The organism is Achromobacter sp. RT286_PF, assembly GCF_059760425.1.
Genome location: NZ_JCBAMR010000002.1, coordinates 112,420 through 170,090 on the forward strand (window position 1 = coordinate 112,420; position 57,671 = coordinate 170,090).

Here is a 57,671-nt window from a genome sequence, read left to right on the forward strand (position 1 = left end):
ACGACGTCGTCCGGCGTCTTGCCCGGCGCCATCAAGCCCCACCAGATGGTCTGGTTAATGGTTTTGAAACCGCTTTCGGCAAAGGTCGGCACGTCGGGCAAGGCGGGCGAACGCGCGTCCGCCACCACCGCCAGCGCGCGCACCTTGCCGCCCCGGATCTGCGGCAGCAACGAAGCCACCGAACCGGTGTAGAGGTCGATGCGGCCGCTGGCCAGATCCGGAAACGCCTGCGACCAGCCGCGATACGGCACGTGCATCAGCTCCATGCCCGCGGCCTTGCGCCACAGGTGGCCGATCAAGTCGCCGCTGCCGCCGATGCCGGATATGCCCAGCGAGATTTGGCCGGGCCGCGCCTTGGCGGCTTTCACCACATCGTCCAGCGTTTTGTAGGGCGACTCGGGCACCACCACGAACACGCTGGGCGACGAGGCCACCAGGCCGACCGGCTTGAAGTCCTTGAACGTGTCGTAGCTAAGCTTGTTGTACAGCCACGGGTTGAGCACGATGTTGTCCGTCTGCGCCATGACCAACGTATGGCCGTCGGGCTTGGCACGCGCCGTGGCGTCCAGCGCCAGGTTGCCGCCGGCGCCCGGCTTGTTTTCCACAACGATGTTCCAGCCGGTGTCCTGGGCGATGGCCGACCCGATCATGCGGGTCAGTGTGTCGGTGCCGCCACCCGGCGGAAAGGGCGAAATCAGCGTGATCGGGGCCGTGCCCATGTCGGCGGCGCCGGCGGCGGCCGACGAGATAAGCAGCGTGGCCGCCAGCAAAGTCTTCAGAGACGTCATTGTCTTCCTCTCCAGGTTTTGTTCATGCCAGCGGCCCTCTGCGGGGCCGCTTTGTCAGAAATCAGGATTGCCGGGCCAGCGGCGTCAGCCAGGCCAGACGCGCGTCGACCGAATCGGGCACGTTGAAAGAGCCTGCCTCGCGCGCCGCTTCAATCCCCTTGGCGGTGCGCGCGAACAGGCGCTCCACGCCGTCCAGCACCAGCGGTTGCAAGCCGGCTTCGACCAGTTGTTCGCGAGCCTCGCGCACTTCGGCCAGGCGGCGCGGCGCGTGCAGCACGTGCGAACGCACGAACGAATCGACGAATGTGGTGAGCGGCGTGCGGTCCATGTCCGACAGCACGTCGTACAACGAGGCGCGCAGGCCCATGCTTTCGGCGGCGACCAGGCATTCCACGGCCAGGCTTTCCATGCCCTTGGTCAGGATGCTGCGCAGCAGTTTCAAGCGCACGGCATCGCCGGCCTGGCCATCGATGGCTTGTGCGGGCGCGCCGCAATCGGCGGTAAAGGCCGCCACTTTTTCAGCGCCCGTGCCGGCGCACAGCAGCGGCGTGCGCGCGCCCAACAACGCGATGGCGCCCATGATGGCCACGTCGGTGAACGGCACGCCGTGCCGCGCCGCCACCTGGGCCGCGGCGCGCATGTCGCCCGCGCTGGCGGTGGTGAAGTCGGCATACGCCGCGTCCTGGCGCAAGTGCGGCAAAGCCGCCGTGGCGACGGCCAGCGCGGCGTGGCCGAACACGGCCGAGGCGACGATGTCGGCCTCTTGCAGCCACGCGCCGGGGGTGGCATGCAACGGGGCGCCATGCGCCTGGGCGCGCTGCTGCATTTCTGCGTCTTGCCTTAGCTCACAGATCCCCACGATCTGGTGTCCGCCCGCCCGCCACGCCTCGGCGTAGCAATGGCCCACTTCCCCACAACCCAACAATGCGATTTTCATTTGCACCCGAACCGTAAAAAATACACAAAAAATACATACCGGGTTATAGCGCAAGGAAAAACGGCAGATATACCCCGTATAAACCCCAGGTTTAGTGAATTCTGGATACATTAAAAGTACAAAATACCAGCAGGAACGAACGCCATCAATTGCTGGTAGTCTTGCCGCAGCCGCGCAGGGAATTTCCCGCGCCCGCCTACCCTTATTCAAGCGAGCCCCCATGACCCAACCCCTGTACGACGCCTCCGTTCCCGTCATCAAGCAGATGCTGTCCGCCCTGTCGGACGTGCTGAAGAAAGCCGAAGCGCACGCCACGGCCAAGAACATCGACGCGTCCGCCTACCTGGGCGCCCGCCTGTACCCCGACATGTTCCCGCTGTCGCGCCAGGTGCAGATTGCCTGCGACTTCGCCAAGGGCATCGCCTCGCGCCTGGCCGGCGCCGAGGTGCCGTCCTGGCCCGAAGGCGAAGCCACCTTTGCCGAGTTGCAAGCGTTGATCAACAAGACGCTGGCGCACGTCGGCGCGTTCACGCCGGATCAGTTCGAGAAAGCCGCCTCGCTGGAAATCGTGCTGCGTCCGGGCACGCCCAAGGAAAAGAAGCTGTCGGGCAGCGCCTACCTGCTGCACTACGGCCTGCCGCAGTTCTTCTTCCACGTCACCACGGCCTACGCCCTGCTGCGCCACAACGGCATCGAAGTCGGCAAGCGCGACTACATGGGCGCGTACTGATACCGACGCACCGGTAAGCCGGCCCTCGCCCATCAGGCGAGGGCCGCTTTCATTGACGCTTTCCCTCGGCTTGCTCTAATTTCGCCAGACGCCCACGCATGGGCGGCGCGGGCCGACTGGAGAAAGCTTGATGATCGCGACGACCGTTCTGATCGTGGGCGCCGGCCCCGCCGGCCTGCTCACCGCCTCGGAGCTTTTTCGGCGCGGCGTCGATTGCCTGCTGATCGACGCGCACGAACGGCCGCAGGACTGGGACCGCGCCACCGTGGTCCACCCTCGCACCATCGAAATCCTGGACGCTTTGGGCATCGCCGCGCCGTTGCTGGATGCCGGCGTCAAGCAGCGCCGCGCGCGCATCCACGCCGCCGGCAACGTGCTGGGCGACATCGATCTGGCGCTGTGCGGCAGCCGCTACCCCTTCAATATCGGTATTTCGGAAGAAGTCACCGAAGCCATCCTGACCGACCATCTGCAAGCCCTGGGCGGCAGCGTCACTCGCGCCACCAAGCTGGTCGGGCTGCAAGAGCGCCCCGACGGCGTGCTGGCAACCCTTGAGCAAGGCGGCGTCCGGTCCAAGGTGTTTACCCAATGGGTCGTCGGCTGTGATGGCCACCACAGCACCGTGCGCACGCTGATGGGTATCGGCCAGGACGGGCACGACATCCACCAGCCCTGGGCGGTATTCGACGCCGCCATCACCGGATGGCCCGATTCGTTCGAGGCCAACTACGCCTACCTGGATCCGACGCCCGTGATCCTGACCGCACTGCCCGAGCGTCGGTGGCGCGTCTATCTGCGGCCCAGTTCGCCGCAGTCGGACTTGGTGAACGACGCTCTGGAGACCTTGCGCCGTTACCTGCCCGACGCGCGCTTCGAAGGCGTGTCGCACCCGACCCGCTTTGATTGCCACACGAAGGTCGCGCAGCGCTTTCGCCTGGGCCGCACGCTGCTGGCCGGCGACGCGGCGCACACATGCAGCCCCGCGCAGGGCCATGGCATGAACAGCGGCATGCAGGACGCCTACAACCTGGGCTGGAAGCTGGCGCTGGTTTGCCAGGGGCATTGCTCGGACGCCTTGCTGGACAGCTACCACGCCGAACGCCGGCCGGTGGCGGACCAGGTCATGGCGTCGGGCGACGCCGCCGAAAACGCCCAAATGGTCATGGATCCCGAGGCCCGCCGCGAGCGCGACGCCGCTATCCGCGCCGCGTTCTCCGACCCCGCCACGCGCCATCACGAAGCCGTGGCCGAGGCAGAGTTGGACATCGATTACGCCGGCTCGCCCATCGTCATGGGCGATGCGCAACCCAGCGTGTCGCCCGGGCAACGCCTGCCCGACCACCTGCCCGTCGAATTCGCGTCAGGCGGCGCGGGCAAGCTGCACGACTACACCAAGCGGCTGGGCCACACCGCGCTGTTGATCGGGGGCAGCGCCACACCGCAAGACGAGCTGGCGCAGGTCCACCGCGACACGGCGGCGCTGTCGGACGGCCCCATCATTGAAGTGGTTGTTGCACTGACGGCCAACGCCGAAGTCTCCAATGTGGACGCCTATCTGTCGCCCGACACCGCCCGCCAGCTGGGTGTGAACAAGATCGTGCTGCTGGTGGTGCGGGCGGACGGCCACGTCGGCCTGCGCGCGGACGAGCGCCACGCGCAAGCCTTGTCGGCGTATGTGGACCAGCTGCGTTCTCAGGGTTTTTCCTAGGAAGATCCCTGTCGATGTTGGCGCGGCCGGTTCGTCGTATCAGTACGACCCACTCTTCTCAAGGCGATCCACCATGACTACCGGCACCGTGAATTTCCATCGCGTCCTGCGCGCCCCCCCCGACCGCATCTACCGCGCCTTCCTGGAGGCCGACGCCGTCGCCAAATGGCTGCCCCCGTACGGCTTTACCTGCCAGGTCCACCAACTGGACGCAAAGGTAGGCGGCACCTACAAGATGTCGTTCCGCAATTTTGGATCGAACCAGATCCATGCGTTCGGCGGCGAATACCTGGAACTGGTCCCCGGCGAAAGGCTGCGCTATTCCGACCGCTTCGACGACCCCGGCATGCCCGGCGAAATGATGACGACCATCCAGCTGCGCAAGGTGTCGTGCGGCACGGAAATCACCATCGAGCAAAGTGGCATCCCGGCCGCCATCCCCACCGAAATGTGCTACCTGGGCTGGCAGGAATCCCTGCTGCAACTGGCCCGGCTGGTCGAGCCGGAAGTGGCGGAGTAGGCCGGCTGGGACGTCACGCGCCGGGCTTGCCCTGGAAGTAGACAGGCGCTTGCACGGAATCGCTGCCCTGCTCCCATTCGGCCCGCATCCTGGCCAGGAAATCGGCGTCGACGCGGTGCTTTTCATCTTGCAGCACCTCGTACATCGCCGTGGCAATCCGGTCGATAACCGTTTCCGGCCTGGCAACGCCACACACCGTGCGGCCAAACTGAAGCAGCGCTTTCCTGCTGGGATACTCGCGGCTTTTGTTCAGCTTGAGCGCCAGCGTCCGGTCAGACAGCTTGCGGCCGGATTGCGGGTCATCGATCTCGTACACGCTGGTCGTCACCACGTCGAACAGCGGCGCCAGGGCGGCTGGCGCCGCGCCCGGATGCCGGTACAGCAGACCGAAATTTTTCAGATGCGCGTCGCCATTGCGCAGCAGCACCGATAGCGCCACGTATTCGAAGTACCGGGCCAGGCTTTCAACGCGATTAGCGCCGCACAGCAGGCCGATCATCTGCGCGATGGTCTCGTAAGCGCTCAGGTACTTTTCCTTGGCGGTCTTGCGCAACAACACGGCCATGTCTTCAAAACCCAGCTGGTCGCCCCCGTCCAGGTCAAAGCGGCGCATCACGAATAGCGAGCCATCATCCGACAGCCAGAACTCGGGCACGCGAATTCCCGCTTGCTTCGCGACGGTCATGCAGAGGAATTCGTTCTGCGCCAGAAAGGGATAGTCCTCGCCTGCGGCCTTGACGATAAGGTTCGGCGTGAAGGTCGTGGACTTGTCGATGATCGGCTTGGCATCCAGCTCGTCCGCGTCCGGCATCAACACCTTGGGTTGAAAGCCTGAAATGCCCGAGGTCAGGTAGGCGCTGACCAGGTGGTCAAAAAGCTCGACACTGGCGCCACTTGACAGCAGCGTCTTCAACCCGACCTCGGCCTGAAGGCGCTGCGCCTGACTACCGGGTTCTCGATAGCGCAACCGCCCGATCTGGTTGTTGCCCGTCAGGGCCAGCAGGCGCATATCGTCCAGCGCAACTTCCTTGCCAAAACGCTCCCAGAGCTTTTCGTACAGATAGCCTTCGGGCCGATTCATCGCAAAGACGGGCGGCAATGCGGTATCCGCGTAGCTTTCAGCGCGGTGCGGCATGATCAGCGACACCTCGCGCTCCTGCTCGGGGTGGGTGTAGTTGAAGACGAATCGCGACTCTTTTTCCAGCAGGCCCGATTCGCCTTGCGGTGTGCTGATTTCCAGGTGTTTGATCTTGCCGGCTTTACTCATCGTCCAGGCGCCCCACGTCGTCGTAATTGATGCCGGCGGTATCGATGCGCAGGCCCATATTCAGAACCGCAAGGGCGCGCAGGATGAAGTGCAGGCCGACGTTTTCGCCTTTTTCAATCTGAATGATGAGGTGGCGTGACAGCCCGGCGCGTTGCGCCAAGGTGGCCTGGCTTATTTTTCGCTGCTTGCGTTCACGCTGGAAACTCTCGCCAAACTCTGCGGGAAGGACGGCGGTGGGGAAGTACGGCATACGCAACATTCCTTGGCTTTAACGCCTGGGGTAGTTGCGATACCGTACACCGATCCGGCCCACAAATGTAAGCCAAAGCCGACTTTTTCTGAAAATTTGGCAAAAATGTCGGCTATGGCTTACATATCTACGATAGGACGCGCCAGGATCCGCCCCTACCCCCGACGCCCCGCCTCGACCTGGATCTTCAGTTCCACTTCGGGCTTAAAGCCCATGTCCAGGCCGAAGTCCAGGCCGAAATCCTTGCGGTTGAATTCGGTGGAGGCGTCCGCGCCGCAGACCTCGCGCTTTTCCATGGGGTGCTGGATGCACTTGAAGTCGTCGATGTCCAGCTTGACGCGGCGGGTCACGCCGCGCAGCGTCAGGTCGCCGGTGGCTTCTTCGGGGCGGTCGCCGTCGAACTTGGTGAATTTGCCCTTGAAGGTGGCGGTGGGGTAGCGGGCGGCGTCGAAGATGTCGGGCGCCAGCGCGTGCTTGTTCATCTCGTCGTGGCCGAAGTCCACCGAGTTGATGTCGACGGTGACCTCGACGGTGCCGGTGCGGGCCTGGCGGTCCAGCACCACCACGCCTTGGGACTTGTTGAATTTGCCGCGCCACGTGGACAGGCCGCCGAAGTGGTCGGCCTCAAAGCTGGGATAGGTGTGCGAGGGGTCGATGTCGTAGGTGACCGGCTCGGCGACGACCTGGGCGGACAACGCCAGCACGGCGGCGCCCAGCATCAGGGTCGGGATGCGCTTCATCGAAGTCAGCTTCATCAAGGCTCCTTATGGTGAATGGGCCGTGCGCGGACGGGCCGGGCACGGCGGACAAACCAGACAGACCTATTCCGCGTAGCCGGGGTTGCGTCGATCCAGCCGACGCAACAGGCCCGGCCAGGCCAACGAGGCCTTGTAGGCACGGTCGGCGGGCGATTCAACGGCGGCGCGCGCCAGGACCTCGGGCGGGATGAAGATCAATTCGCCGCCGCCGGCCTGCGCCCGCACCTGCGCCATGCAGGCGGCTTCCAGGCGGTGCATGGCCTGGAACGCCTCGGCCATGGTCTGGCCCACCGTCAACAAGCCGTGGTTGCGCAGGATCAGGTAATTGTTGCTGCCCAGGTCGCGCACCAGGCGCGGTTGTTCTTCGGGGTTCAGCGCCAGCCCTTCGTAGTCGTGATAGCTCAGCGATCGCAGCGCGATGAAGGCAAATTGCGACAAGGGCAGCAGGCCGTCTTTTTGCGCCGACACGGCCACGCCGTTGATGGAGTGCGTGTGCAGCACGCACATCGCGTCCTTGCGGGCCGCATGGATACAGCTGTGGATGGTGAAGCCGGCCGGGTTGATGTCGTATTCCGATTCCATCACCTTGTTGCCGTGCAGGTCGATCTTGACCAGGCTGGACGCCGTGATCTCGTCGAACATCATGCCGTAGGGATTGATCAGGAAGTGCTCGGTGCCAGGCACCTTGGCGGTGATGTGCGTGAAGATCAGGTCGTCCCAGCCAAATAGCGCCACCAGCCGATACAGGGCCGCGAGGTCTGTGCGGACCTGCCATTCCGTTGCGCTGACTTGTTCGCGCACGCCGGCGCCCTGTTTGCTTACCGTGTCCATCCCGTCTCCAGTTTTATTAATGCGTCTTGGGGTCCATTCCGAAGGCGCTTGCGGCCATGACGCCGCCAGCCCGTGGAACACTGTATTGGTTTTAAACCGAACCGGCATGGCCGTGGGCGCTGCCGTCCGTCAGATGAAAAACAATTTTCGTCGCACCGCGCCGGGCGTGGCCCCGGCCCCGGTTCCGCTTGCATAATAAGGGCCGCCCCCTCTAAGGGGCCGCCCCCACGGAGACCCCACCATGCCGCAAGGCCCGCACCGCCGCCTACAGGCTTTTTTCCAGTCGCATCTGGAATCGCTGTCGGGCGTGGGTCTGCTGCTGGGCACGCTGTTCTTCGCCGCGTCGCTGACGCCCACGCTGGTGCCGCGCACCTACCTGACGCAGGGCGTGCTGGGCGGCACCTGCCTGGCCGCCGGCTATGGGCTGGGCGTGTTGTGGCATTGGCTGTGGGCTTACCTGGAACTGCCCGAGCCCCGTGGGCGCGCGGCGCGCATCGTCAACGGCACGATCACGCTGGTGTGCGCGGCGGTGCTGCTGGCCTTTCTTTGGCGCGCGGCCGACTGGCAGAACACGATCCGCGCGCTGATGGAAATGCCGCCGGTGCCCAGCGCGCATCCCTTCAAGGTCAGCCTTACCGCGTTGGCCACCTTCGCCGTGCTGTTGGCGCTGGGCCGCTTGTTCAAGCTGGTGACGCGGTGGGTGGCCGCGCGGGTGCGCCGCGTCGTGCCACGCCGTGTCGCCAACGTGACGGGCGCCGCAATCGCCATCCTGATCTTCTGGTCGCTGGCCAACAACGTGTTCTTTCGGGCGGCGCTGCATGTGCTGGACGCCTCGTTCCGCGAATACGATGCGCTGCTTGAACCAGAGCGCCCGCGCCCCACCGCCCCCGGCAAAACGGGCAGCCCCGATTCCCTGATCGCCTGGCAACAACTCGGCCGCGCCGGCCGCGAATTCATTGCATCCGGCGCCAGCGCCCAGGACATCCGGGCGCAGACCGGGCATGACGCGCTGGAACCGATCCGCGTCTACGTCGGCCTGCCCGGCGCCGACACGCCGGCCGCCCGCGCCCGGCTGGCGCTGGCCGAGATGAAACGCGTGGGCGCGTTTGAACGGTCGGCGCTGGTGGTGGTGACGCCCACCGGCACGGGGTGGATCGACCCGGCCGCGATGGACGCGCTGGAATACCTGCTGCATGGCGACGTGGCCAGCGTGGCATTGCAGTATTCCTACCTGTCCAGCCCACTATCCTTGCTGGCCCAGCCCGAGTACGGATCAGAGGCGGCGCGCGCGCTGTTCGCCGAGGTCTACGGCTACTGGACCACGCTGCCGAAAGACAAGCGGCCCAAGCTTTATCTGCACGGTTTAAGCCTGGGCGCGCTGAATTCCGCGCGGTCGGCCGAACTGTTCGAGATGATCGGCGACCCGATCCAGGGCGCCCTCTGGAGCGGTCCACCGTTTGAGAGCCGGGTGTGGCGCGCCATTACCGACGCGCGCAACCCCGGTTCGCCCGCCTGGTTGCCGCAATTGCGCGACGGCGCTTTCGTGCGCTTCATGAACCAGCACGGTTCGCCCGTGCCCGCCGATGCGCCATGGGGCCCGATGCGCATTGTGTTCTTGCAGTACGCCAGCGACGCCATCACGTTCTTCGACTTTCGCGACCTGTACCGCCGCCCCGCGTGGATGGAGCCCCCCTACGGCCCCGACGTATCGCCGCAGCTGCGCTGGGTGCCGGTGGTGACGATGTTGCAGCTGGCGCTGGATATGTCGGTCAGCACCGAGACGCCCATCGGTTACGGCCACGTCTACGCGCCGCAGCACTACGTGGATGCGTGGCTGGGGGTGACGGGCGTGCCGGGCTGGACGCCGGACGCGCTGGCGCGGCTGAAGCAGCACCTGATGGAACGCGCGCGCGCCGCCACGGGGGATGGCGAGGCCACGCAGGCCGCGTACGAGCATCGCGGGGGCTGAACGATATGACCGATCTGCTGACCGCCTTTTATTTCAGCGGCGACGCCATCCGCAGCCGCAGCGTCAGCCCGACGGTGCTGCGCGCCACCCTGGACATTCCCGCCCCCGCCCGCCACGTCGTCGCCGACTGGCAACGCGAAATCACCACACACCTGATGCTGGAGCCCGGCGATGTCGAACCCCTGCCGCTGGCCCGCGCGCAACGCCGCTGGCCCGACTACAAGCACTGCGTGCAGGCCATGCATGCCTGGACGCGCGACGCAGGCCTGGACAACGTGCTGGCCAACAGCGACATGGCGCTGATGGCCTGCCGGGGCGCCCGCTACCACCATGACGGCGGGCAATATGCCGGCGCGGCCTTTTGCAACCTTTTCGTAAGCGAAGACAAGGGGCTGGACGTGCATTTCCCGCATTCCGGCCAGCGCATCCCCCTGACACGCGGCACCGCCATCGTCTTCGACACCTGCCAGCCACATGCCGTTGTGCCGCGCGGCGGCCATCGCTTTGACGCCCGGGACGTTCCCGCCGATGCCGACCTGTCGCAGTGGTTCCTTACCTGGGAATTGCCCATCGAAGCGCCCTGCGTAGCAAGCGCGCTGGGCATCGCGTTCGACGTCGCCCCGCAGGCGGCAGCGGGCCTGGACGACGAGCAGGTGTGGGTGCACGGCGCGCCTGCCCGACTGGATCCTGAATGGGGACAGTGGCAGCGTAATTAGGTGACGGTTCTCCACCCGGCCCGGCGGTAAATTGCAGTCTGACACCCTATCCAACACTCTGTACGGCCGGAGGCATGGACGCCTGCACGCGCGCCGGTATACTTTTCCGAGCTGTTTTTGCAGCCCGAGTTTTTGCAGTCTTTCTTCCAACCTAAGCTTCTTGCCGCGCGGCCCCTTGGCCGCGCCCTTCTATGCCCGCCTTGATGGACATGCTGCGCCCGCTACGCCGGGCGCTTTGCTGCACGGCCGCCGCTTTGGCCGCCACCCTCACTTGCCTTCCCGCATTGGCCGCTCCGCCCACGCTGGCAGAGTGTCACGGCATCAAGGACCTGGCGTTCGTCGCGCATCTGGACGACGACCTGCTGTTCATGAACCCGGACATTGCCTCCAACGTTGAAGCGGGCGGCTGCGTGCGCGTGGTCTACCTGACCGCCAGCGACGCGGGCGAAGGCGATACCTACATGCTGGGCCGCGAGCGCGGCGTGCGCGCCGCCTACGCCTACATGGCGCACAAACCGGACGTCTGGAAAGCCGATACCGGCATCGCGGCAAGCCGCCAGATCGCGCGCTTTACCTTGCAGGACAATCCGCGCGTGCAGCTGTGGCACATGCGCCTGAAGGACCCGTGGCTGGGCAAGGGCTGGGGCAGCCTGACCCCGCTTAGCCGCACGGAATCCGAACCGGGCCAAAGCGTCGACACGCTGGGCCCCTACCCCGAGACCTACACGCGCGAACAGCTGATCGACACGCTGGCAGAACTCATCCGCCAATACGGCCCGACCACCGTGCGCCACCTGGACGACACCATCACCGTGCCGTACACGCAGCTGTGCTGGCGCTGCGCCGGCCATGGCCACCCCGACCACATCGCCAGCGCGCGACTGGCGCGCGAAGCCATGTTGCGCGTGCCCGGCAACTACGCCGAAACCGGCTACATCGACTACCCCAGCCAGGAACGCGCCACCAACCTGACCGAATCCGAAATCGCCAGCAAGTCGGTGATCTTCCAGCACTACGCCTGGAACGACTACCACTACTGCGCCGGCCCCAGCGGCTGCAAGGAACCGGCCGGCCCAGCCGCCGCCTGGGTGCAGCGCGCCTATTACGTATCGCGCCAGGACATCGCGCCACAGCTGTATCCGGACGGGCGCGGCGGCCTGGTGGTCTTTGCGGCGGGCGAAACCAACGCCGCCGTCAACCGCTGGGATTCGGGGCAGCGCCGCTGGCAAAGCCTGGGCGGCCGCACCACCGGCCCGTTGGTATCGTTTACGCATGCCGACGGCACGGCCGGCCTGATGGCGCGCGATCCGCTGGGCGGCGTGTGGGCCAACAAGCAACGCCACGACGGCACGTGGCAAGGCTGGCAAGCGCTGGGCGGCCTGCGCGTGACGCAGATTCCCGCCGTGGCGCCGCGTGGCGAAGCCGCTGCCGTAGCCCTGGGCTATGACGGCCTGCTGCACTGGATTGCACCGTCGGGTATCGACGGCAGCTGGAGCCCCTGGCAAGACCTGCCCGCGCTGGACGGCGCCACCGGCGCGCCAGCCGCCGCGCGCGGGGCCGATGGCCGCTACGTGATCTTCGCCAATACTTCCGAAGGCAAACTTTTCTACACCCGCCAGCTGCCCGCCGACAAAGGCAAGCGCCCCGAATGGCAGGCATGGCGCCACGTGCCCGCGCCCGTGGCGGCCGGTGGCCTGGCCGCAATCCGCAACCACGAAGACCGCGTCGAGCTGTATTTCCGCCAGCGCGGCAACAACCACCTGACCAAGCTGATCGAAGCCGGCGACACCACCGACATGGATATGGACTGGAGCGCGCCCGCCGACCTGGGCGTACCCTTCATCGGCCGCCCGGCCCTGCACGCCGATGCCAAGGGCAACGTCATCCTGGCGCTGCTGGAACGTTCCGGCGGGCCGCTGTGGCTGGTGGAACACGGCAAGCCCACGCGCCTGGACGCCGACGCCGCCTCGCCGCCCGCGCTCAATGTCATCGACGGCGCCGTGTACATCGTGGCCCGCAGCGCCGGCGGCCCACAACGCTATCAGGTGCTGTCGCGCCGCGACGGCGTGTGGGCGGACCGGCTGACGCTGGACGGGGTGCCGGGCAATGGCGGTGGCCCCTTTGCCACCATGGCCACCGCGCGTCCGGCCGACCTGCCCAACCTGGGCACGCCCGCCGCGACCAACACGGTGGTGGTGCGCCCGTCGCCCAGCGATCCCGCCGCGCTGACGGTGGAACGCATGCCGACGCAGGCCTCGCGCACCGCCACGCCCACGTCCCCCGCGACCACCACGGCGGCCAGCGGCGCGCCCGCCGCGCCGCCCGCCAAGACCGTCACGCAGTAGGCCCATTGTGGCCTCCTGCGTTGTGGCCTCATGCGTTGTGGCGTCCTGCGTTGTGGCCACCCGCGTCATGGCCTCCCGCGTCATGGCCTCCCGCGTCATGGCCACCCGCGTCATGACCTCCCGCGTCATGACCTCCCGCGTCATGGCCTCCTGCGTCATGGCCTCCTGCCTCAGGACGTCCTTCCAGCAGATAGCCGGCCAGGTCCTCCACTTCCCGGGCCACTTCCTGCCAGATCCACCGGATGACGCCGATCGCCTGCTTCTCGGCGGCGTCGCAATCGGGCCACCGCAACGCCTCTTCGATGGCTGCATCCAGCGCCGACAAGGCCGACGCGGGGACGTGGCACGGTTGCGTGTAGGTTTTCTCGCGCAGCGCTTCCGTCAGGCAGCCGATCTGTTCTTTGAGCGCGGCGGCCACGTCGTGCAGCGCCGGCCCCAGGGCGTGGCAAGTTCGTTCGGACAACACGAAACTTCCCGCCCGCTCCATGATCGGGGCGGTGCGCCACAAACCTTCAATGCGTTCATTCAATTGATAGACGGACAGGTGTGAACTGAGCTTGTCCAGCGGAAACGCGCCGGCCTGGGTCACCATGTCGCGCGCGCGCCAACGCGCCCGTTCCATGATGGGCCGGTCATGCAGGCGTGGGCGTTGCCGCGCTTCATTGAACGCCGCCGCCCAATCGACCAGCATGTCGCCATAGGCGTCAATGGACGCGGCCAGATTCCAGCGCGCGCTGTACCGTGCCGACAAGGGCAACACGGCCAGCGCGGCCAGAATGCCCGAGGCCGAGCCCACCGCAATGGCCAGTGTCTTGTCCAGCGCGCCGCCCAGGATGTCGCCGTCGGGCGTGACGGTCAGGATCGTGACGGTGACCAGGCTGTAGCTCAGCATGGGCCAGCGCATCGACAGATACGCCGCGCAAGCCACCCCCACCACGATGGCCCACACCGGGCTGGCGCTGCCCGCGTCCGCTGCCAGCACCATCGACACCCCCAGCACCACGCCGATCAGGGCGCCCAGCACGCGGGCCGACGCTTCGCCGACCGTGCCCTCCACGCTGGCGCGCACGACGAACAGGGCGGAAAATGCGCCCCATGAAATCTCGGGCATCTGGCGCCATCGCATCCAGACAAACGCAAGCAGCACGGCGGCCACCGTTTGCACAGGCAGGCGGAACACGTCCTCCGCCATCCGGGCCCGGCAAAAAGCCGTGGTGTTGCGCAGCCGCAAGGCCAGGGTGGGCCGCAGAGGTTGGGATTGGGATGGGGTTTTGGCTTGGGGTCGGGATTGAGTTGGCACGGATAAATCGCAAAACGGGTGCATCGGAGCCCGATGCACCAGCAAGCGTCATGCCGCCCGGTCAGTCAAACACGTTGACCAGAATGTCCGCGACCACGGCGGTGGCAATCGCCACCAGCACCAGGTCCGAGCCCGCCACGCGCCATTCATAGCCGGGATATACGGGCAGCCTGGCCAGCATGGGGCCGGGCACCATCTTCTTGGCGATCCCCGGCGGCAGCGGCTTGCCGCGAGCCAGGTTCTTACGAATGCCCGGCGGCAGCGGCGCATAGCCGGTGACGTGATATTCGGTGGCGTAGCCGCGCGCGGTGGTCACCGAAATGCCGGCCTGCCGCAGCGAGCCATCGCCGCCGTTGCCCTTGCCATTGCCATTGCCGTTGCCATTGCCGGAATTCGACTTGCCATTCTTGTCGCCGGAATCGCCTTGGCCCTGGCCTTTGTTCTTGCCCTGCCCTTGTCCCTGCCCCTGGCCTTGATCCGATTTGTCGGGCTTGCCCTTGCCTTCCGGAGGGGCCGCGAACGCATGCGCCCCCAGGGCAAGGCTACAGGCAATGGTCAACAAGCGAACGGCGGTGCGCATGGAAGGCTCCAGGCTGGTCGGTAACACCGCCGTTTTACTCCCGCCGCTGGAAAAACGGGAATCTTTCATGTATCCGCACCGGTACGGCTGTAACCGTTTTGCGGATTTCCACGCGGCGTTGACCATGCCGCCCGCACTGCCCAAACAGCGAATAATTCCGCTGACACTTTTTCCGTTGACGTCGCCCCACAGGAGGTGAAATATCGTTTTCTCAATAACGCACGCGCAACTGCTGACGTCGTTGAGATGCTTTAGCTTCATGTAGGCCAACCCGGACCGCGAGGTCATGCACGCCCCACGGTCGATTCAACGATCTATAGACGGAGTGTGGAACATGGCGACACAGCAAAGTTACTCAACCGGTCTTGCCGCGCTATTGATAGCGACAGCGGCCATGGGCGCGCCCGCCGTGGCGCAAGAAGCCCGCAAACCCAACATCATTCTTATCGTGTCCGACGACACGGGCTACGGCGACCTGGGGCCCTACGGCGGCGGTGTGGGGCGCGGCATGCCCACGCCCAACATCGACCGGCTCTCCAACGAAGGCATGACGTTCTTTTCGTTCTACGCGCAGCCCAGCTGCACCCCCGGGCGCGCGGCCATGCAGACCGGCCGCATCCCCAACCGCAGCGGCATGACCACCGTTGCGTTCCAGGGCCAGGGCGGCGGCTTGCCCAAGGAAGAATGGACGCTGGCGTCCGTGCTGAAGACGGGCGGATACAAAACGTTCTTCAGCGGCAAATGGCACTTGGGCGAAGCGGATTATTCCCTGCCGAACGCCCAAGGCTATGACGAAATGAAGTACGCCGGCCTGTATCACCTGAACGCCTACACATACGCCGATCCCACCTGGTTCCCCGACATGGACCCCGAACTGCGCGCCATGTTCCAGAAGGTCACGCGCGGTGCGCTCTCGGGCAACGCCGGCGAAACGGCGCGCGAGGAATTCAAGATCAACGGGCAGTACGTCGACACCCCCGAGGTCAACGGCAAGGAAGGCGTGGTCGGCATTCCGTTCTTTGACCGCTACGTTGAAAAAGCCTCGGTGGACTACCTGGAGCGCAATGCAAAAAGCGAAACGCCCTTCTTCATGAACATCAACTTCATGAAGGTGCACCAACCCAACATGCCCGACCCGGACTACGTCGGCAAATCCCTATCGAAAAGCAAGTACGCCGACTCCGTCGTCGAGCTGGACGCGCGCATCGGACGCATCATGGACAAGGTCCGAGAGCTGGGCCTGGACAAGAACACGCTGGTCTTCTACACCACCGACAACGGCGCCTGGCAAGACGTTTACCCCGACGCGGGCTACACCCCGTTCCGGGGCACCAAGGGCACCGTGCGCGAAGGCGGCAACCGCGTACCCGCCATTGCGTGGATGCCGGGCAAGATTGCACCCGCCACCAAAGACCACAGCATCCTGGGCGGGCTGGATTTGATGGCCACCTTTGCCTCGGTCGCCGGCGTCAAGCTGCCCGTCAACGACCGTGCCGACAAGCCGATCATCTTCGACAGCTATGACATGTCGCCGGTACTGTTCGGCACGGGCAAGTCGGAACGCAAGTCGTGGTTCTATTTCACGGAAAACGAACTGTCTCCCGGGGCGATTCGGGTCGGCAACTACAAGGCCGTGTTTAACCTGCGGGGCGACGACGGCGTCAAGACAGGGGGGCTGGCGGTGGACACCAACCTGGGCTGGAAGGGTCCGGAGTCCTATGTCGCCGGGGTGCCCCAGGTGTTCGACCTGTGGGCCGACCCGCAGGAACGCTACGACATTTTCATGAGCAACGTCACGGAAAGAACGTGGACGCTGCCCACCATGAACGCGGCGGCGGCGGACCTGATGAAGACCTACGTGAAGTACCCGCCCAGAAAGGCGCAAGGCGATGCCTATACCGGCCCCGTCACGCTGTCGCAGTACGAGCGCCTGCAATACATTCGTGAAAGCCTGGCCAAGGACGGCTTCAAGCTGCCCATGCCGTCGGGCAATTGACGGCGGCTGGTCAGTGCGCGCCGGAATAGTCGCTTAGCGACGCGGCAGGAGACAGCGCGAACGACGCGCGCATGTCTCTTGCCTCGTCCACCGGCGTGCGGCCGAAAAACCGTTTGAACTCGCGGGAAAACTGCGACGGGCTTTCGTAGCCGACGCGGGCCGATGCCGAGGCGGCCGTCAGCCCGTCGCGGATCATCATCAGCCGCGCCTGATGCAAGCGTGTCGACTTGATGTATTGAATGGGCGACGTCTGCGTCACGCTACGGAAGTTGGCGTGAAAGGCAGGAATGCTCATGCCCGCTTCCTGCGCCAGGCTGCCCACGTCCAGCGGCTGCGCAAAGTCGACGTGGATCTTGCGCAGCGCCCGCGCCACCCGACCAAAGCGCCCTTGGTGCACCAGCGCCGCCTTCATGGCCTCGCCCTGCGTGCCGCTCAATACCCGAAATAGAATCTCGCGCCGTAGCGCCGGGCCCAGCACGCGCGCTTCCACGGGCGTACACAGTGCGCGCAACAAACGCAGCGTGGCATCGGCCAGGTCAGCATCCAGCGGCGTGGAAACAATGCCCAGCGGCGCGGCTTGCGAGGGCGGCGTGTCGTCCATCGCCAGGATCAGTTCGGTCAGCTCGGTCAGGTCCAGCCGCAGCGAAACCGCCAGCATCGGCTCGGCTTCGCTGGCTTCGGTTTCAGTTGAAAAAGGCAAGGGTACGGACAGCACCAGATAGTGCTGCGCGTCGTACACATAGACCTCGTCCCCCAGAAAACCCACCTTGCGCCCCTGGCACACGATCACGATGCCGGGCTCGTACAGCACGGGCGTGCGGCCCAGCGGCCGGTTCGACCGCATGAAGCGCACGCCTTCCAGCGCCGACTGCGTATAGCCCTCGTTGGGCGCCAGCCGCTCAAGCAGGCCGGCCATTTTTTGCGAAGCCAGTTTCCGATCGATGTCCACGGTGCCGTCCTTTGCCGGGGGTTCACGTGCACGGATTCTACAACCGCGCCACCTCCGTTCACCCCCTGTTCGATAGGAATAGGCAATACCGGCATCGTTACAGGTATTCGCCGCCCGCCCCCCAAAACCTAAGATTTCATCAACGCGTTTCGTTGGTTCAACGCCCCTTGTTCACCCCCCTTGTTCACCCCCGGAGATAAGCCCATGGACTCCCCGCAATCGAAAGTCGTCTTGATCACCGGCGCCAGCAGCGGCATCGGCGAAGCCACCGTGCGCATGCTGGCCGCGCAAGGCCACCGCCTGCTTATCGGCGCACGCCGCACCGACCGCCTGGCCGCGCTGGCCGCCGCGCTGGACGCCGGCGGCAACAACGTCATCTACCAGTCGCTTGATGTGACCTCGGCCGACAGCGTCAACGCCTTCGCCCGCTTCGCGCTGGAGCGCTTCGGCAAGATCGACGTCATCGTCAACAACGCGGGGATCATGCCGCTGTCGCCGCTGCGCGCCGTGAAGGTCGATGAATGGGACCGCATGATCGACGTGAACATCCGCGGCGTGCTTCACGGCATTGCGGCCGTGCTGCCCACGATGGAGGCGCAGGGCTATGGCCAGGTCATCAACATCTCGTCTATCGGCGGGTTGTCGGTGTCGCCCACCGCCGCCGTCTATTGCGCCACGAAGTACGCGGTGCGCGCCATTTCCGACGGGCTGCGCCAGGAATCCGACCGCATCCGCGTAACGGTGATCTGCCCCGGCGTGGTCGAGTCCGAACTGGCGGACACCATCACCGACGACACCGCGCGCCAGGCCATGAACGAGTTCCGCCGCATTGCGATGACGCCCGACGCCATCGCCCGCGCCGTGGCCTACGCCATTGCCCAGCCCGCCGATGTGGACGTCAGCGAGATCGTGTTGCGTCCCACCGCCAGCCCCTACTGAATTTCTTTCCAGGAGTGAATCCCATGAATAGCACCACAACGGAATCCAGAACCTTTTCCGGCAAGGTCGCCATCGTGACCGGCGCCGCCAGCGGCATCGGGCTGGCCACCACCGAACTGCTGCACGCGCAAGGCGCCAGCGTCATCGCCGTGGACCGTGGCGACAACGTGCAGGCGCTGGCGCGCCCGGGCATCGTCCCGCTGGTGGCGGACGTGGCGCGGGAAGCCAGCGCGTCGCAGGCCGTGGCCGCCGCCATCGAACACTTCGGCAAGCTGGACATCCTGGTGAACAACGCGGGCATCATCATCAACAAGCCCGTCGTCGACATGAGCCTGGACGACTGGAACGGCATCCAGGCGGTGAACGCCACCGGCGCGTTCCTGTTCTCGCGCGAGGCCTTGCGCGCCATGATGCCGAACGGGTCGGGCGCCATTGTCAACGTGGGGTCCTACGCCTGCTACCAGGCCTTTCCGAGCATCGCGGCCTATGCCGCGTCCAAGGGCGCGTTGGCGCAACTGACTCGCGCGATGTCGCTGGAAGCTATCGACCACGGCATCCGCGTCAACGCGGTGGGTTCCGGTGACGCGGTCACCAACATCACCAACCACATCCACAAGGACGGGCCGGCGTTTCTGGCGGAACACGGCAAAAGCGCGCCCATCAAGCGCGCGGCGCATCCCAGTGAAATCGCCGAGGTCATCGCGTTCCTGGCGTCGGACAAGGCCAGCTACATCGTCGGCGCGGTGGTCATGGCGGATGGCGGCATGAGCGTGGCGTTGAAGTAGGCAGCCCGCCCAAGCCTGTCTATGCCCCGCCCGAGCCGGCCTGAGGCCGCAGCGCGCGCAACGCCGTCGCCACCTCGTCCAGCACCGGCCCCCACGCGCCCGGGCCGGGCTGGCGAAACAGCCGCATCGACGGATACCACGGCGTATCGGCGCGTTCCTGCAACCAGCGCCAGTCCGGCACGTACGGCAGCACGGTCCACACCGGGCAGCCCAATGCGCCGGCCAGGTGCGCGGGCGACGAGTCCACCGAGACCAGCACATCAAGCAGCGTAATCAGGGCGGCGGTGTCGTCGAAGTCATTGATGTCCTGGCTTGGCGACACCATCGCCATGCCGGTGGGCGGCGTGTCCGCCTGCGCCGCCGCCTCGCCTTTTTGCAGGCTGATGAAGCTAACACCCGGTTGCGCCAGGGGCGCCAGATCGGCCAGTGTCAACGAGCGCTGCGCATCGTTGGGATGGCTGGGCCGCCCCGCCCACACCAGCCCGACCCAGGGCCGTGGCAAGCCCGCCAACCGTGTGCGCCATCGCTCCACACGCAACGGGTCGGCGCGCAGGTACGCCGTGCTGGCCGGCAAGTCCGCCAGACGCAAACCCAACGCCAGCGGCAGGCTCATCAATTCGCAATGCAGGTCGAACGCGGGCGGTATCGTGCCGGCGCGGATGATCTGGTCGAAGCCGCCACTGCGTTCGGCCAGGTCGTGGCAGGCATCGTTGATTTCCAGAATGATGCGCGCGCCGCTACGCTGACGCGCCCACGCCACCAGTTGCAAGAACTGGAAGGTGTCGCCGTAGCCTTGCTCGTCGTGAATCAGCAAGGTCTTGCCCGCAATGGGTTGCCCATCCCAGCGCGGCTTTTGCACATGGCGGCTGCGCATCGCGGTGTGCGGCATGCGATAGCGGAAGCGGTATTCGCGCCAGCCCGCGTCATAGTCCCCTTGCAACAGCAGCAGCTCGGCCAGATCAAAGCGCGCGCCCGCATCCGTGGGCGTGGCACGCACGATGCTTTCAAGAATGGCGCGGGCTTCGTCGGTGTGGCCCAACGGCCGAATGGCTTGCGCCAGCTGGCGCAGCAGCATGATGTTGTTCGCATCGTTCGCCAGCGCGTGTCGCAGCAATGATTCGGCCTCGGCGTAGCGGCCGGCAAGCTCGGCTCGCGCCGCTTCAATGCGCGCCAGATGCCGATGCCATTCCGGCGTCAACGGGTCGATCTCGATGGCGCGGCGAATGGCGGCCAGCGCTTCGTCGTGGCGGGCTTGGTCATGCAAGGCCAACGCCAGGTTCCCTAGCGCCTGCGCGTAATCGGGGTCCAGCTCCAGCGCGCGCGCGTAGTGCTTCAGCGCCTGCGCGTTATCGCCCAGGCGCTTGCACGTGTTGCCCAGATTGTTGTGCGCCTGCGGGCTGTCGGGCATCAACGCGGCTACCCGTTGCAGGCATTCCAGGCTGGCGGCAAGCTGCCCCTGCTCTTGCAAGACTATGCCCAGGTTGTTCCACCCTTCGGCCCCGTGCGGCTCCAGCGCCACCGCGCGCCGCGCCGCGTGTTCGGCTTCGTCCAGCAAGCCTTGCTGGCGGCATATTTCAGCCAGGTTGCTGTGGTAGGCAGCCGGCGCCAGCGGGGACCGGCATGCGGCGCGCAGGTGGTCAACCGCCACGTCCGCCCGCCCATACGCATGCGCGATCAGCCCCAGCAGATGGCGCGCGTCAGGCTGGTCCGGCACCGTGCCCAGCACCCGCAGGCAAAGCTGTTCGGCTTGCATGGCCTGGCCCGCCTGCCAATGCGCATAGGCCTGGTTCAGCGCGGCGGAGACGGTCAGGACGGGGACGTCGGCAGGGGTGTTCTGGTCCACGCGTTCAGGCCCACAGGGACAAGGTTGGGAAAGCAACATTATCTACGCCGACGGCCAAACGTTAAGCATGAATGTCGCCAAGCGCGCCGCTGCGCCGCGCCCGCCTTGGGTGTACACGTCACGCTGCGGAAAAGCGCTGAAAAATCCTTTGTTTTCCCCCGATTGGCGGGCTGGAACATCGAGTATTTATTGACCCGAAATTTCCCTACCCACCCCTGATCATTCCAAAAAACGCACGCATGGCCCGGCGCCGTGCGACGGGATTGCGCGCGTGAACGCGGCGGTCGCGCTTGAAGGAATGCACGCCCCAAGAGCCCCGGAGGACCGCATTTTGAATCACATCTACCGACTGGTATGGAACCGCAAATTGCGCGTCTGGCAGGCCGCATCGGAACTGGCGTCGCAATCGCGCGGTGGCAGCTCGTCCGCGACCAGCAGCATCGCGACCAGCAGCATCGCGACCAGCGCGCCGCCTTATGTGGCGGCGGCCGCCGTTGCGCTGGCGCTTGGATTGTCCAGCGTCAGCACGGCGGTTCAGGCCGAGTGCATTGAAGACCTCATCATCGTGACTTGCGAAGGCTTGGATCTGTCCAGCGACCCGGGTTATGCAAGCGCCTCGAACGTGCTGCATGTGCGGGTGGAGGAGAACGCCACCGTAGGCGTCGACCCGGCCCTGGGCGGCACGGCCATGCGGCTGAGCGGCGACAAAATCACGGTGAGCAATAAAGGCCGGATCGACGCCAATCTGTTCGGCCCCGCCGCGACAGCATCGTCGGGCCTGGTGATCGGCAACAGCAGCGGCAGGGGCAACGCGATCAGCGTCAGTAACCTGGCGACCGGGATACTGGGCGGCGTGGTCAGCGCGTCTGTTCCGTTTCCCACCGTGCAAGGCATGGCGCTGGCCGTGCAAAACGGAACCGGTGGGGTAAGCCAACTGAGCAACGCCGGCATGATCCGTAGCGTTCCGAGAAGCGGCCAGATCACGGAAACCTCCAACTTGCCGGTAATCGCGGCGTATGGGGGTGGTCAAGTGCGCTTCGTCAACGAAAGCACGGGCGTCATCATCGGGCGCGTCGGGTTCCAGGCCTCCGGCACACCGGGCCAAGGACACCTGTTCGACAACGCGGGAACGATCGTGGGCGGCGTATCGCTGGGTCAGGGTGGCAACAACACCTACACCGCGGTAACGGGATCGCTGGTGCTGCGTGGCCCGAACGCCGCGACCGCCGATTTGGCCGTGGACGACACCCCCGGCCTGAGCTTTGCGCCCCCCGGCAAGATCGACGGCGGCACGGGCGCGGGCGACACGCTGGTGCTGCAAAACGTCTTGCCATCGGCCGGCACCGAGAGCGGCAATGGCGGCGTGGGCACCGCATCCGGCGACACCTACATCAACTTCGACAAGCTGCGCATCAATAGCGGCAGCTGGACATTAAGCGGCGCGTTTCTGCCCAATGGCGGCAACGTGGAACTCAATGGGGGCCTGGCCACCCTTCAAGACGGCGGCGTGTTCGGCTCGGCGTCGATCGTGGCAAATGGCGGCGCACTGGCCGTGGGCACCGCCAACCAGACGATGAGCAACAACGTCGAGCTTGGCAATGCCGGGCTGCGCATCACGGCGGGCCAAGCCCTGACGCTGGCGGGCGACGTCTCGGGCGCGGGCGCGCTGAACGTCCAGGGCACCAGCTCCATCACGCTTGGCGGCACCAGCACCTACACCGGTGGCACCGCCATCGGCGCATCCGCCAGCCTGCAAGGCGACACGCGCAACCTGCAAGGCAATATCGCCAACGATGGCGCGCTGACGTTCCAGCAAGCCACCGCCGGCACCTATTCCGGTGTGCTGTCCGGCGCGGGCACATTGACCAAGGCAGGCGCGGGCAAGCTGACGCTGACCGGCGCAAACACCTATACCGGCGCCACCACCGTGGCAGCCGGCACCTTGGCGGTAGGCGCGGGCGGCACCCTGGGCGGCAGCGCCATCACCCTGGCCTCCGGAACCACGCTGGACCTGAGCAACGGCGGCAACCAGACGTTGACCACGCTTGCGGGCTCCGGCGCATTCGTGCAGTTGGGATCGGCAACGCTGACGCTGGACAGCCCCAACGACGCCGACTTTGGCGGCGTGATCGCCGGCGCGGGCGCGCTGGTTAAAGCGGGTTCGGGCAGGCAGACCCTTAGCGGCGCCAGCACCTTTGCCGGCGGCCTGACCGTCAACGGCGGCACGCTGGCCTTGGGGCCCGCGGGCAGCCTGCTTCCGGACTCCGCCGTCACGGTCAACACCGGCGCAACGCTGGATCTGGCATCGGCCGCAAGCCAGCAACTGGCCTCGCTGAACGGCAACGGCGGCAACGTGCTGCTGGGTCTGAGCGCGATGGTGAACTCGGGTTCCTACGCGGGCTCGATCCAGGGCGCCGGCGGACTCGTCAAGGACGGGCCGGCAAGTCTCAACCTGAATGGCGTCAACACCTACACCGGCGACACGCTGGTCAACAGTGGCACGCTGATGGTCGGCTCCAGCGCGGCCAACAGCAGCGCCGCCGTCAGCAGCAACATCACCGTGGGCAACACCGCTACGCTGGGCGGATTCGGGCAGGTTACCGGCAACGTAACGGTGGAATCCGGCGGCCGCCTGGCCCCCGGCGCGCTTGCCGGCGTGTTCACCGTCAACGGCAACCTGTCGATGGCGCAGGGGTCTCAGGCGCAATTCAGCCTGGGTGCGCCGGGCGTCAGCCATAGCGTCAGCGTCAACGGCGACCTGCAATTGAACGGCGCGCAGTTGACCGTGCTGGATGCCGGCGGATTAGGCCTGGGCTTGTACCGCTTGTTCGACTACACCGGCACATTGACCTTGAGTCATGGCGGCCTGGTCACTTCCACAGGCATGACGCTGCAAGCCCTTGCCGGTGCCAAGCAGATCAACCTGATCAACGCCACCGGCTTGTCGCTGAACCTCTGGAACGCCAACGGCTTGGCCAGCCCCACCCAGATGGGCGGCGGGTCGGGCGTCTGGTCGACCACCAGCGCCGTCTGGACGGACGCCACGGGCAGCCTGACCGCCGCGCGCTATCCGGCCGACGCCTTCGCCATCTTTGGCGGGGCTGCCGGCACGGTGACCGTCGATGACACCGGCGGCGCCATCACCGCCCAAGGCATTCAGTTCGCCAGCGACGGCTATCGGCTGACCGGTTCGTCGTTGGCGGTGACCGGCTCCACGCCCAGCGCGCCGGGCGAGATACGCGTGGGTAATGGCAGCCCGGCGTCGGCGGCGTGGACGGCCACCATCGACAACACCTTGACGGGCGTGGGCATCAACAAGACGGGCTTGGGCACCCTGGTGCTGAACGGCGCCAACACCTACACGCAACGCACGCAATTGACGGCCGGCACGCTGGAGGTTTCCACCGATGCCAACCTGGGCGCGCCCGGGGCCGGCCTGGACTTCCAGGGCGGCACGCTGCGCGTGACCGGCACCGCTTTTCAGAACACCGCGCGCAACATCACGCTGGGCACGGCGGGCGGCGGCTTCGATATCGCCGACGCCGGCAACACGTTCGTCCTGAGCCAGGCATTGACCGGCAACGGCGGCCTGGCCAAGCTCGGCGCGGGCACGCTGGTGCTGGGCGGCAGCAATACCTATGTCGGCGGCACCTCGGTGCAAGCGGGCACCTTGCAGGTGGGCGACGGCGCGGTAGCGGGCAGCATCGCCGGCAACGTCGCGGTGGCAAGCGGCGCAACGCTTATGTTCAAGCGCAGCGACCGCCTGGCCTTCAATGGCGACATCACCGGCGCGGGCCAGTTACGCCAAAGCGGCACGGGCACGCTGGTGCTGACCGGCCAAAACTCGCTGGCAGGCGGCGCCTACATTGACGCCGGCACGCTGCAAGTGGGCGACGGCGGCACCACCGGCTGGGTCACCGGCAACATCGCCAACCAGGGCAGCTTGGTGTTCAACCGATCGGACGACACGGTCTACAGCGGCACGCTGTCCGGTGCGGGCGAGACCCGCAAACTGGGCGCGGGCACGCTGGCCATGGCGGGCGACAGCAGTGCCTACACCGGCGCCCTGCAACTGTCTGCCGGCGCCTTGCAGGTGGACGGCAAGCTGGGTGGCCGCGTGCAGGCCTTGGCGGGCACCACGCTGTCGGGCACCGGCACCTTGAACAACGTCACGATCGGATCGGGCGCCACGCTGTCGCCCGGCAACGCGGCCACCCCGCTGGGCAGCATGAACGTCGCGGGCGACCTTACCTTCAAGCCGGGCGCGACCTACCGCGTGGCGACCGCCGCCAACGGCCAGAGCAGCAGCGTGCGTGTCGCGGGCACGGCCACGTTGAACGGCTCAGTCGTGCAAGTGGGTGAAAACGGCAACTACGCGCCCTCCACCACCTACACCATTCTTGCCGCCAACAATGGCGTGCAGGGGCGCTTTGACACCGTCTCCAGCAACCTGGCCTTTCTGACGCCGTCCTTGTCCTACGACGCGAATCGCGTGGACCTGGTGGTGAAGCTGAAGGAAGTGCCGTCCGAAGGCGGGGGTGGCGACAACGGCAACGGCAACGGCAACGGCAACGGCGGCGGTGGCGACAACGGCAGCGGCGGGGGCACGCGCCCCATCGAATTCGCCGATGCCGCCGTCACCGGCAATCAGCGTGGCGTGGCGCGTGCGTTGCAAAGCCTGCCGGCAAATAGCGCGCTGTATCAGCACATTCTCAACCTGCCCAACGGCGCGCCGCCCGCCGCGTTCAACGCGCTGTCCGGCGAAGCGCATGCCAGCACGGTGTCCGTGCTGCAAAACGTGACGGGCGCGTTCACGCAGATGCCGATGGCGCGGCTGCACGCCAACCTCAATGCCGGGCAGATTCCCGGCGCGCCCACTGCCCAGCTGGGCCTGGGCGACGCCGCCTCGCTGCCGCAGTCCGCCGCGCAACCGCTGTGGGCGCAGGTGTTCGGCAAATGGACCACGCTGGACGGTGACGGCAATGCGGCCAAGACCACGCAATCCGATGCCGGCGTGACCATCGGCGGGGACGCGGCGGTAGGCGGCGGTTGGCGCCTGGGCGGCGCGGTCGGCTACGCGAACAGCGACAGCCGCACCCGCGACCGTGCGTCCAGTGCTGACACCGACAGCTACAGTATCGCCGTCTATGGCGGCAAGGCGTTCGAGGCCGGGGCCGGCAAGATCAATCTGAGTCTGGGCGCCGCCTATACCTGGCACGAGGTGGACACGCGCCGCAGCACCGCCGCCGCCGGGCTGAACCAGACGCTAAAGGCCAACTACGGCGCCAGCACCGGCCAGGTCTTCACGGAACTGGGCTACGCCGTGCCCGTGCACGACCGTCTGACGCTGGAGCCTTTCGTGGCCGCCAACTACAGCGACCTGCACACGCGCGGCTTTTCGGAATCGGGCGGGGACGCGGCGCTGCGCGGCCAGAGCAGCCGCAACGACGTCACCACCACCACCGTCGGGCTGCACGCGCTGACTACGTTCGATAGCGCGGGCGCACGCGGCTACGCGCGGGGCACGCTGGGCTGGCGCCATGCGTTCGGCGACTTGAACCCGGCCAGCGTGCTGGCGTTTGCCCAAGGCGGCGACACGTTCACGGCAACCGGCGCGCCCGTGGCCCGCGACGCGGCCGTGGTGGAAGTGGGCGTGGGAATCGACGTCAGCAAGCGCACCACGGTGGGCGTCAGCTACGGCGGTCAATTCGGGGACGGCAACCGGCAGAACACCGGCACGCTGGATGTGCGCTACCGGTTTTAAAGAACTACCGGGGTTACGCGAAGTACGCGGCCGATCCGTGCGAGGCGCCGGCCGTGTTTTGGCGCAGCGGGGCAGCCAGGTCGTCCGCGTCGCTGCGCAGACGCGCCGGGCGCGCGGGCGCGGCGGCTGCGGTGGGCGCCGCTGGGGCGGGGGCCAGGCGGCGTACGGCTGCCAGCACCTCGGTCGGCTCGGCCGGCTTGCGCAGGTAGACGGCATAGCCTTCGCAGGCCTGGTCTACCTCGTATTCCGGCCGGCCGCTCAACACGACCACGGGGGTGTCGCACAGGTAGGCGTTTTCGCGCATGGCGGTTAGCAGCGCGCCGCCGTGCATGCCGGGCATGGAAAAGTCGGTGATCACCACGTCGGGACGCACGGCCAGCATCTGTTGCAGCGCCGTCAGTCCGTCGGTGTGGCCCGTTACGTCGTAGCCTTCGTCGCCAAGGAATTCGCTCAACAGCTCGATCAGCGTCGGCTGATCATCGACAACAAGAATCTTCGTCATGGTGTTCAATGCCGCCTGGCGCGGCGTTCGTATGTTTGGCCGCCCAGGCTGGTTCGCCGGCGCCCATTGTTGGGGCGGCATGGCGATAAGGGGCGGGAAATGTGCCTCGCGTCGTTTCTCGACTTTCGGCGCTTTCAAGCGTACGCAAAAGAGGATGGCGGGCTGTATAAGGCGGAATCCTAGGGCATGCCGCTCGTTCATGTATGAAGGAATTGTATCGGGACGAAACGACGCTCGGTGGGCACGCCGGCCGCGCGGCTTTTCCCAAACGCGGCGTAAGCCCGGCGCGCGCCCTTGGTAGCATTCCACCCTTGGCCGGCGCCTTGCACGCACGCGCGGGTTCTTCAGGATGCTTATATGGTTGGTGCCCAGGTTCGAATCACCCTGTCGTTGATTGCCCCTACCCTGGTGGTGGTTTTCGCCATTACATTTGTTGGCATTTGGTGCGCCTTCCGGCATCGCACCTATCTTCTGTATCTGGCGGCGGGCTGCGGGCTGTTCGCCGCCGGCGCAATGTCGCAGATCCTGTACCTGCCGCGCGACTCGGGCGCCAACGCCCTGGTGTCCGGCATGCTCTACATCACCGCCGTGTGCGCGGCCACGCAGGGCATCCTGAACCGCGTCGGCCGGGGGCTGCCCTGGCGTGCGTACCTGGCCTTTTGCGCCGCCATCCTGACGGCGCTCTGGTACTTCTTTTATATCGACCGCAACCTGCTGGTGCGCGTCTATGTCCTGAACATCGGCATCGGCGCCCTGCTGACCGTGGCCGCATTGCGCATGCGCCGCGCGTCCGCCGGACGCCGCATCGACACCGCCTTGTTCGTGGTGCTGCTGGCGTTCGGCCTGCATTTTTTTCCGCGCACGTTGCTCAGCATCGGCACGCACGCGCCCAACGGCCCGCTGGCGTTTGCGGATTCCCCGTTCTGGCAGTGGTTGCAGTTGTCGCTGGCCGTCTTCAGCGTAGGGCTGGCAATTACGCTATTGCTGGCGGTGGCCGCCGACACCATCGACGAAGTGCGGCATGAAGGCGAGAAAGACTGGCTGACGGGTTTGCTCAACCGACGAGGCTTCGAGACCCGCATGCGGCCCTTCGAACAGGGCCGCCACGAACCGGCCGCATTGGTGGTTGGCGATGTCGATCACTTCAAGCGCATCAACGACCAATACGGCCACAGCGGCGGGGACGCGGTGTTGAAAGACGTGGCGCGGGCGCTGACGTTGTCCGTGCGCAAGCGCGACCTGCTGGGGCGCATCGGCGGCGAAGAGTTCGCCGTTTATTTGCCGGCCACCGACTTCCAGGAAGCGGTGCGTTGCGCGGAGCGGCTGCGGGCCTTTGTCGCGGACACCGTACGCGCGCCGGACGGGGCGTCGCCTGTGACGATGAGCCTGGGCGTGGCGGCGGCGACCGCGGCCGACAACTGGCAGTCGCTATTCCAGCGCGCGGACGAAAAGCTGTATGCCGCCAAAAGAGCAGGCCGCAACCAGGTCGCCGCTTGACGGTACGGCTCGGTTCGGGCGCGTGCCTTTACGCACGCTTTTATGTCGTCGCCCGGGCGCCGCGCCGCCGCTTTGGGCACGCTACTTGCTGACAGCCGCGCGCGTCATTGCCACCGCACAAGGAACCGCCATGCCCCGCCTACGTCCCGGCGCTGAAATTCAAAAAATGCTGAACGGCGATCTCTACGATCCCAGGGACCCCGACATCCAGGCCGAGCAGGCCGCCACCAAAGCCTGGATGGCGGCGTACAACGCCGCCCTGGCCGCGCCCGCCGCCCAGCGCCACGCGCTACTGTGCGAACGCTTCGGCACCGTAGGACGCGGCGCGGTGGTACGGCCGCCGTTTCATTGCGACTACGGATGCAACATCCACCTGGGCGCCAACGTCTTCATGAATTTCAACTGCGTCATCCTGGATGTGGCCGAGGTCCACATCGGTGATGGCACGCAGATTGGCCCCGCCGTACAGATCATGACGGCGGACCACCCGCGCGAGGCGGACGCGCGCGCGGCCGGCCTGGAATTCGGGCGGCCCATCCGCATCGGCAGCAATGTGTGGATCGGCGCCGGCGCAATCCTGCTGCCCGGCATCACGGTGGGCGACAACGCAATCATCGGCGCGGGCAGCGTCGTCACGCGTGACGTGCCCGCGTCGGCCACGGTGGCGGGCAACCCGGCGCGGCCCATCGGCCGTTAAGCCTGCCCGATTGATCCTGCGACGCGGCCCATCGGCCGTTAAGCCTGCCCGCTTAGTCCTGCGGCGCGTCGCGGAACGATCGCTGGTGCGCTGGCCCGCCCGCCGCGCTCAGGTTGTAGGCGGTATTGACCAGCCCGATATGGGAAAACCCCTGCGGGAAATTGCCGACCAGCCGCTTGCGCGCCACGTCGTATTCCTCGGCCAGCAAGCCCAGGTCATTGCGCAACGACAGCAGGTGATCGAACAAACGATGCGCGTCATCCAGCCGGCCCTGCATGATGTAGGCGTCGGCCAGCCAGAAACTGCATGCCAGAAACGCGCCTTCATCGCCCGGCAGGCCGTCGTCGCTATGCTCGGTGGAATATCGCAGTACCAAGCCGCCGCGCAGCAGTTCCTGCTCGATGGCCTGCACGGTGCCGGTCACTCGGGGATCGTCCGGCGGCAGGAAACCCACCTGCGGAATCAGCAGCAGGCTCGCATCCAGCGCCGTGCCGCCGTAGTACTGCACAAACGTATTGCGCTGGGCGTCGTAGCCGTTCGTGCAGATGTCTTCGCGGATCTCGGCGGCCAGCGCGCGCCACCGATCCACCGGCCCTTCCAGCCCGAAGCGTTCGCACGATTTCAACGTGCGGTCCAGCGCCACCCAGCACATCAGCCGCGAATGCGTGAACGCGCGCGGCGGCCCGCGCATTTCCCAGATCCCGTGATCGGGCTTGCGCCACAATTGCTCCAGCGGTTTGAGCAGCACCTTTTGCATGCGCCATGCTTCGGCCAGCGGCGCCAGCTCCGCCACCCGCGCGGCGTGCAGCGTTTCGATCAGTTCGCCATAAACGTCCAGCTGCATCTGCCCCGCCGCCGCATTGCCCAGCCGCACCGGCGCGCTGTTCTCGTAGCCCGGCAACCACGGAATATCGTGTTCGGGCAACCAGCGTTCGCCCGCAATGCCATACATGATCTGCAACTGGTTCGGGTGCCCGGCCGCCGCGCGCAACAGCCATTGCCGCCACGCCTCGGCTTCTTCGCGATAGCCGGCATTGAGCAGCGCATACAACGTCAGCGCGGAATCGCGCAGCCAGCAATGGCGATAATCCCAATTACGGGTGCCGCCCAGTTGCTCGGGCAGCGACGTGGTGGGCGCGGCCACAATGCCGCCCGTAGGTTGGAACGTCAGCAGCTTCAGTGTGATCAGCGATCTGACCACCGCATCGCGCCGCCGCCCCGGCCCGTTTTCCCAGTGGCAGCGCTTGGCCCACTCCTGCCACCAGGCAATCGTGCGGTCCATGCTTTCCATGCGGTCGGGCACAAAATGCGGCGTCTTGTGCGAGCGGTGGTAAGACAGTGTGAACGGCACCGTCTCGCCCTGGCGCACCCGGAATTCGGCCACGCTTTTCATGTCGCGCCCTTGCAGCGGCACAGCCGTGTGCAGCTCGACGGCATCCGGCCCCGCGATGGCGCTAAGACCGTAATCGCGCCGCCGCACCCACGGCACCGCCTGCCCGTAGTTAAAGCGCAGCGTCAGCTCCATGAGCATGTCCACCTGCCCGGACTCGCACTGAACAATGCGCACCACGTCCACCCGCTCTTCCTCGTCGCTAAGCGGCATGAAGTCGTACACGCGCACCACCCCGTCCGGGGTTTCGTGACGCGTTTCCAGTACGGCGGTGTCGGGCAGGTAGCGGCGCGTGCTGGTGTGGCCCGCGCCCTCTGGCGCCAGCAACCAGCGCCCGTGGCTGTCGTCCCCCAGCAAGGCGGCAAAGCAGGCCGGGGAATCGAAATGCGGCAAACATAACCAGTCGATGGAGCCGTCGCGCGCCACCAGCGCGGCCGACAGCATATTGCCGATCAGGCCATAGTCCTCGATGCGTTTGGACATGGCCTAGCCCGCCCCGCGAAAGCCGGGGTATAGCGTCATGCCACCATCGACGAACAAGGTCGAACCCGTGACGTAATCGGAGTCGTCGCTGGCCAGCCACGCCACGGCGCGCGCCACGTCCTGGGGTTCGCCGATGCGTCCGTAAGGAATCAGCTTCAGCAACGATTCCAGGGCTTGTGGCGTGTTCCACGCGGGCGCGTTGATGGGGGTGCGGATGGCGCCCGGCGCCACGGAATTGACGCGTATCTTCATCGGCGCCAACTCTTGCGCCAGCGACTGCATCAGCAACGACACGCCGCCCTTGGACGCCGCGTAGTTCGCCTGAAAGGCCCACGGAATCACTTCGTGTACCGAACTGATGAAGACGATTTTCCCTGCGGCCTCACCCGGCGCCGGAGCAGGCTGGCGGTTCAGGAACGCGCGCGCCGCCGCGCGGGCGCACAGGAACTGGCCGGTCAGGTTGGTGTCGATCACCTTCTGCCACTGCGCCAGCGTCATGTCCTGGATGGCGGCCGGCTGCTCGATGCCGGCGTTGTTGACCAGGATGTCGACCCGCTGAAAATGTTCTGCCGCGACGCTGAACAAGTGCTCGACATCGTCTTCGCGGCTGATGTCGGCTGCCGCCGCCACCGCCAGGCCGCCCGCGTCGACGATCTGATGCACAACATCCAGGCCGCGCCGCTCGGAGTCTTCGTTGGGCCGATGGTTGACCACCACCCGCGCCCCCGCCGCCGCCAGTTCCAGCGCAATACCGCGCCCGATCCCTGAATTGGCGCCGGTGACAATTGCCACGCGCCCGGACAGATCTACCGCATGCCGCATGCTGCTCTCCTTGAGGCGGGCAGGTTCGGGCCGATGCCGGATGAACCCGCTTGCGCCGCTGTCGATAGCCAGACGCCAGCTTAGTCCCGGAGCGGCGTGCGTATCAACCGCCCCGAATAACCGCCGCCCGATAGCCGTCCGTCACGTGGCGTCGCGCGCCACGAACTCGCGCAGCCATTGACGGATGATGGTCGTGTGCCGCGCCTCGGCCGCTTCGGCTTCGCGCGATTGGGCCGCCAAGTCGTCGTGGCCCTGCTGCTCGGCCAGCTCTGTCAGCAGTTCCCATGAGGCGTGGTCCGTCAGTTCAGCGGTCAGCAACGCTTCCAGGCCCTGCGAAATGCTGGTGCGCGGGTCGGTCAACACCTGCACAAGTCCCATCGATGCCATCGCGCTGGCATCGGCGCCGGGCGTTTGCGCGGTGGGGTCCGCGCCCAATTTTTCGATGATGTCGACCAGCATGTGAAAGTGCGCCTCTTCCTCGTCACGGATCTTGATCAGGTCGGTGCGCAGGCCGGTGTTGCGGTCATCGCGGTCGGCCTCGACCTTGACCAGCATGGCTTCGTACAGACGCACGCCCGACCGCTCGTACGCCGCACGCTGCCCCAGCTTGTCGATCAGCACCTCCGGATTGCGGCCGGTCAGCTTGCCGGCAACCGTGGTCAGCACGCCCTTGCCCGTGGCGGGCACCGGCACCGACCCCAACTGCCCGGCCGACACGATAGCCGCGGTGCGCTGCGCGACGGCCGCCTGCATGCCGCCCGGCGAGGGCCCCTGATCAAGCGCGAACTTCACTTGCATCGGCCCCTGCACGGGCGCCATCTGCATGCCGGTGCGATTCATCCCGGTCTTGGTGGCTTTTTCCATGGTTGGCTCCTTATTGCTGCGGGCGTTCGGCGCGCCGGTTCAGTTCGGTGCCCGGCGTCCACACGTAGCCGGCGGACACCATGCTGCTGGGCGACCCCGACGCATTCAGGATGCCGCGCGCCTGGATCGACGCCTGGCTTTCCTGGTCGCCCGGCACGTAGGCCGTGCCCTTAGCGCGCAAGCCCGTCTCCTTGGCCAGCACGGCGCGCACAAAGTCGCGCTGCGGCGCAAACTTCAACGGCGACGGAATCACCGATCCCAGCACCTCTTCCGGATCGCGCCGCTCGATGTCCTTGAACAGGTTTTTCACCATCGACAGATGGCCCAGTTCGTAGTCCAGGAAGCGTTCCCAGATCGCCTTGATCCTGGGATTCGTTTCCTGCTCCACACAGCTGTAATAGGTGAAGACTTCCGTGGCTTCGTGGATGAGTAATTTTTCCAACAACGATTCATCCGGGTCCTGCAACGACCCATATTGCGTCACGTGCTGCTCTTCCACTGACGCGATCTCGGCGTACAGCTGGCGCGCCAGCGGGTCGGCAAACAAGGGTCCGATGTTCATGTAGTAGTCGTGCGTCTGGTATTCCGCCGCCGTGATCAACGTGGCGTGCATCTTGGTCAACAGCGCCGCCTGCTGGCGCTGATACGAATGTCTGACGTCGTCCTCGGGTGCGCGATGCTCGTCGATGGTAGGCCGGCCCGGCACGATATCGGTATAGCCCTGAAGAATGTTGTTGGCGTCCTTGCCTTCCAGCCGGTCCAGCATCGCGCTATAGCGGTACAGGTGGTCAAAGTCTTCCAGCAGGCCGTAGCGATAGCTTTGCGCCTGATACGGGTCCGGCTCGGCCTGCGCCACCGCCGCCGTCACTTCAATGGCCACCTGCTCGTAGGCGATGGTGGTCTCAAGCGGCGAATGGTCGGCCGACAGCAGCCAGTTGATCATCGTGGCCTGATGCTGCTCAACCCGCCGCAACTGCGCCAACGGCACGCGCAGCGGCTCGTTGAAGCGGCTGGCAATATGCTTGAGCCGCAACGCATCCAGCTCCAGCCCGTTCAGCAAGATGATCCGCACGCGCGTGAACGCATCATCGTCCAACTTGCTGATCGGCTTGCCGGCCATTTCCGCCCAGGTGAATCGCTGCTTGTCCAGCGGCACCCCGGCGTTGTCCCATAAGTTGTTGATCATGCCCATATCGGCCTCCACGAAAACCACAAGGGGCAGCAAACTGCGTGCCCGCACGGCAAATTTTTTAAGGCCGCGGCGCGGTCGGTGGGAACGGTGATTGCTGTAGGTGCAGCCCCAGGCAACGCTCTGCCTGACACCTTTTTCGGAGAACGACATGGACACGACCTCCCGGCCATCCAACGAGCACTTGAACGACTGGCTGCGCGACGCGCACGCGATGGAAGAACAGGCAGAGACCATGCTGTCCAGCATGCTGTCGCGCATCAAGAACTACCCGGAACTGAGCCAGCGCATTTCGCAGCACATCGAAGAAACTCGCGGCCAGCAGGCCGTGGTCAAGCGCTGCCTGGAACGGCGTGGGCAGGACAACTCCACGATGAAAGACATGGCCGCCAAGGCGATGGCAACGTTTCAGGGTTTCTCGGGCGCGCTGGCCTCGGATGAAATCGTCAAGGGTTCGATGTTCAGCTTCGCCTTCGAGAACCTGGAAATCGCCGCCTACAAGAACATCATCGAAGCCGCGCGCTACGTGGGCGACACGGAAACCGCCGTCGAATGCGAACGCATCTTGCAGGAAGAGATCGCGATGGCGCAGTGGCTGGAAAAAAATACCGGCGCGGTGGTGCGGCATTTCCTGATGCTGGCCGACGAACCCGACGCCACGGCCAAGCGCTAGCGTCGGACCGCCACGGACATGGGCGCCCGCTCTGCCCCGCGTATGACGCGCATGACGCGTATGTCCATGTTCAGGCGCTGCATGTGGACGTTCCTGGCGGTGGCGGGTATTGCCGCCTTCTACCAGGGCTGGTTGCTGTTGCATGCGCGCCATCCGCTGGTGGGCGACGCCCTGCTGGGCGGCCTGGCCGCCGCCGCCGCCACCGCGCTGGGCACCTTGCCCATCTTGTTCTGCAAGACGCTTTCCGAGCGGACGCAAGACACCATGCTGGGCTTTGGCGCCGGCATCATGCTGGCCGCCAGCGCCTTTTCGCTGGTGCTGCCCGCGCTAGGCGCGGCGGCTGACCTGGGCCTGGGGCGCTGGGCCGCCGGCCTGACGGTGGGCGCCGCCATTTTGCTGGGCGCGGGCGCGCTGATGTTGGCGGACCAGCGCATCCCGCACGAACATTTCATCAAAGGCAAGGAAGGCAAGGACGCGCGCGCCATGCGCCGCGCCTGGCTGTTCGCCTTCGCCATCACTTTGCACAATCTGCCAGAAGGGCTGGCGATTGGCGTGGGCTACGCAGGCAACGACGCCATGCGCGCCAGCGCCCTGGCGTTAGGCATCGCCATCCAGGACGTGCCCGAAGGCCTGGTCATCGCCATCGCGCTGCGGGCGGCGGGTTATTCGCGTGCGTTCTCGGCGGCGCTGGGCGCGGCATCCGGCCTGGTCGAACCGGTGGGCGCCGTGCTGGGCGCGGCGCTGGTCGGCGGATCAGCCCAGCTGCTGCCCTGGGGCCTGGGCTTCGCGGCAGGCGCGATGCTGTTCGTCATCAGCCACGAGATCATTCCGGAATCCCACCGCAAGGGCCACGAAGCCTGGGCCACGGGCGGGCTGATGCTGGGCTTTGTGCTGATGACGTTGCTGGATACGGCGCTGGGCTAGTGGCGCGGCACCTTGCCGGCGCATCGACGTGGCCGCCGGACCGATCACTCCGGCATCCGCGGATAGGCATCGAAGGTGTCTTTCACCAATTCGCGCAGCCACACAATTGCCGGGTCCTGGTGAAAGCGCGGGTGCCAATGCTGGCGCAATGCGAAAGACGGCAACGGCATCGGCGGCTCCAATACCCTGACGGACCCATAGCCGGCAAACACATTGCCCAGTTCCTGCGGCACGGTCGCGATCAGATCGGGATGCTGGTCGATCAGCAACGGCACCACGACAAAGTGCGGGGTCGACAAAAAGATGTGCCGGGTGATGCCTTGCTCTTCAATGGCGCTGTCATAAGCTTCGGACGATCGCCCTGCCAGCGTCACGACGATTTGTGGCATGCGTTGAAACTGCTCCAACGTCATGACATCGCCCACCTCGGTGTTCTTGACGCTGACCAACGTCACGAACCGATGCATGAACAGCTGCTGCTGAAACAGGCCAGACGGCGCGGCGCGCAGCGAGCCCAGCACCAGATCCACTTCGCCCGAAGCAAGCAAGGGTTCTATCTGCGCGACCGGCACCTGTCGCGAGCGCAGCGTGCAATGCGGCGCCAGCTTTCGCAGCCGCTTGATCAGCGGCGGCAGGAACACCAATTCGCCCATGTCCGTCATGCATAGCGTGAACGCACGCCGCGCCACGGCAGGGTCGAACTGTGCTTGCGACAACACCTGCGAGCGAATGGTGGCCATCAGGTCCAGCATCGTGGGCGCCAGGCTCTCGGCCTTGGGCGTGGGCAGCATCCCCTGCCCTGTCTTGACGAATAGCGGGTCGTCAAAGAAGGCGCGCAGCCGATTTACCGCGTGACTCATTGCGCTTTGCGACAACCCCAGTTGCTCGGCTGCGCGTGTCACGCTGCGCTCGCGTAGCAGGCCGTCGAATACCGCCAGCAGATTCAGATCCAGCTTTTCGTTATGCATGACGTGCATTCTCACTATTCGAGCAATGACATTGACGCATATTCCGCGCCTGCCTATCTTGATGTCAAGCGCCGCGCAGATCGGCGTTCCACACCAAGGAGACAAATCTTGATAACCCGCTTACGCCTCACAACTGGGGCGCTGCTTTCTTGCGCCTTGCTTTCCAGTGGCCCTGCCCTGGCCGACATCAACGTCGGGGTAGTGCTGTCGCTGACCGGCCCCGCCGCATCGCTGGGCGGCCCCGCCAAAAACGCGGTTGACCTGTTGCCCCGCGAACTGGATGGCGAACCCATCCGCTACATCGTCCTGGACGACGCATCCGACACCACACAGGCCGCGCGTGCGTTCCGTCGGCTGGTCGACGAGCACAAGGTGGACGTCATTCTGGGCACATCCGTTACGCCATCGACCCTGGCGCTTGTGCCCATCGCGCAGGAAAAAGAAGTGCCGTTGCTGAGCCTGGCGGCCAGCGTGAAGATCGTGGAACCGATGGACGCGCAGCGGCGCTGGGTGTTCAAAGTGATCCAGAACGAAAACCTGATGGTCGCCGCCACCCTTGCCCACATGAAGGCCAACGGCTTCAAAACGCTGGGCTACATCGGCTTTGCCGACGCCTACGGCGACAGTTGGCTGGCCGAGGCCCGCAAGCAGGCGGCACCGGCCGGCATCGAGGTGGTCGCCAGCGAACGCTATGTAAAAACCGACACCAGTGTCACCGCGCAGACCTTGAAATTGATGGGCGTGCGACCCGACGCGGTGCTGGTGGCGGCATCCGGCACGCCCGGTGCGTTGCCGCAGAAGTCCCTGCGCGAACGCGGCTACCAAGGCGCCATCTACCAGACCTACGGCATTGCCAACCGCGAATTCCTGCGCATCGCGGGCAAGGAGGCTGAAGGCGCCTTGTTCGCCGTCGGCCCGGTAGTGGTGGCAAGCCAGCTGGACCCGGCCAACCCGATACGAGCGGTTGCCATGGATCTGACCCAACGCTATGAAACCGCTTATGGCAAGGATTCCATGTCGGTTTTCGCGGCCAATGCGTGGGACGCCGGCCTGGTGCTGCAACCCGCGTTAAAGACCGCGCTACGCAGCGCCAAACCTGGCACGGCTCAGTTCCGCATGGCGCTGCGCGACGCGTTGGAAAGCACGCGGGACGTGGTCACTTCGCAAGGCATAGCCACCATGTCGCCGAGCGATCACGTGGGCTACGACGCACGCGCCGCCGTCATGGTGCAGATCAAGAACGGCGCATGGCGCTACGTGCAATAGGAGATTGCGATGTTCGTGAAAAATACCTGGTATGTGGCGGCGTGGGACAAGGAAGTCACGGCGGACGGCCTGTTCTCGCGCACGTTGATCGGCGTGCCCGTGTTGATGTATCGCGACAGCACCGGCACGTTGGTGGCGCTGGAAGACCGCTGCTGCCACCGCGGCGCGCCGCTATCCATGGGGCGGCGCGAGGGAGACTGCGTGCGCTGCATGTATCACGGGTTGAAGTTCGACGCCTCGGGCGCCTGTGTCGAAGCCCCGGCCCAAGCGCGCATACCGCCACAAGCCCGCGTCAATACCTTTCCCGTCGTCGAGCGCAACCGATGGATATGGATCTGGATGGGCGACCCCGAGCGCGCGGACGCTACGCTTATTCCCGACACCCAATGGCTGGATCACCCCGACTGGCGCAGCCTGGACGGCTACATCCACTACGACGTCAACTATCTGCTGATCGCCGATAACCTGCTGGACTTTTCGCATCTGCCCTTCGTGCATCCGACCACGTTGGGCGGCGGTGAAGACTACGCAGCGGTAGCGCCCAAGGTGGAACGCCTGCCGGACGGCGTGCGCATTACGCGTTGGACGATGAACACCGAAGCGCCCGCGTTTGCGGCCAAGGTCAAGAACTGGCCCGGCCGGGTCGACCGGTGGAACATCTATAACTTCACCGTTCCCGGCATCCTCGTCATGGACTCGGGCATGGCGCCCACCGGAACGGGTGCACAGGAAGGCCGGCGGGTGGACGCCGCCGAGTTTCGCGGGTGCCAGGCGCTGACCCCGGAAACGGCAACGTCCACGCACTATTTCTTCGCGCATCCGCATAACTTCGCCATCGACCGCCCGGAGGTCACGGCGTCCATCCACCAAAGCGTGGTCACCGCCTTTGACGAAGACCGCGAGATCATCACCGCGCAGCAGCGCTCATTGTCCCTGGCGCCGGACTTCAAGATGGTGCCGTTGGCCATTGATGCGGCGCTGTCGCAATTTCGCTGGGTGGTATCGCGGCGGGTGCAGGAAGAGCAACAGCTTGCCCCCACCGTGATTCCGATCGCGACCGCGCCGGAGGCCGCCTGACATGCAGCCGCTGATTGTCTGCCGCATTACGCCCGAAGCGCAGGGCGTTGTCAGCCTGTTGCTGCGCGATAAAGACGGCGCCAATCTGCCCGCCTACGAGCCCGGCGCCCATATCGACGTGGATCTGGGCAACGGGATGACCCGTCAATATTCCCTATGCGGCGATCCGGCGCAATGCGACGAGTACCGCCTGGGGGTCGGGCTGGCCGTTGACTCCCGGGGCGGATCGCGCCGCATCCATGACACGCTACGCGAGGGCGACACCTTGCACGTCGGTGCGCCGCGCCAACTGTTCGGTTTACATGCGCAGGCGACGTCGCACGTGTTTATCGCCGGCGGGATCGGCATCACCCCTTTCCTTGGCATGATCCTTGCCTGCGAGCGGCGCAAAGAGCCCTGGACCTTGCTTTACTGTGCCCGCGGCCGGGCGCATGCCGCCTTCTTGCACGAGCTGGCCGAATACGGCGACCGGGTCACCCTGCACATGGACGACGAACGGGCCGCGCGCTGCGATGCGCCCTCCTATGTTGAAAAAGTCGCCCGGCCCGGGTCCCATGTGTATTGCTGTGGGCCATCCTCTTTGATGGATGCCGTGGGCCAGGCCTGCGTGCAGTTGGGAATTGCCCCGTCGAATTTCCACACCGAGCGATTCTCGGCATCGCCCACGCCCACGCCCACGCCCACGCCCGTGCCTGGCCCAGCGCAACCCGGCGCCGATGCCTTCACCGTGGTGCTGGCCAAGTCCGGTGGCCGCTATGTGGTTCCAGCCGGCAAGTCACTGCTGGAAGTGCTGGAAGAAGCAGGCATCGCGTGGCCAAGCTCGTGCCGCGAAGGGCTGTGCGGCAGTTGCGAAGCCCCGGTGCTGTCCGGGGCTGTCGATCATCGCGATTACGTCCTGAGCGACGCGCAACGCGCCGAGCATCGCTGCATGATGGTCTGTGTGTCGCGGGCGGCCGGCACGGTCGAACTGGATATCTGACGGCGGCATCGACACAACCGAACCGTCGCAGGCCGCCCCGGCCGTGCCGCTTGCCCATGCCATAACGCTTATGGCGGCCTCAGCTTTATTCATTGGGCGCTAATGCCGTCCCTGCCCATAATCGTCGACAAGTTCCATGGCGTTGCCTGCCTGGGCCCTGTTCGACGATGCACGGGCCGGCTTGGCGTGGGCAACGCATCAATCTTCTGCACAAGGACGCGCAGCATGCCCAAACTGACCAAGGCTGTCTGGCAATACCGGCTGGACAAGATGACCGCGATGATGGACGACCTGGCGGTTGACGCCATCGTCTTCACGTCGGCGGATTTTTTTCAGTTCGCCACCAACTTCCATACCGACGTCCTGCCCTGGGAACGCCCGATCTTTGCCGTGGTGCCGCGCAACGGCACGCCGTTTTTGGTGATGAACGAGTTGTCCACGCATCACATGCGCTTTTCGCAGGACCAGGGCAAGGTCTGGATCACCGATATCACTTACTACGCCGAGCACCCGCGCGTGACCAACCGGCTGCCGCTGATCACGCAGTTACCGGAGGTGCTGGCGGCGCGCCTGAAATCGGCCGGGCTGGCGCGTTCACGCATCGCCGTTGAGGGCGGCAGCCCGGTACTGGCGGCGGTCGGCCGGTTGCTGCCCGAGCTGGTGCTGCGCCCCGCCACGCCCGAATGCCGGTCGCTGCGCTGGCAAAAGCACGAAGAAGAACTGGCCGTCATGGCGGCGGCGGCGTCCATCTCGGACTGGATTCAGGACCGTTACCGCGAGAACATTCGCCCGGGCCGTCTGGTCCAAGAACTGGACTTCGCCATGGCGTCGCTGTTCGTGCAGGAAGCGGCCGAACGCTTTCCCGGCGAACATTTCGAGGTGATTCGCTGCTGGACGTTGAGCGGCCCGGCGTCCGCATCCCCGCATGGTGACGGCGCGTCCTGCGGCGCGCGTATCAAGGAAGGCGACGTGCTGGTCAACATCGTCATCCCGCGTCTGAATGGCTTGACCATCGAAAACGAACGCACCTGGTTCTGCGGCACGCCCTCTGCCGAACAGACCCGGCTGTGGTCGGCGGCCAAGGCGGCCAACGAGGCAGCCATCGACGCCGCGCGCACCGGCAACCCGGTCTGCATGATCGACGCGGCCGCGCAAGCCGAAATCGAAAAAGCCGGCTACGCCGACTTCATCCGCCATCGCACGGGGCATGCGGTGGGCATCATCCATCATGAATATCCCGAAGACATGGCGTTCTGCCAGCGCCCGCTGCTGGACAACGAGGTGTACTCGGCCGAACCCGGCATCTACGCCTATGGCATCGGCGGCTTCCGGCTGGATGACACGGTGGTCGTGGGCGACACCCCGCGCGTCTTGACGCATACGCCCAAGACGCTGGAGTACGCCACCGTCAAGTAGCGCTTGCGCCGCCGTTCCCCGTTTCGACAAGACTGCCGGCTTCTTCGCGCAACGTATCGCGCAAGGCCGGCAGCACGATGCTGGGGGAATCCGCTGCCCACAACATGCCGATGGGGCCGAACTCCAATCGCGACGGCACGCGGATGATGCGGATCAGGTTCAGCTGTTCGTACATGTGCGCCACGGAACTTGCCAGGGTAGCGATGTAGTCCCGCCCTTGCAGCATGGACAGCAGCGCCACCAGCGAACTGGTCTCGACGGCCGGCGTGGGCGGCGGCATGCCCGCGTCCGCCACCGCCTGATCCAGCCGCATCCGTGACAAGGTGCCGGGTGGCGGCAAGACCCACGGGTACGCGCCGGTATCCTCCCACCGCGGCGCGTCCAGTTCCGCCAGCGGATGGCCGCGTCGTGCCACCACGCTGAAGGTATCCGTCATCAGCCATTCCGTGCACAGGCCCGAACGGCTGGCGCGCACGTCCAACGGCCCGATGATCAAGTCGATTTCGCGGCGTTCAACGCGTTCCATCAAGGGTTCCAGCAGGCCTTCCACCAATTCGATCTGCACCTTGGGAGACCGCTGGTGCAGCGCCGCGATGGCGCGCGGCAGGAGCACGGGCGCGGCGGACAGGATCGTGCCGATATGCAGATGCCCCGCCACGCCGCCTTTCACGGCCTCGATCTCTTCGCCCGTGCGCGCGGTATCGCCCAGCACGCGGCATGCATAGCGCCATAGCGCGCGCCCTGCTTCGGTCAATTCCAGCTTGCGGCCCCGCAAGAAGAGGGCCGTGCCGACCAGGTCTTCCATATCGCTGAGCCAATGCGACAACGCAGGCTGGGTCATGTGCATGGCTTTGGCGGCGGCGGTGACGCTGCCCGCGCTTTCCAATGCCGCCAGCACCTGTAGGTGTCGAAGCTTCAGGCGGCGAGTCCAGGCAAGGTCGGTCGAGGCGGTTTCCATGCGGAAATGGTAATGGATATCTCAGCTTTATTCATTAGCTTGGTATGGGCTTTGGCGGCCAAAATGGCTTTCCACCACAGATGGAAACCAGGCCGTGACGATTTCAACAAACCTTCCGCCGCAAGCGGGTGCGCTAAGCGCGATGGCGCGCGCACTGGCTGACGGCCCGCAGCCGCACACCGGGCTGCAAGGGCTGGCCACGGCCTTGGCGGCACGCGTCGGATATCGCTTGTTCACCGTCCTGGTCCTTGACCGGCAGGCGGGCTTGAGCCGCCGCTACTTCTCCAGCCGGCCGGACGCCTACCCGCCTGGCGGCGCCAAGCCGATACGCGAAGACAGCGATTTTTTTGCCCGCGTCGTGCAAGACGGCAAGGCCAGGATCTGCGCCGACCGCGCCGCCTGCGTAGCGGCGTTTCCCGATCATGAACTGATCCGGTCGCTGGGCTGCGAAAGCGCGGTCAACGTGCCCGTGCGCTGGAACGGCCAGACCATTGCATCGCTCAACCTTTTGCATCAGGCCGGCTGGTACCGAGCCGACATGCTGACCGAGCTGGACTGGTATGGCGCGCTTGCCATTCCGGTCGTTCAGAACATCATTCAAACAGTACGACAACAAGGGGAATAACCATGAAACGCCTGTGCACTTACCTTGCCGCGCTGCTGCTGCCTTGCAGCATGGCGCAAGCCGCCTCCGCCGACGCCTACCCGGCCAAGGCCATCACCATCGTCTATCCCTATGCGCCGGGGTCGGCGTCGGACACGATGACCCGGCTGCTGGCCGAGTCCATGTCCAAGCGCCTGGGCCAGCCCATCATCGTGGACAGCAAGCCGGGCGCGGGCGGGTCCATCGCCACCGAACACGTCGTGCGGGCGGCTCCGGACGGCTACACGCTGCTGCTGAGCGCCAGCGGAACCATCTCGGTCAACCCGCACATCTACAAGCTGCGGTACAGCACGCTGGACGACCTGGCGCATATTTCCATCGCCGTCGAAGTGCCGTTCGTCTTCGTGGTCAACAAGACGTTCCCGGCGCAGACCTATGCGGACTTCAAGGCGCTGGATGGCTCCAAGCCGGGCGGCCTGACGTCGGCCAATGCGGGCCTGGGCACGCAGGCGCATCTGACGCAGGCGGCCTTCGCCAAGCTGGCGGGGCTGAACCTCAGCATCATCGGCTACAAGGGCGCGGCCCCGGCCGTCAACGACATTCTGGGCGGGCACGTGGACTCCATGATGGACAACGCGGCGTCCCAGATTCCGTATGTCACCGCCGGCAAGACGACGGCGCTGTTCGTGACCAGCGACTATCGTTTCAGCGGCTACCCCCAGGTGCCGACCGCCAAGGAAGTGGGCGTGACAGGCTTGGTTCCGGCTGGGTGGTTTGGGCTGGCGGCGCCCAAGGGCACGCCCCCCGCCATCGTCGACAAGCTTCATGACGCGCTGGCGGCCAGCCTGAAAGAGCCCGACATGCAGCGCAAGTTGCAGGAACTGGGATGGGTCGTCGTCGGCAACACCCCGAGCGAGGCCCTGGCGCGCGCTCGCAAGGACTACGACCTGCTCGGCCAGGTCGCCCGGGACATCTCGTTAAAGCCCAATTGACGCCCCGGCGGGCCCGCCCGCCCTGCCTTTTTCCTCACACGAAACACGCCGGTTTGTGGCAGGATGCGCGTGCATCCGCCTTTTTGCGAGCCCGCCACGGGCTCGCGATGCCACCAACCACGGAGTGTCATTCGAATGAAGTTCAAAGCCTTGGCCCTGGGTATCCTGCTGGTCGGCGCAAGCGCCGCACAGGCGGCGACGGTAAAGGAAGTGTTCAACGGCGCCATGTTGGGCGCGAACCAGCGTTATCTTGAATCGGTTGCCGGCGTGCCTCGGGAATCTTTCGGCAATGACCACGTCTTCGTGGTGCAACAGTGTCAGGTCAGGGCCACCATCGGCAACGGCAAGGTGACGGCGCTGCGCCTGGAGCTGGCGCCGGGCTGCGAGGCCGACTTGAAGAGCTTCATCGGCGAAGACGCGCCGAAGGCCGGCCAGCCCATCACCCCCGGCATGTTCGGCCGGGGCCTGCGCTACACCGCGGATTGCCTCTCGCAGTGCGGCAACGCGGCGGACCCGTCCGTCTACGCGCTGTGGACCGCGCCGCGTTCGTCGGGCGCCGTGGAAGTGCTGATGGAGACGGTGTTGGTCAGCGGCAAGGCAATGGACGCCGCCGACGCCTGGGAAGCCCAGATCAAGAAGGCCGCCGGCGAGGACTACGTGATGGACACCAAGTTCAATTGCGAAACGCGCTTTGACGACGCGGCCCAGGCCGCCTTCAAGGACGTGCCCGTCACCGCCATTACCGTCGGCTACGGTCTACCCACGCAGCGTTGCCGATAAGTGGTCTGGTGGTATTCAGGAATGTGGCCTGATTGAACAGGCCGCCACAGCCCTACACTTTTGCTTTGCGCGCCGGCCGGCCATCGTCAAGATGCCGGCCGCGTTTTCTTCAAAGTGTGGAGTGATGTCATGAATCCATTGCCGGCCAGCCTGCGCGCCGCCGACTTCTTTTCCCCGACCGTTGCGGCGCTGATCTCCGTGCTGGTCAATTACGGCGGCACCTTCGTGCTGGTGTTCCAGGCCGCCGAGTTGGCCGGGCTGACACCGGCGCAGACCGCGTCGTGGGTGTGGGCGGTATCCGTGGGCGTGGGCATCACGGGGGCAATGCTGAGTTTTCGCTACAAAGCGCCGATCATCACCGCGTGGTCCACCCCCGGCGTCGCGTTCCTGGCTACGGTGATGCCGTTCACGCCCTATGGCGAAGTGATCGGCGCGTATGTCATTTCAGCGCTGGGCTTCGTGGTGCTGGGCATGTCGGGCGCCTTTGAAAAGCTGGTGCGGTTGATACCGGGCGGCATCGCGGCAGGCCTGTTGGCGGGCATCCTGCTTCAGTTCGGGGTCAATGCCTTTGGCGGCGCCAGCGTCGACCCGCTGCTGGTCATCGTCCTGGTGGTGTCGTACGCGCTGCTCAAGCGATTCACGTCGCGCTTTGCCGTGGTCGGCATCCTGGTCATCGGCCTGGCGATGCTGATCGCGCAAGGCCGCATTGATTTTTCCGCCGTGCACTTGAGCCTGGCCACGCCGGTATTCGAAATGCCGCGGTTTTCGCTGAACGCCTTGCTGGGCGTGGCCTTGCCCCTGTTCATCATCACGCTGACCGGCCAGTACATGCCCGGCATGCTGGTGCTGCGCAACGACGGCTTCAAGACCAGCGCCAACCCGATTCTGGTCACGACGGGGTTGGGCTCGTTGCTGATGGCCCCATTTGGCGCGCACGCGTTCAACGTGGCGGCAATCACGGCGGCCATCTGCACCGGCCCGGACGCGCATCCCGACCCGCGCAAGCGCTACCTGGCAGGCTTGGCGTGCGGACTGTTCTACGTTTTGGTCGGCACCTTCGGCGTGACGCTGGCCACGCTGTTCATGGTGCTGCCCAAGGCCTTCATCACCACGCTGGCCGGGCTGGCGCTGCTGGGCGCCATCGGCGGCAGCCTGGCCAATGCCATGGCCGACGCCCGCACGCGCGAAACCGCACTGATCACCTTCCTGGCCACCGCCGCGAACGTCACGCTGCTGGGCGTGGGCGGCGCGTTCTGGGGCCTGGTGGCCGGCCTGACGGCGCATTTGCTGATCCATGGCGGCCATCGCACGCTGGTTGGCAGCGCGTCCAGACCGTAGGCGCACGGGGCCGCCAGGCAGGTCCCCATACCCAGCGGTCAGGCAGGCCCCACCAATACCCCAGCCGCCAGGCACGCCACCAATCGCCAAGCCGCGATGCACGCCATGAGCGCTACCGCCGTGGCGTGCGCGCCAACGCATTACGCAGCCGCAGCAGCGCGGCTTCGATCTCGTGTTCGGCCAACGACGCGTAGCCCAGCAGCCACCCTTCCAGGCGATCCGCCCCCGCGTACAGGCGACTGATGCCCGGCAGCACGATACCGGCTGCGGCCGCTTGCCGGATGGTCTGTTCTTCGGACCATCCCGCTTGCAACAGGCAAGGCACCTGCAAGCCGCCCGGCGGCCGGATGGCGGTGACGATGCCCGACAGGTGCCGCCCGATGGCATCCAGCATGCAGGCGCGACGCGACGCGTACAGCTTGCGCATTGCCCGCGCGTGCGCGTTGTAGTGCCCATCTTCCATGAAGCGCGCCAGCGTCAGTTGCAGCACCTGCGGCGTGTGCCCGTCCATGATGCTGCGGGCGCGGACAAAGGCGTCGACCAGCTCAGGCGGCAACGCCATGTAGCCCATTCGCAAGCCGGGGAACAGCGTCTTGCTGAAGGTGCCCAGGTACAAGGTCCGATCAAACTGGTCCACGCCCTGCACGCACGCGGTAGGCGGGCCGTCGTAATGGAATTCGCTGTCGTAATCATCTTCGATGATCCAGCGCCGGTTCTCATGCGCCCAGCGCGTCAGCATCAGGCGCCGCTCCAGCGACAGGATGGCGCCCGTGGGGTATTGATGCGACGGCGTCACATAGACGCAGTTGGCGCCGCTGGGGTCCTGCCGCAGCAGGTCCATGCGGATGCCGTCCGCGTCCACATCGATCGGCACGATACGGGCCTGCGCGGCTTCAAACGCCTTGCGCGCGCCGAAGTAACCCGGGTTCTCCATCAGGAGCGGGCCGTCGGCATCCACCAGCAGTTGCGCGCACAGCGTCAGTGCCTGCCGCGTGCTGGACAACACCAGGATCTGGTCCGCCGACACCCGGGCGCCGCGCTCCAGGTTCAGGTAGTCGGCAATTGCACGGCGCAGCGGCTCGGCCCCTTGCGGGTCGCCATGCAGCAGCACGCTGGCGCGATGCGCTTTGAGCACTTGGCGTTGCAGGCGTTCCCAGACATCCACGGGAAATGTGCGCGTTTCGGGCAGGCCGGTGGCGAACGCCCTGACCGCTTGCTGGTCGCTCACGCCGCCGCTGTCAAAGATCGCGGTACCGCGCCGGCTTAGGCCGGGGCTTGCCTTGAGCGGCGCCGCATTGCCGCCTTGCTCCGCCCTTGCACCCTGCTCCGCCCTTGCACCCTGCCCGGCCTCTACGCCACGCCGAGACTTGACGCGCCCGCCCGCCGCGCCGCGCAAGACGGCGCCCACGGTATCGGACACATAGCTGCCCGAGCCTTCGCGCCGCACGATGTAGCCATCACGATGCAGCTGCACATAGGCGCTTTCCACGGTGTCGCGCGCCACGCCCAGGGACAAGGCCAGCCCGCGCGTGGCGGGCAGCTTCACGCCCGCACCCAGCGCACCGTCCAGGATCAACGCGCGTAGCGCACGCTGGATGCGCTGATGCAGATCCAGGCGCGCAAACTCTGCGTCGCCCAGCCGCATTTTCAGCGTGTCGAGTTCAAACGTTTTCACCATGCGGCGGGAAGCCGATGCAGATGGCGATGGCGATGGCGATGGCGACGAAAACGCACATGCACATGCACATGCACATGCACATGCACATGCACATGCGGGTGCGACTGCCGCGGCTCACGCCGCGCTCGTTCAGGGTGTTGCCGGGTCATGATCAGTCCTTGATGGGGACCGGCCACGGCTCGCGCGAGGCGAGCCGTGGCGCGTGGACGCCGTAATTTAACGGATCAAGATCAATACCGGTAATTCACGCCCAGCATCGCGCTGAACGGCGCGCCGTAGTAGTTGCTGTAGACGTTGGTGCTGGCGTAGTACTTCTTGTCAAAGACGTTGTTCAGGTTCAAGGTTGCCGACCATTGGCGGTTGACCTGGTAGCGCGCCATCAGGTCGACCAGCGCATAGCCGCTTTGCGACGATTCAAACTGCTGGCCGCCTGGGCCACGGCTGGAATAGTCGCTGCCGCTTTCCCAACGCACACCGCCACCCACGGTCAGCGCGCTCAGCTCGCCCGGCAGGCGATACGTGGTGTACAGCTTGGCGATGTGGCGCGGCAGCCCGACCTGCGTGATGAAGCCTTGCGGCAGGCGGCGGTCCACGTAGGCATACGACAGCTGCACCTGCCAGCCTGGGCTCAGCGCGCCGCTGAGCTCGGCTTCCACGCCGCGCATCACTGCGCCATCGGCAGCCACATAAGCGCTGTCGCCATTGGGCGCCAGATTGTCGCCGTCGACCATCGCGTAGTTGTCCTGGCGGGTGCGGAACAATGCCACCGAACCGTTCAGCCGGCCATCCAGCCACGCCGACTTCAGGCCGACTTCATAGGTGTTGCCCTTGATGGGTTCCAGCACGCCGCCCGACACATTCTGCGCCTGCTGCGGTTGGAAAATGCTGGTGTAGCTGGCGTACGCGGACAGGGTCGGCGTCAGGTCGTAGACCAGCCCGGCGTAAGGCGTGTAGACGCCCTGCTCGCGCATATTGTCGGGATACGAGGTGCCGTCGTTGTAGTTGTAGGACGCCTGCTGGTCCCACCACGTCACGCGCGATCCCAGCACCACGGACAAGGCATCGGTGGGACGCAGGCGCAGCGCGCCGTAGATCGACGATTGCTTTTCGGTGTAGTCGCGCTTGCCGGTTGTCTGCCAGTCGGGCTCGGGCATGTTGCCGGACCAGCCGCGTATGTCCGGAATCTTTGCGTCGTAGCCCGGCGCGGTCCACAGCGGGTACATGTCGTAGTCGCCATTGGTGTGCGAGGCGCTGGCGCCGATCACCACATCGTGCTGGCGGCCGAACGCGTTGAAGGCGCCGGTCAGGCTGGCGTCCACGGCGTTCTGCGTTTTGGGAATAGGCCATTTCGCCACCCACAGGGACGCGCCGCGACCCGAGTTCGGGTCCGCCCAGCCATTGCTGCTGAACCAGCCATAGGTGCGGTCGTTATCGTCGCCCGTATGCGACAGGGTGACCGACCCCTTCCACAGCGGCGCGAATTCGTGGTCCAGCGTGGCGAACACGTTGTAGCGCGTGCGTGTCTGGCGGCTCCAGTCGGTGGCCGAGTTGAAGCTCTGGCGGAAATCCGTCTTGGTGCCGTCCGCGTAGGCCGCCGGAAAGCCGAAGTACGAGCATGCCGTGCAATGCTTGCGCTGGTACTCGCCGCCCAAGGTCAGCATGGTGCGTTCGCCCAGATCGGCTTCGATCACGCCGTACAGCAACTGCGAATCCTGTTTGACGCGATCGATGAACGAGCCGCCCTCTTGCCATGCGCCCACGACGCGGCCACGCAGCTTGCCGGCGTCATCCAGCGGGCTGCCCAGGTCGAACTCCGTGCGCTTGTAGTCCCATGACCCCACGGCCGCGCCCACGCTGGCCTGGAAGTCCGACGTGGGCCGCTTGCGCACCAGGTTGATGGACGCCGCCGGGTTGCCCGCGCCGTTCAACAAACCCGTGGACCCGCGCACCACCTCAATGCGGTCGTACAGCGCGGTGTCCAGCCCCAGCGCATTGAAGTCCTTGTGCGTGGGCACGCCGTCCACCTGCATATTGGTGACTTCCATGCCGCGCGCGTACAGGCCTTTTTCGTTGTCGTCGGCCGACCCCTTCTTCTTGAAGGTCAGGCCGGGCGTGTTGGCGATGGCGTCTTCCAGCGTATTCAGGCCCTGGTCCGACAGGCGTTGGCGCGTCATCACCGAGACCGACTGCGGCGTCTCGCGCAAGCTCATCGGCAGCTTGGTGGCGGTGGTGCTCAGGCCCACGGTGTACGAGTCGGTGCCTTCGCTGGGGCCTGGTTCACGGGAACCCAGCACCTCGACGGGCGCCAGCGTCTGCGCCGCCGCGCGCCGCACCCCATAGTTGTTGCCGCCCTGGCTCACGGCTTCCAGCCCCGTGCCCGCCAACATGGCCGCCAAGCCCGAGGCGATGCCGTATTCCCCTTGCAGGCCCGCGCTTTGCTTGCCTTGCGTCAGCGAGGCGTCGAAGGACAGCACCACGCCGGCCTGGGCGGCGAAGCGGCTTAAGGCCAGGCCCAGCGGGCCGGCCGGCACGTCGTAGCGCCGCGCGCTGGCGGCGGTGTCGGCAGCTTGCGCCCACGCGGGCGGGGCCGACGCCAGCGTCAACAACGCAGTGAAGACGGCGCCGGCAACAGGCGCCAAGGCGCCGGGATGGCGAGGTTTGGTCAAAAGGGAAGGCATGGGATGAAGGTTTCCGTGAATCAAATCCGACGTAATCCCTGCTAAGTCGGATGAGCGCGGAAAAAGGACAATGCCCGGCAAAAATAATGTCAGCCCCGGGCGGTGATCCGGGTGTAGTAGCGGGTGAAACGGGATATGCGCACGGGTAAAGCGCGCTCCACGGCGGCCAGCGCGCGGTCGGTGTCGTCAATGGGAAACGCGCCCGACACGCGCAGCTGGGCCACGGCATCGTCGCAGCGCAGGTGGCCGGGGCGGTAGCGGTCCAACTGGGCCACGAAGTCGCCCAGCCGCATGCCGTCCACGATCAACAGGCCACGCGTCCAGGCGTCCGGCTCGCCGATGATCTGGCCTTCATGGCGGGCGGCGGCGGCTTGCAGCGTGCCCTGTTCGCCCGCCTTGAGCAGCAGCGCCGCGCCGCCGTCGGCGGGCAGCAGTTCGACCGCATGACGCAGCACCGCCACGCGGGTCAGGTCGTCCAGGCGCTGGACGGTAAAGCGCGTGCCCAGTGGCCGCACGGTGCCGTGGGGCGTGGTCACGCGTAGCGGGGGCACGCCGGGTGCGGCGTGTTCGGTGTCGATCAGGATCTCGCCCGCATGCACGGCGATGTGGCGGCCGCGCGCGTCCAGCGACACGTCGACCGCGCTGGCGCTGTCCAGCCACAGCAAAGTGCCGTCCGCCAGCGTCAGTTCGCGCCGCTGGCCCGTGCCCATGCGGTAGTCGGCCAGATAGCCGGCCACCCTCTGGTCGACCGGCAAGACGCGCCAGGCCAGCATGCCGCCCGCGCCCACCAGCGCCACCGCGCCCAAGCCGCTGCGCAACACGTCGCGTCGGCGCGCAAAGTGGTGGTCCGCGCGGTTCAGCGTATCGGCGGCAAGCTGGGCGGGCGCCGCGCCCAGGGTGCCGCGCAGGCGTTCCACCTGGCGCCAGATGCGCGCGTGTTCAGGGTCGGCCGCCAGCCAGCGGTCATGCGCCGCCACATCGGCCGCGCTGACTTCGTCGGCGCACAGGCGCGCGTACCATTGCGCCGCCGCGGCAATCGTCTTGTCGGCCATCGGCGTCTACTGCCTTTCCAAGGCGTACACCAGGCAATGCTCGGTAGCGCGCGCCATGTATTTCTTCACCGAACTGACGGTGACGCCCAATTGCGCGGCGATGTCCGCATAGCTGGCGCCTTCCAGCTGCGACATCAGGAAGGCGCGCCGCACCTTGTGCCCCAGGCCGTGCAGCATGGCGTCGATCTCGCGGATGGTCTCTAGCAGGATGGCTTGCGTCTCGGGGGACACGGCATGCGCTTCGGGCTGCTGCGCCAGCGTTTCCAGCCAGGCGCGTTCCAGCACCTGGCGCCGGATGTGATCCACCAGCGTGCGCTGCGCCACCGTCGCCAGAAAGCTGCGCGGTTGCCGCACGCCTTGCAATTGCGCCATCGACGCCGGCGACGAAAGCAGCCGCATGAACGTGTCCTGCGTCAGGTCGGCCGCCTCGGCGGGCACGTTCAGCCGCCTCAGCAACCAACCCCGCAACCACCCGTGATGGTCGCGGTAGAGCAAGCCCAGCGCTCGGTGCTCCAGAGATTCCAAGGACGACATGGCCGTGGCGACCGCTACCCCAATTTTTAAGAATGGGAATTGTAATCATTATTGATGGCGGTCGCCAAGCGGTCTGCAAGCGGCGGTAGACTGCAAGATTCGGGTGCGCGCCAAGCTTCCTTGTCCGCCCCCGCCACCGCCTCAGCCGCCACCTCTATCCCCATGCCCAACGCCTTGATCATCATCGACGTGCAGCGCGCCTTGTTCGACACCACGGACACGCAGCCCGCGCGCGGCGGCCTTGGGCTTTGCGGTGACGATAGCCGCCGACGCGCACACCACGCACGACAAAGCGCATGCATCCGGCGCCCAGATCCGCGCGCATCACAACGCCACCCTGCCCGCCATCACCAGCTTTGGCGTGAAGATCGTTGCGCTGCCCGCTGCCGATGTCCGCTTTGAAGGTGGCGCGGCGTCTTGATGCCCGGGACCATCACAAAAAAAACAGAAACGACGCCGCCACCAGCGTAGGAATCAGCGCGCCAGCCAGCAAGCCCGGCATGCTGACCGCGCCATTGGCGAAGCTGCCGCGCAGCAGCGCCACGCCCGCCGGGTTGGGCGCATTGGCGATGACGGTCAGCCCGCCGCCGGCCACCGCGCCGGCCACCAGCATGTACTGCGCCTGGCTGGAGATGCCGTCGATGAGCGACCCCAGGTAGGTCAACGCGGCGTTGTCGGTGATGGCCGTCAGCGCCAGGGCGCCGACGAACAGCACGTTTGGCTCCAGCCCGCTGACGATCGGTTGCAGCCACCACTGCTGCATGCCGCCCAGCACCACCAGGCCCGCAAGGAAGAAGCCGACCAACAGCGCCTCTTTGATGATCAACGGGCTTTGATGCGCCTTGTACGCCTGGGTGTAGCCGATGAAAAACAGGAACAGCGCCAGGAACAGGATGGGGTGATGCGCGCTGAGCACGACGGCGGCCAGGAAGAACAGGTGCACCATGATGACCACGGGCGACATCGGCACGGCCGAGTCCTTCATGGCCATCACGTCGCCCGAACGCAGGTACGGCCGCAGCAACACCGTCACCAGCGTGGCGTTGACCAGCACGGCCAGCGCCGCCTTCCAGCCGAACGTGCTGAACATAAAGGCGCTGTCCCAACCCCAGGTGGACGCCACCATCAACACCGGCGGCGCGGCGTACGACGTCAGCGTGCCGCCGATGGAAATGTTGACGAACAAGACGCCCAGCGCCAGGTACTTCAACCGTTCCGGCATCTCGCGATGAAACACCTGCGGCGCCAGCATCATGGCGGCAATCGTCATGGCGGCCGGCTCGGTCACCAACGAGCCGGCCAGGGGCACCAGCGCCAGGCACAACCAGGCCTTGGCGGTTTGGTCGCGCACCGGCAACAGCCGCGCCACGCGTTCAACCAGACGCATCACCACCGTCAGCACCGGCAAGGATGCCGCGATGACCATCACCACAAAAACAAACGCGGGCTCGGTGTAGTTGCGCGATTCGGCATACGCCAGCGCCGTTTCGCCCGACGCGGCCAACGCCATCAAGACCAGCAATATCGCCGCCCAGAAACCGAACACCACTTCGACTTCACCCAGCAGATGCAGCAGCCCGCCATGGCGCTTGCTGCGATGCGCCAGGCGCAGAAAAAGCGGCGCCGAAAAGGTGTGCACCAGAGCAAGGGCGAAAACAAGGGCGGCGATGATTTGCAGTGCGGACTCTGTCACGTGTCGGTTCCTGTACGTAAGCGGGTGGTCAAGCCGAAGTGAAACGCGCGGCGGCTATACCCGCGCGACCTCGACCCAAAGGCGCGTCATGACGACGTGCCTGACCAGTTCAAAAAGATGCGCCGGGGCGCTGGCGGGCACCAGCACCCGCCGTATCAAGGCCTGCAAGTCCACCCGGACGCAGGGCGTGGAGGCGGCGCGGTCGCGTTGCTGGAACAGTGTACGCAGGCGCACGCGGCTTTGGCACGGCATGTCGATTTTCAGCTCGGCATCCTCGGGCGCCAGCACCGCGTCATGCAGCGCATCCAGCGTCGTGCAGACATACACCGATTCCGGCTGCGCGCAGTCGCCCTCGATCCGCCGGCGCCATTCCTGCGTGCCCACCAGCGCGGACGCGGCCCCTTGCGCGGGCGGGTCGAAACGCAGATGGCTGAATTCAAGCAGTTCAATGAATTCCACAAAGGGCAGTTCGCGCACCACGGTCAAGTCACCGCACCGCATGTCGCCCCGCGCAGGCCAATCCGATTGCTTCATGACACGCTCCCATCAATGGAAAAGGGGGCCAGCCGACAGCCCCCTTTTCACCTTTCAGTACGACATCGGCACGCGATCAGGCGCCGGCCTGAGCCCTTTCAAGCTCGCGGACCCGCTTGCGGTTGCGCACCGTCGAGAACACCAGCCAGGCGGCAAGCGCCAGGATGGCGTAGACAAAGCCGGCGCTGATCGGGCGATCGATAAACACGTTCATGCTGCCGCGCGACAGCAGCAGCGCACGCCGGAAGTTCTCTTCGACCATCGGCCCCAGCACGAAACCCAGCAACAGCGGCGCGGGCGAAAAACGCAGCTTCAGGAACAGGTAGCCCACCAAGCCCAGCACCAGCACCATGCCCACATCGAACAGGTTGTTGTTGGTGCTGTAGACGCCGACACACACGAAGAACAGCGCGGACGGGAACAGGTACTTGTACGGCACCTTCAGCAGCCGTGCCCACATGCCGATCAGGGGCAGGTTCATGACCACCAGCATGACGTTGCCGATCCAGAAGCTGGCGATCAGCCCCCAGAACAGGTCGGCGTGCTCGGTCACCATCTGCGGACCCGGCTGGATACCGTGGATGATCAGCGCGCCCAGCATCAGCGCCATCACCGAGTCGCCGGGAATGCCCAGGCTCATGGTCGGGATGAAGCTGGTTTGCGCCGCCGAGTTATTGGCCGCTTCCGGACCCGCCACGCCTTCGATGGCGCCGTTGCCAAAGCGCTTGGGCGTCTTGGACACGCGCTTTTCCACCGCATAGGACATGAACGACGCAATGGTCGCGCCCGTGCCCGGCAAGATGCCCAGGATTGCGCCTATGGCGCTGCCGCGCGCAATCGGCATGGCCGACTTCTTGATGTCGCCGGGTTCGGGTCGCACCGACATCTTGGGGCCCGCGCCCACCGTCGTGGCCTTGCCGATGCGGTTGACGTTGGCGAAGAAGTCCGCCAAGCCGAACAGGCCCATCGCCAGCGCCACCAGGGGCACGCCGTCGCTCAGCTCGATGACGCCGAAGCCGTAACGGATGGTGCCCGTGTTGACGTCGGTACCCACCACGCCCAGCAGCAAGCCCAGGAACACCATGGCGATGCCCTTGATGGCCGAGCCCTTGGCCAGCGTGGCGCCGGCGAACAAGCCCAGCATCATCATCGAAAAATATTCCGCCGGGCCGAACTGGAAGGCCACTTCCACCAGCATCGGCGAGAACAGAATCATGATGATGATGCCCACGCTGGCGCCCACGAACGACGACATGACCAGCATGAACAGCGCCGACCCCGACTTGCCCTGGCGGGCCAGCGGGTTGCCGTCCAGGCAGGTCACCGCGTGTGACGGCGTGCCCGGCAGGTTCAGCAAAATGCAGGTGATGCCGCCGCCATACTGCGCGCCATAGTAGATGCCGGCCAGCATCATCAGCGCGGCCACCGGCGTCATTGCGTAGGTCAGCGGCAGCAGGATCGAAATGGCGGCCAGCACACCCATGCCCGGCAGCACGCCGATCATGTTGCCCATGAACACGCCGAACAGCGACCACAGCAGGTTCTCCCACTGCAACGCCACGGAAAAACCATGCAATACGTTGTCGAACAGATCCATTTCCTACCCCCAGCGCAGCATCGGAAACTGCAATTGCAGCGCCCAGGAAAACACCACCGCGCCGAACACCGTCATTGCAATGGCGAGAATGGCGGCGGACTTGACGGAGTTGGACGTATCGCCCAGCGCCGAGACGAACACCAGCGCAAACGTGGCGGGCAGGAATCCCAGGAAGCTGCCAAGGATGATGAAGAGCGCGATGCCGGCGGCGATGCACGCCATGCCGCGCACGCGATCGCGGCGCGTAGGCTGGGGCAGCTGTTCTTCCATCATTTCTTCCTGCACTTCATCGGGGTCCGGGCTGAGCGGGACCAGGATGCCCAGCGCGACCAGGAAGCAACCGATCATCAGCGGGAAATAGCCCGGGCCCATCCGCGCCAGCTCTCCGATGTTGTAGGACGTTGCTTCAAAAATAGTGAGCGCGCCGCACAGGGCGATGAACGCACCGCCCCACAGATCGCGCTTTCTGGAAAATATGGTGCTGCCCACGGCTTGCTCCCCTGTTTGTTGTCGACATACTTCGGCGCGCGTGATGTCGCAAGCCGAAGGAGGGGGCACTTTAAGGACGACGCCTTGCAATCCGCTTTCAAGCTTTTGCCGGCTTCATCCGGGAAAACCAGCAGGATGAAAGACGCTTGTTCACATCGCTGAACAACGGTGAACATCGCAGCACCGCGGATGTTCACAAACGTGAACAACACGGCAAAGTTCCCGGGCTGCGAGCGGGCTGGCATGGATTTTTCCCGCGTGCGGCGCGCTTGCCAATTCTTGCAACTGCGGACGCCGATTCCACGCAGGCATAATCCTCGTTTTCGTGGTTTCGAACGCATCGCCATGCTGCCCCCATGCACCACCTGCACCGCCTGCCCCGCCTGCCCCTGACCGCCCGCATTCCGCTTGCGGTGTCGTTGCTGTTCCTTGCGATTTCCGCCGCGCTGATTTCCCTGGCGCTGCATGGCGTGTCGCGCCAGTTCGACAGGCAGGTCGCTAACTTGGGCCAGGTGTATCTGGACGGTTTGTCCGCCGCGATCCTGCCTGCGGTGCGCGCCGACGACCGCACACAGATGGTCGATGTGCTGAACCGCGCGCTGGATACGCATCTGGGCGTGGTTGATCGCACGCTGGCCGTCGTCGCGGCGGACCACCGCCTGCTGGCGCACGTGGCGCGCTACCCCGAGGTTGAGCCGATTCCGCTGGCATCGTTGGCGGACACCTCCGGCACGTTGACCAGCGCAAGATCCGAAGGCGTGTGGACGTGGCGCTTGCTGGACGACGCGCGGCCCGCCCTGGGGACGCTGGTAGCCAATCTGGACGTCAGCGATTTTCATCGGCAGCGCCAGGAACTGGCCTGGGAACTGGGCCTGGTGGGATTGGCGATCAGCCTGATCGGCGCGGTGCTGTGCTTTGGCATGGCGCGCCGGCTTCAGCGCCCGATCATTTCGCTGACCGAAGCCCTGCGCGCCGGCCCGGAAGATCGCTTGCGCCCCATGCGCGTGGACACCACCGACCCG

49 protein-coding genes and 1 pseudogene (2 of these 50 only partly in view) are annotated in these 57,671 nt (G+C 65.8%); 24 read left to right on the forward strand and 26 right to left on the reverse strand.

Features of this window, described 5'->3' with window-relative positions:
• A protein-coding gene (locus AC6LJY_RS02400; RefSeq protein ID WP_498135197.1) for a Bug family tripartite tricarboxylate transporter substrate binding protein crosses the window boundary here: on the reverse strand, positions 1–788 show its 5' portion. The gene continues 178 nt to the left of window position 1, outside the view; the window shows 788 of its 966 coding nt (coding positions 1–788); it begins with the start codon at positions 786–788; the stop codon falls past the left edge of the window.
• Positions 789–849: 61 nt separating this feature from the next.
• The gene (locus AC6LJY_RS02405; RefSeq protein ID WP_498135198.1) at positions 850–1,725 is read right to left on the reverse strand and encodes an NAD(P)-dependent oxidoreductase; all 876 of its coding nucleotides are present in this window, start codon (positions 1,723–1,725) and stop codon (positions 850–852) included.
• 220 nt (positions 1,726–1,945) lie between these two features.
• Here AC6LJY_RS02405 and AC6LJY_RS02410 point away from each other — a divergent pair, with 220 nt between their 5' ends.
• The 3 genes from AC6LJY_RS02410 to AC6LJY_RS02420 all read left to right on the forward strand — a co-directional run bounded on the left by AC6LJY_RS02410 (position 1,946) and on the right by AC6LJY_RS02420 (position 4,683).
• Complete coding sequence (locus AC6LJY_RS02410; RefSeq protein WP_314361949.1) at positions 1,946–2,455, forward strand: DUF1993 family protein; 510 nt, start codon at positions 1,946–1,948, stop codon at positions 2,453–2,455.
• 130 nt (positions 2,456–2,585) lie between these two features.
• A complete protein-coding gene (locus tag AC6LJY_RS02415; protein ID WP_498135199.1) occupies positions 2,586–4,163 on the forward strand; it encodes an FAD-dependent monooxygenase in 1,578 nt (525 codons plus the stop codon).
• 73 nt (positions 4,164–4,236) lie between these two features.
• On the forward strand, positions 4,237–4,683 hold the full coding sequence (locus AC6LJY_RS02420; RefSeq protein WP_498135200.1) for an SRPBCC family protein: 447 nt from the start codon (positions 4,237–4,239) through the stop codon (positions 4,681–4,683).
• A 13-nt stretch (positions 4,684–4,696) separates the two neighbouring features.
• Here AC6LJY_RS02420 and AC6LJY_RS02425 read toward each other — a convergent pair whose 3' ends face one another.
• From AC6LJY_RS02425 to AC6LJY_RS02440, 4 genes are all read right to left on the reverse strand, one after another.
• Entirely contained in the window at positions 4,697–5,950 is a 1,254-nt protein-coding gene (locus tag AC6LJY_RS02425; protein WP_498135201.1) for a type II toxin-antitoxin system HipA family toxin, read from the reverse strand.
• Complete coding sequence (locus AC6LJY_RS02430) at positions 5,943–6,200, reverse strand: helix-turn-helix domain-containing protein (RefSeq protein WP_314361954.1); 258 nt, start codon at positions 6,198–6,200, stop codon at positions 5,943–5,945. The genes AC6LJY_RS02425 and AC6LJY_RS02430 overlap by 8 nt, the downstream gene beginning before the upstream one ends.
• Positions 6,201–6,355: 155 nt before the next feature.
• Positions 6,356–6,940: a YceI family protein gene (locus AC6LJY_RS02435; RefSeq protein ID WP_498135328.1), complete on the reverse strand. Its 585-nt coding sequence runs from the start codon at positions 6,938–6,940 to the stop codon at positions 6,356–6,358.
• Positions 6,941–7,021: 81 nt separating this feature from the next.
• On the reverse strand, positions 7,022–7,789 hold the full coding sequence (locus tag AC6LJY_RS02440) for a class II aldolase/adducin family protein (RefSeq protein WP_498135202.1): 768 nt from the start codon (positions 7,787–7,789) through the stop codon (positions 7,022–7,024).
• Positions 7,790–8,030: 241 nt separating this feature from the next.
• On the opposite strand from AC6LJY_RS02440, the gene AC6LJY_RS02445 reads away from it, so the two are divergent.
• From AC6LJY_RS02445 to AC6LJY_RS02455, 3 genes are all read left to right on the forward strand, one after another.
• Positions 8,031–9,758, forward strand: a complete 1,728-nt coding sequence (locus AC6LJY_RS02445; protein WP_498135203.1) for an alpha/beta hydrolase — start codon at positions 8,031–8,033, stop codon at positions 9,756–9,758.
• A 5-nt stretch (positions 9,759–9,763) separates the two neighbouring features.
• Positions 9,764–10,474 carry a hypothetical protein gene (locus AC6LJY_RS02450; protein WP_498135204.1) on the forward strand — a complete coding sequence of 237 codons (711 nt, stop codon included), beginning with the start codon at positions 9,764–9,766 and terminating at the stop codon, positions 10,472–10,474.
• A gap of 191 nt (positions 10,475–10,665) precedes the next feature.
• A complete protein-coding gene (locus AC6LJY_RS02455; RefSeq protein ID WP_498135205.1) occupies positions 10,666–12,819 on the forward strand; it encodes a DUF8189 domain-containing protein in 2,154 nt (717 codons plus the stop codon).
• Positions 12,820–12,847: 28 nt separating this feature from the next.
• Here the strand turns inward: AC6LJY_RS02455 and AC6LJY_RS02460 are convergent, their stop codons facing one another.
• On the reverse strand, positions 12,848–13,999 hold the full coding sequence (locus AC6LJY_RS02460; RefSeq protein WP_498135206.1) for an FUSC family protein: 1,152 nt from the start codon (positions 13,997–13,999) through the stop codon (positions 12,848–12,850).
• Between the two features lie 181 nt (positions 14,000–14,180).
• The gene (locus AC6LJY_RS02465) at positions 14,181–14,699 is read right to left on the reverse strand and encodes an anti-virulence regulator CigR family protein (protein WP_498135329.1); all 519 of its coding nucleotides are present in this window, start codon (positions 14,697–14,699) and stop codon (positions 14,181–14,183) included.
• Between the two features lie 334 nt (positions 14,700–15,033).
• Between AC6LJY_RS02465 and AC6LJY_RS02470 the strand changes: the two genes are divergently transcribed.
• Complete coding sequence (locus AC6LJY_RS02470; RefSeq protein ID WP_314361961.1) at positions 15,034–16,695, forward strand: sulfatase-like hydrolase/transferase; 1,662 nt, start codon at positions 15,034–15,036, stop codon at positions 16,693–16,695.
• A 10-nt stretch (positions 16,696–16,705) separates the two neighbouring features.
• Here AC6LJY_RS02470 and AC6LJY_RS02475 read toward each other — a convergent pair whose 3' ends face one another.
• On the reverse strand, positions 16,706–17,611 hold the full coding sequence (locus AC6LJY_RS02475) for an AraC family transcriptional regulator (RefSeq protein ID WP_314361975.1): 906 nt from the start codon (positions 17,609–17,611) through the stop codon (positions 16,706–16,708).
• Positions 17,612–17,848: 237 nt separating this feature from the next.
• On the opposite strand from AC6LJY_RS02475, the gene AC6LJY_RS02480 reads away from it, so the two are divergent.
• Complete coding sequence (locus AC6LJY_RS02480) at positions 17,849–18,583, forward strand: SDR family oxidoreductase (protein ID WP_104142174.1); 735 nt, start codon at positions 17,849–17,851, stop codon at positions 18,581–18,583.
• Positions 18,584–18,606: 23 nt separating this feature from the next.
• Positions 18,607–19,368 (forward strand): SDR family NAD(P)-dependent oxidoreductase, encoded by a 762-nt coding sequence (locus tag AC6LJY_RS02485; protein WP_498135207.1) that lies wholly within the window; start codon positions 18,607–18,609, stop codon positions 19,366–19,368.
• 19 nt (positions 19,369–19,387) lie between these two features.
• On the opposite strand, the gene AC6LJY_RS02490 is transcribed toward AC6LJY_RS02485, so the two are convergent.
• Positions 19,388–21,211, reverse strand: a complete 1,824-nt coding sequence (locus tag AC6LJY_RS02490; RefSeq protein WP_498135208.1) for a tetratricopeptide repeat protein — start codon at positions 21,209–21,211, stop codon at positions 19,388–19,390.
• A gap of 331 nt (positions 21,212–21,542) precedes the next feature.
• Between AC6LJY_RS02490 and AC6LJY_RS02495 the strand changes: the two genes are divergently transcribed.
• Positions 21,543–26,975, forward strand: a complete 5,433-nt coding sequence (locus tag AC6LJY_RS02495; RefSeq protein WP_498135209.1) for an autotransporter domain-containing protein — start codon at positions 21,543–21,545, stop codon at positions 26,973–26,975.
• A gap of 13 nt (positions 26,976–26,988) precedes the next feature.
• Here AC6LJY_RS02495 and AC6LJY_RS02500 read toward each other — a convergent pair whose 3' ends face one another.
• Positions 26,989–27,477, reverse strand: coding sequence for a response regulator (locus AC6LJY_RS02500; RefSeq protein WP_498135210.1), 489 nt, complete (start codon positions 27,475–27,477; stop codon positions 26,989–26,991).
• Between the two features lie 357 nt (positions 27,478–27,834).
• On the opposite strand from AC6LJY_RS02500, the gene AC6LJY_RS02505 reads away from it, so the two are divergent.
• The gene (locus tag AC6LJY_RS02505; RefSeq protein WP_498135211.1) at positions 27,835–28,974 is read left to right on the forward strand and encodes a GGDEF domain-containing protein; all 1,140 of its coding nucleotides are present in this window, start codon (positions 27,835–27,837) and stop codon (positions 28,972–28,974) included.
• 130 nt (positions 28,975–29,104) lie between these two features.
• Positions 29,105–29,671: a sugar O-acetyltransferase gene (locus tag AC6LJY_RS02510; protein WP_498135212.1), complete on the forward strand. Its 567-nt coding sequence runs from the start codon at positions 29,105–29,107 to the stop codon at positions 29,669–29,671.
• 52 nt (positions 29,672–29,723) lie between these two features.
• On the opposite strand, the gene AC6LJY_RS02515 is transcribed toward AC6LJY_RS02510, so the two are convergent.
• The 4 genes from AC6LJY_RS02515 to AC6LJY_RS02530 all read right to left on the reverse strand — a co-directional run bounded on the left by AC6LJY_RS02515 (position 29,724) and on the right by AC6LJY_RS02530 (position 34,416).
• A complete protein-coding gene (locus AC6LJY_RS02515; protein ID WP_314362615.1) occupies positions 29,724–31,544 on the reverse strand; it encodes a glycoside hydrolase family 15 protein in 1,821 nt (606 codons plus the stop codon).
• A gap of 3 nt (positions 31,545–31,547) precedes the next feature.
• Positions 31,548–32,366 carry a glucose 1-dehydrogenase gene (locus AC6LJY_RS02520; RefSeq protein WP_498135213.1) on the reverse strand — a complete coding sequence of 273 codons (819 nt, stop codon included), beginning with the start codon at positions 32,364–32,366 and terminating at the stop codon, positions 31,548–31,550.
• 141 nt (positions 32,367–32,507) lie between these two features.
• Entirely contained in the window at positions 32,508–33,230 is a 723-nt protein-coding gene (locus AC6LJY_RS02525) for a ferritin Dps family protein (RefSeq protein ID WP_498135214.1), read from the reverse strand.
• Positions 33,231–33,240: 10 nt separating this feature from the next.
• Positions 33,241–34,416 carry a hypothetical protein gene (locus tag AC6LJY_RS02530; protein ID WP_498135215.1) on the reverse strand — a complete coding sequence of 392 codons (1,176 nt, stop codon included), beginning with the start codon at positions 34,414–34,416 and terminating at the stop codon, positions 33,241–33,243.
• A 154-nt stretch (positions 34,417–34,570) separates the two neighbouring features.
• Here AC6LJY_RS02530 and AC6LJY_RS02535 point away from each other — a divergent pair, with 154 nt between their 5' ends.
• Both AC6LJY_RS02535 and AC6LJY_RS02540 read left to right on the forward strand, forming a co-directional pair.
• A complete protein-coding gene (locus AC6LJY_RS02535) occupies positions 34,571–35,092 on the forward strand; it encodes a ferritin-like domain-containing protein (protein ID WP_498135216.1) in 522 nt (173 codons plus the stop codon).
• A gap of 60 nt (positions 35,093–35,152) precedes the next feature.
• The gene (locus AC6LJY_RS02540; RefSeq protein WP_498135217.1) at positions 35,153–36,016 is read left to right on the forward strand and encodes a ZIP family metal transporter; all 864 of its coding nucleotides are present in this window, start codon (positions 35,153–35,155) and stop codon (positions 36,014–36,016) included.
• Positions 36,017–36,060: 44 nt separating this feature from the next.
• On the opposite strand, the gene AC6LJY_RS02545 is transcribed toward AC6LJY_RS02540, so the two are convergent.
• Positions 36,061–36,984 (reverse strand): LysR family transcriptional regulator, encoded by a 924-nt coding sequence (locus tag AC6LJY_RS02545; RefSeq protein WP_120156869.1) that lies wholly within the window; start codon positions 36,982–36,984, stop codon positions 36,061–36,063.
• Between the two features lie 108 nt (positions 36,985–37,092).
• On the opposite strand from AC6LJY_RS02545, the gene AC6LJY_RS02550 reads away from it, so the two are divergent.
• The 4 genes from AC6LJY_RS02550 to AC6LJY_RS02565 all read left to right on the forward strand — a co-directional run bounded on the left by AC6LJY_RS02550 (position 37,093) and on the right by AC6LJY_RS02565 (position 41,722).
• Positions 37,093–38,250 (forward strand): ABC transporter substrate-binding protein, encoded by a 1,158-nt coding sequence (locus AC6LJY_RS02550; RefSeq protein WP_498135218.1) that lies wholly within the window; start codon positions 37,093–37,095, stop codon positions 38,248–38,250.
• A gap of 9 nt (positions 38,251–38,259) precedes the next feature.
• Entirely contained in the window at positions 38,260–39,327 is a 1,068-nt protein-coding gene (locus tag AC6LJY_RS02555) for an aromatic ring-hydroxylating dioxygenase subunit alpha (RefSeq protein WP_219991038.1), read from the forward strand.
• Between the two features lies 1 nt (position 39,328).
• The gene (locus AC6LJY_RS02560; RefSeq protein WP_498135219.1) at positions 39,329–40,306 is read left to right on the forward strand and encodes a PDR/VanB family oxidoreductase; all 978 of its coding nucleotides are present in this window, start codon (positions 39,329–39,331) and stop codon (positions 40,304–40,306) included.
• 225 nt (positions 40,307–40,531) lie between these two features.
• On the forward strand, positions 40,532–41,722 hold the full coding sequence (locus AC6LJY_RS02565) for a M24 family metallopeptidase (protein ID WP_498135220.1): 1,191 nt from the start codon (positions 40,532–40,534) through the stop codon (positions 41,720–41,722).
• On the opposite strand, the gene AC6LJY_RS02570 is transcribed toward AC6LJY_RS02565, so the two are convergent.
• Complete coding sequence (locus AC6LJY_RS02570; protein WP_498135221.1) at positions 41,715–42,680, reverse strand: LysR substrate-binding domain-containing protein; 966 nt, start codon at positions 42,678–42,680, stop codon at positions 41,715–41,717. The two genes, AC6LJY_RS02565 and AC6LJY_RS02570, sit on opposite strands and share 8 nt — an antisense overlap.
• A 94-nt stretch (positions 42,681–42,774) precedes the next feature.
• Between AC6LJY_RS02570 and AC6LJY_RS02575 the strand changes: the two genes are divergently transcribed.
• The 4 genes from AC6LJY_RS02575 to AC6LJY_RS02590 all read left to right on the forward strand — a co-directional run bounded on the left by AC6LJY_RS02575 (position 42,775) and on the right by AC6LJY_RS02590 (position 46,394).
• Entirely contained in the window at positions 42,775–43,305 is a 531-nt protein-coding gene (locus tag AC6LJY_RS02575; protein ID WP_498135222.1) for a GAF domain-containing protein, read from the forward strand.
• Positions 43,306–43,307: 2 nt separating this feature from the next.
• Positions 43,308–44,276 carry a Bug family tripartite tricarboxylate transporter substrate binding protein gene (locus AC6LJY_RS02580; protein WP_498135223.1) on the forward strand — a complete coding sequence of 323 codons (969 nt, stop codon included), beginning with the start codon at positions 43,308–43,310 and terminating at the stop codon, positions 44,274–44,276.
• 135 nt (positions 44,277–44,411) lie between these two features.
• Positions 44,412–45,056: a hypothetical protein gene (locus tag AC6LJY_RS02585; protein WP_104142151.1), complete on the forward strand. Its 645-nt coding sequence runs from the start codon at positions 44,412–44,414 to the stop codon at positions 45,054–45,056.
• A gap of 129 nt (positions 45,057–45,185) precedes the next feature.
• On the forward strand, positions 45,186–46,394 hold the full coding sequence (locus AC6LJY_RS02590) for a benzoate/H(+) symporter BenE family transporter (protein ID WP_314362634.1): 1,209 nt from the start codon (positions 45,186–45,188) through the stop codon (positions 46,392–46,394).
• Between the two features lie 112 nt (positions 46,395–46,506).
• On the opposite strand, the gene pdxR is transcribed toward AC6LJY_RS02590, so the two are convergent.
• The 5 genes from pdxR to AC6LJY_RS02615 form a co-directional block, all read right to left on the reverse strand.
• Positions 46,507–48,072: a MocR-like pyridoxine biosynthesis transcription factor PdxR gene (pdxR, locus tag AC6LJY_RS02595; protein ID WP_498135224.1), complete on the reverse strand. Its 1,566-nt coding sequence runs from the start codon at positions 48,070–48,072 to the stop codon at positions 46,507–46,509.
• Positions 48,056–48,190 (reverse strand): hypothetical protein, encoded by a 135-nt coding sequence (locus AC6LJY_RS02600; protein WP_498135225.1) that lies wholly within the window; start codon positions 48,188–48,190, stop codon positions 48,056–48,058. The genes pdxR and AC6LJY_RS02600 overlap by 17 nt, the downstream gene beginning before the upstream one ends.
• A 112-nt stretch (positions 48,191–48,302) precedes the next feature.
• Positions 48,303–50,750: a TonB-dependent siderophore receptor gene (locus AC6LJY_RS02605; protein ID WP_498135226.1), complete on the reverse strand. Its 2,448-nt coding sequence runs from the start codon at positions 50,748–50,750 to the stop codon at positions 48,303–48,305.
• An 89-nt stretch (positions 50,751–50,839) separates the two neighbouring features.
• The gene (locus AC6LJY_RS02610; protein WP_498135227.1) at positions 50,840–51,802 is read right to left on the reverse strand and encodes a FecR domain-containing protein; all 963 of its coding nucleotides are present in this window, start codon (positions 51,800–51,802) and stop codon (positions 50,840–50,842) included.
• A gap of 6 nt (positions 51,803–51,808) precedes the next feature.
• Entirely contained in the window at positions 51,809–52,336 is a 528-nt protein-coding gene (locus AC6LJY_RS02615) for a sigma-70 family RNA polymerase sigma factor (RefSeq protein WP_046803872.1), read from the reverse strand.
• A gap of 229 nt (positions 52,337–52,565) precedes the next feature.
• Between AC6LJY_RS02615 and AC6LJY_RS02620 the strand changes: the two are divergent.
• Positions 52,566–52,757, forward strand: a pseudogene (locus tag AC6LJY_RS02620) (cysteine hydrolase); the annotation flags it as partial.
• 12 nt (positions 52,758–52,769) lie between these two features.
• Here AC6LJY_RS02620 and AC6LJY_RS02625 read toward each other — a convergent pair.
• The 4 genes from AC6LJY_RS02625 to AC6LJY_RS02640 form a co-directional block, all read right to left on the reverse strand.
• Entirely contained in the window at positions 52,770–54,029 is a 1,260-nt protein-coding gene (locus AC6LJY_RS02625; protein ID WP_498135228.1) for a putative Na+/H+ antiporter, read from the reverse strand.
• Between the two features lie 54 nt (positions 54,030–54,083).
• Positions 54,084–54,563: a hypothetical protein gene (locus AC6LJY_RS02630; RefSeq protein ID WP_485131453.1), complete on the reverse strand. Its 480-nt coding sequence runs from the start codon at positions 54,561–54,563 to the stop codon at positions 54,084–54,086.
• Between the two features lie 76 nt (positions 54,564–54,639).
• Complete coding sequence (locus tag AC6LJY_RS02635) at positions 54,640–56,160, reverse strand: tripartite tricarboxylate transporter permease (RefSeq protein ID WP_314362656.1); 1,521 nt, start codon at positions 56,158–56,160, stop codon at positions 54,640–54,642.
• Between the two features lie 3 nt (positions 56,161–56,163).
• Positions 56,164–56,649: a tripartite tricarboxylate transporter TctB family protein gene (locus AC6LJY_RS02640; RefSeq protein ID WP_046803867.1), complete on the reverse strand. Its 486-nt coding sequence runs from the start codon at positions 56,647–56,649 to the stop codon at positions 56,164–56,166.
• Between the two features lie 356 nt (positions 56,650–57,005).
• Here AC6LJY_RS02640 and AC6LJY_RS02645 point away from each other — a divergent pair, with 356 nt between their 5' ends.
• Positions 57,006–57,671 carry the beginning of a sensor histidine kinase gene (locus AC6LJY_RS02645; protein WP_498135229.1) on the forward strand. Its footprint extends 762 nt past the window's final position, so the window shows 666 of its 1,428 coding nt (coding positions 1–666); it begins with the start codon at positions 57,006–57,008; its stop codon lies off the right edge, out of view.

Bases quoted from the DNA above. Each gene is read 5' to 3' on its own strand.
- AC6LJY_RS02405 (WP_498135198.1), bottom strand. From the start codon at position 1,725: ATGAAAATCGCATTGTTGGGTTGTGGGGAAGTGGGCCATTGCTACGCC.
- AC6LJY_RS02410 (WP_314361949.1), top strand. From the start codon at position 1,946: ATGACCCAACCCCTGTACGACGCCTCCGTTCCCGTCATCAAGCAGATG.
- AC6LJY_RS02415 (WP_498135199.1), top strand. From the start codon at position 2,586: ATGATCGCGACGACCGTTCTGATCGTGGGCGCCGGCCCCGCCGGCCTG.
- AC6LJY_RS02420 (WP_498135200.1), top strand. From the start codon at position 4,237: ATGACTACCGGCACCGTGAATTTCCATCGCGTCCTGCGCGCCCCCCCC.
- AC6LJY_RS02425 (WP_498135201.1), bottom strand. From the start codon at position 5,950: ATGAGTAAAGCCGGCAAGATCAAACACCTGGAAATCAGCACACCGCAA.
- AC6LJY_RS02430 (WP_314361954.1), bottom strand. From the start codon at position 6,200: ATGCCGTACTTCCCCACCGCCGTCCTTCCCGCAGAGTTTGGCGAGAGT.
- AC6LJY_RS02435 (WP_498135328.1), bottom strand. From the start codon at position 6,940: ATGAAGCGCATCCCGACCCTGATGCTGGGCGCCGCCGTGCTGGCGTTG.
- AC6LJY_RS02440 (WP_498135202.1), bottom strand. From the start codon at position 7,789: ATGGACACGGTAAGCAAACAGGGCGCCGGCGTGCGCGAACAAGTCAGC.
- AC6LJY_RS02445 (WP_498135203.1), top strand. From the start codon at position 8,031: ATGCCGCAAGGCCCGCACCGCCGCCTACAGGCTTTTTTCCAGTCGCAT.
- AC6LJY_RS02450 (WP_498135204.1), top strand. From the start codon at position 9,764: ATGACCGATCTGCTGACCGCCTTTTATTTCAGCGGCGACGCCATCCGC.
- AC6LJY_RS02455 (WP_498135205.1), top strand. From the start codon at position 10,666: ATGCCCGCCTTGATGGACATGCTGCGCCCGCTACGCCGGGCGCTTTGC.
- AC6LJY_RS02465 (WP_498135329.1), bottom strand. From the start codon at position 14,699: ATGCGCACCGCCGTTCGCTTGTTGACCATTGCCTGTAGCCTTGCCCTG.
- AC6LJY_RS02470 (WP_314361961.1), top strand. From the start codon at position 15,034: ATGGCGACACAGCAAAGTTACTCAACCGGTCTTGCCGCGCTATTGATA.
- AC6LJY_RS02475 (WP_314361975.1), bottom strand. From the start codon at position 17,611: ATGGCCGGCCTGCTTGAGCGGCTGGCGCCCAACGAGGGCTATACGCAG.
- AC6LJY_RS02480 (WP_104142174.1), top strand. From the start codon at position 17,849: ATGGACTCCCCGCAATCGAAAGTCGTCTTGATCACCGGCGCCAGCAGC.
- AC6LJY_RS02485 (WP_498135207.1), top strand. From the start codon at position 18,607: ATGAATAGCACCACAACGGAATCCAGAACCTTTTCCGGCAAGGTCGCC.
- AC6LJY_RS02500 (WP_498135210.1), bottom strand. From the start codon at position 27,477: ATGACGAAGATTCTTGTTGTCGATGATCAGCCGACGCTGATCGAGCTG.
- AC6LJY_RS02505 (WP_498135211.1), top strand. From the start codon at position 27,835: ATGGTTGGTGCCCAGGTTCGAATCACCCTGTCGTTGATTGCCCCTACC.
- AC6LJY_RS02510 (WP_498135212.1), top strand. From the start codon at position 29,105: ATGCCCCGCCTACGTCCCGGCGCTGAAATTCAAAAAATGCTGAACGGC.
- AC6LJY_RS02515 (WP_314362615.1), bottom strand. From the start codon at position 31,544: ATGTCCAAACGCATCGAGGACTATGGCCTGATCGGCAATATGCTGTCG.
- AC6LJY_RS02520 (WP_498135213.1), bottom strand. From the start codon at position 32,366: ATGCGGCATGCGGTAGATCTGTCCGGGCGCGTGGCAATTGTCACCGGC.
- AC6LJY_RS02525 (WP_498135214.1), bottom strand. From the start codon at position 33,230: ATGGAAAAAGCCACCAAGACCGGGATGAATCGCACCGGCATGCAGATG.
- AC6LJY_RS02530 (WP_498135215.1), bottom strand. From the start codon at position 34,416: ATGATCAACAACTTATGGGACAACGCCGGGGTGCCGCTGGACAAGCAG.
- AC6LJY_RS02535 (WP_498135216.1), top strand. From the start codon at position 34,571: ATGGACACGACCTCCCGGCCATCCAACGAGCACTTGAACGACTGGCTG.
- AC6LJY_RS02540 (WP_498135217.1), top strand. From the start codon at position 35,153: ATGTCCATGTTCAGGCGCTGCATGTGGACGTTCCTGGCGGTGGCGGGT.
- AC6LJY_RS02545 (WP_120156869.1), bottom strand. From the start codon at position 36,984: ATGCATAACGAAAAGCTGGATCTGAATCTGCTGGCGGTATTCGACGGC.
- AC6LJY_RS02555 (WP_219991038.1), top strand. From the start codon at position 38,260: ATGTTCGTGAAAAATACCTGGTATGTGGCGGCGTGGGACAAGGAAGTC.
- AC6LJY_RS02560 (WP_498135219.1), top strand. From the start codon at position 39,329: ATGCAGCCGCTGATTGTCTGCCGCATTACGCCCGAAGCGCAGGGCGTT.
- AC6LJY_RS02565 (WP_498135220.1), top strand. From the start codon at position 40,532: ATGCCCAAACTGACCAAGGCTGTCTGGCAATACCGGCTGGACAAGATG.
- AC6LJY_RS02570 (WP_498135221.1), bottom strand. From the start codon at position 42,680: ATGGAAACCGCCTCGACCGACCTTGCCTGGACTCGCCGCCTGAAGCTT.
- AC6LJY_RS02580 (WP_498135223.1), top strand. From the start codon at position 43,308: ATGAAACGCCTGTGCACTTACCTTGCCGCGCTGCTGCTGCCTTGCAGC.
- AC6LJY_RS02585 (WP_104142151.1), top strand. From the start codon at position 44,412: ATGAAGTTCAAAGCCTTGGCCCTGGGTATCCTGCTGGTCGGCGCAAGC.
- AC6LJY_RS02590 (WP_314362634.1), top strand. From the start codon at position 45,186: ATGAATCCATTGCCGGCCAGCCTGCGCGCCGCCGACTTCTTTTCCCCG.
- pdxR (WP_498135224.1), bottom strand. From the start codon at position 48,072: ATGGTGAAAACGTTTGAACTCGACACGCTGAAAATGCGGCTGGGCGAC.
- AC6LJY_RS02605 (WP_498135226.1), bottom strand. From the start codon at position 50,750: ATGCCTTCCCTTTTGACCAAACCTCGCCATCCCGGCGCCTTGGCGCCT.
- AC6LJY_RS02610 (WP_498135227.1), bottom strand. From the start codon at position 51,802: ATGGCCGACAAGACGATTGCCGCGGCGGCGCAATGGTACGCGCGCCTG.
- AC6LJY_RS02615 (WP_046803872.1), bottom strand. From the start codon at position 52,336: ATGTCGTCCTTGGAATCTCTGGAGCACCGAGCGCTGGGCTTGCTCTAC.
- AC6LJY_RS02630 (WP_485131453.1), bottom strand. From the start codon at position 54,563: ATGAAGCAATCGGATTGGCCTGCGCGGGGCGACATGCGGTGCGGTGAC.
- AC6LJY_RS02635 (WP_314362656.1), bottom strand. From the start codon at position 56,160: ATGGATCTGTTCGACAACGTATTGCATGGTTTTTCCGTGGCGTTGCAG.